Raw genomic sequence first — 55,662 nt, 5'->3', positions numbered from 1 at the left:
TCATCGCCAGCGCATTGGGTCATCGTGGCCTGATCTTGCGCATTGGCGCATTTTTTAGAGGCCGCCGTCGCAGGCAGACAAAGAAAAAGCGAAGCAAGACCAACAGCTGCAATCCGTAGCATCAATATTCTCCCAAGCGTGACAGTTCCTTTTCAAAAAAAGTATAGCTATGTCAGTTTTAAATGCACATGAAACCGCTAAATTAGGTTAACCGAAAAGAAGCACGCGGAACATCTTTCGGAAGTGGCTTATCGCGCGCCCTCATCTGCGGCTTTTCTTTCAATCCAGTCCCGTGCTGCCTGCCAGCTGCCGAAGGCCATTCGCTGATTGTGCAGCGCGTAGGCGATCCAGCGTTCCTCGGGGTTTTCGCTGTCTTCAGGCATGATGGTGCCGATGCGATTACCATGACTGTCATGCACAGGATAAATCATCAAAACTCCCTCCCCGGAGGTTCCGCGTCGGCGTTGTTTACGGGCCGACCTTTCTGTTTATTGTTTGCGCTCTCGATTGCCAGAGCCGGACGAGCAGTTATTATTGCCCCCCACTATTCAGGGGTTAGGTGGAGACATAAACAATGCTCGCGACGTTTCTAGAATTTCCCACCTATGCCGTCTTTTTGTTTTTCATAGCTTTTGCTCTTATACTATTCGCTATAGGCTATTGCGCGCTACGATATCTCAATGTGCACGCCAAACACGATATTTTTTCCATACCTGCACCAGCCTTTCTCGGAACGATTGCAACCGCATGGGCGCTTTCCATTGGCTTTGTCGCTGCCGACGCATGGTCGCTCAATTCTCGCGCCGATTTTTCGGTGAGCAAGGAGCGCTCTGCCATCCACCGATTGCTGGATACAGCTAACCCCTTGGTTCTCAACGATGAGGAACTAAAGACTGCGGTGCTCAACTATCGCACCATCGTGGTCGACGATGAATGGGGACGACGGAACAACACGGCTTCGACATTGGAAGTGGATCACGCGATTCTGGAGATTCGCGCCATGGTCCAAAAGATTGCGCTTTCGGGCCTGCCCGGTCCGATTGTCTCGCAACTCGTCAATGATTTTGACGAACTTCAGGATGCCCGTAATGAGCGATTGGCGGTGGCGAGCGCGTCGATCGACGAATCCAAGTGGTATCTCGTCCTTTTCCTGACCCTGCTGACAGCCATCACGATTGCTTCGGTCCATGCCGACCGACCGCTTGCCGGGCGGCGTGCCCTGATCCTCTACGTGCTCACAGCCACGATCAGTCTTTGGATATTGGCAAACCACGCAAATCCCTATGTCGGGATGGGGGATCTCAAACCGGACCTGCTCTTCTCCGCACAACGGCACCCTGCGGCTCCAGCGCAGCCCGCTGGCTCGTGATTCATCTCTGGACTGGGGATTGCGGAAAAATCGACTGAACGCTCTCCTGCGCCTGCCTGAAGCCATCAGCATTCAATGACGGTTCTGCGGCCCAATGTGCCACTGCGGCGAAGTGATTCGCGCTCTGCACGTGACGATTTAAAGATGGAGAAATTTGCCTGAACTGAAACGGGTAAAACGCCGTTCAGTCACAGTCCATTGCTAATGCAATGCTTGACTAGTTTTGTGCAAGTGATTGAGATATTAAGCAACTTCAGCAATTGAAGTGGCTCCCCGGGCCGGATTCGAACCAGCGACCAACCGGTTAACAGCCGGTTGCTCTACCACTGAGCTACCGGGGAACAGGTGCTCGTTGCGTCAGCGATGTGGCGTATAGCAAAAGGATTTCGGGTTTGCAAAGGGCAAAATCGTATTTTTTCCAACTTTTTGCATCTGCCTCACGAAACCCTATATTCTCTGGGACATTCAGACGTAAAAAATATGCAGCAGCTGTGGAGAGACCTGGTCCAGTGAACGAAGAAACGAACCCCAAAGCGCCCCGCAAGGTCATTTTGATTCTTGGTCGGCGAATCCCGATTCCCCAATCGGTGATGATGCGCCGCATGTTGGGCGGCACTCTGGTGGCCGGTGGTGCACTGGGTTTTCTTCCTGTGCTGGGTTTTTGGATGCTTCCGCTTGGCCTGATCGTGCTTTCTCACGATTCTCACCGGGTTCGTCGTATCCGCCGGCGCAGCGAAATCTACATCTGGCGCAAATGGGTGCGCCGCAACGCGTCCTCAAATGCCAATGGTGGCACGGGAAACTGATATCTCGCGCCGTTGCAGGCCTGAGCGCTCAACAGAACCAACGCGATAGAAACGACATGGCCCGGCATGAAGCCGGGCCAATCCGAGTCCGCGTATCAGTTGATGGTTCAGGACAGATTCTTCCGCCGCTGCGCGTAACTGCGCCGCCGGACTTCTCCCGGCGTCAGATGGCGATATTTCCGAAGCGCAGTCGTCATGTGGCTCTGGCTGGAGAAACCCAACGTGGCGGCAAGCTCACTCAAGGATATATCGGTCTCGCGCAGGCATCGCTCGGCTTCGTCCAGCCGCAGTCGCATCAGATATTGATGTGGTGTGAGACCGAAGCTTGCGCGAAAACAGGTTGCAAAATGGCCCGCTGAAATCCCGATCAGGGATGCCATGTCCGGCACAGATACCTGCTGGCGATAATTTTCCCTGAGATAATTCTCAATCTGCCGGCAGGCATAATTGCTGAGCCCAAACTGTTGTTTGTTGCTACCGCGGGCGATAGACGCATTGCGCACCAGCACGCCTGTCAGCACCGTGCGGAACGCATCCATATAGGTGCTGCTTACATGAGGTGATACTTGTAGCTCGCCCCAAAGGATCTGCGCCAGTTGCAGGCACTGTCTGTTGGAAAAATGAATTGGCGTCCAGCTATGGGTAGCTTCTTCGCATTCTTCCGCCGAGAAGAACGACGTGTCGAGCGTCACCGTCAGATGCGCGGTATTTTTGGGCCACACAATTGCGCAGCTCATGTGAGCGGGAATGATGAACGTCATACCTGCCGGGCAATTGATGGTCTCCTCAGGCCCCTCAAAGGGCTTCCATCTCAACCCGCGCACCATTTCGAGCACGATGATGGCTATGGTTTCGAGCGAGTGATACGTCCTCTCGCCAATGTCTGAAAAACCGTAATCAATATCGGGTTTGCCACCGCCATCCAGCGATGCCAGCTGCATTGCGTTGATTACTGGCGATGGATCATAAGTAGAAAAATTCATTGAGTTATTCTTCATGAAGATGCTCATATTATCCTCAATCATCAAACCGAAAAAAAGAATAAATATTGGGAGCGCCACGGGTTTAATGGAACGGACTCGAAACCTGTATTCCCCCTGGATTTTAGAAAATCAAAACGGCCTTCCCTCAAAAACCGTGTGAATGCCGCAAATCAATCTTTAGTTGCAATTGAAAGATTATGCAACCGAATTATTGAAGCCGGACAAAACGTGTTGCGGCACGGAATAAGGCTCCGTTGTTGTATCCTTTCCTTTGCTCTCATTAGCAGCTTCTCATGTAAATCAGGCGGATATTGGGGCTGTTGCACGCCATTGCATTTTTGCATCCATTGAAAACCGAAATGCAGCGCGGTTTGGGCTTCCTTGACGGCTTCTTCATCGACCTTGAATAATGCACAGGGCCTGTCCGAATTGAATGCAAAGCTGTCCACCTCGGTCGCGCTGCGTCACACCGCTGTAATAAAGGCCCGCTAAACAGGGGGCCACGATGTGGGGGTGCATTCGCGCTGTTTCTGCATTGGAACTGTTTTTGCCGCTTGTCGAGGTCTCATAAAGATGTTTCAATCTGAATTGCACGGCTGTGCAGAAAAAACAGAAGCAGCCGGCGATCCTGGGGAGGAGACGCCTATGCCAGCTTTTCTGGAGGTGGCGAGCGCGCGCGTTCGTTATGGCAATAATGAGGTTCTCAAAGGGGTAGATCTGTCGGTCCGCAAAGGCGAATTCGTTGCCCTGCTCGGATCGTCAGGTTGTGGAAAAACAACCCTGCTGCGTGCAATCGCTGGTTTCAACACGCCCAGCAGCGGCGCGATCAGGGTCAATGGTGCTGATGTGACTCGCCTGCCCCCGGACAAGCGCGGCATGGCGCTGGTATTCCAGTCCTATGCGTTGTGGCCGCACATGACGGTTGCGCAGAACATCGGCTATGGTCTGCGCATTCGCGGTATTGCCAAAGACACGATCAAGCAGAAGGTGCAGGAAGTTGCCCGCCTGCTTGGCCTCGACGCACTGCTGGAAAGGAAGCCCGCAGCTTTGTCCGGAGGTCAGCGCCAGCGCGTCGCGCTGGGTCGTGCACTGGCCATCCAGCCCGACATTCTGCTTCTTGACGAGCCCCTCTCCAATCTTGACGCGCGTATTCGTCTGTCGGTGCGTCATGAAATCAACGCCTTGCAGCGCCGTCTGGGTATTACGGCGGTTCACGTGACCCATGATCGCGAAGAGGCGATGGTCATGGCGGATCGGATCGTGATTCTCAACAATGGCGAGATCGCCCAGGCTGGCGCACCCGAGGAAGTCTACAACCATCCGGCGTCCGATTTTGTGGCCGCCTTCATGGGCGCGGAAAATCTGATTGAACTGCCTGTTGCGATCAAAGCTGACAGGATCGAAATCGCGGCAGGCGCGCATAACAAGGCAAGCACTATTCCAGCCGGAAGGCGCACTCTTTCCGACGGAATCGCTTCCGCGCGCTTCCGCAGCGAAGCTGCGCATCTCGTAAAGCCGGGCACACAGCGCGACAATGCACCTGCCCTCGTCCTCACAGGCAGGGTGGAGCAGACCAGCTATCCCGGCGGCCTTTGGCGACACATGGTCAGCATCGGCGACCGCCATATCATGGTCGATGCGCAGGAAAGCCACCAACCCGGTACGGATGTCGAAATCCAGATACCCGAACAGGCGCTGTTTCTGTTCGACAAGTAGTCCCGCACCAGTTTTGCCGGGCGGCGTTTCGGCTCGGCCAATGTCAGTAACTGCGGGCATCAACCAGTCCGCAGCAGCTTAAAAATTCCCGATGAAGCAACAGGATGCCTTGCATCCCAATCGCAATCCACAAACCGGATGATCCGGATTTAACAGGAGTTTTTCATGAGAACGGTCCTGAAAGCAGCAATGGTACTCGGTCTTACCGTGGCCCCTGCATCCGCCGACGAACTGACGGTGCTTACCGCCGGTGACCAGAACATGGTCGATTACGTCAACCAGTATCTCGGACCATTGTTCGAGAAGGAAAATCCGGGCACGACCGTGCGCGTTGTCGGCACCGGCCCGGGCGATGCCGGTTCGCAGAAGATTCTCGAGCGTTTCGAAGCCCAGTCCAAGGCGGATGTCGAAAAATGGGATACGGACGTTGCCGTCATCTATGAAAAATTCGCCGGGCCGATGGTCACCGGCAAATTCCTTGAGAATTATCGCGGCAAGATCGAAACCGGCAAGCTGGTAACCCGCGGCAATGCCAAGATGGCGCTCGGCACCAATGTCGACGGCTATGTCATGCCGATGTTCAACAGCCAGACCGCGCTTGCCTATAATCCCGCACTCGTCGCCACACCGCCCAAGAGCTATGATGAGCTTGTCGCCTGGGCCAAGGAAAATCCGAAGCAGTTCGGCTATAACGGCATCAAGGGCGGTGCTTCGGGCGTCAGCTTCGTCATGGGCTGGATTTATGCCTATGGCGGCGATGCGAACAAGCTTCAGCAGGGACCGTTTGAAGAAGGCGAAGCCAAGAATTGGGACAAGGCTTTTGCATCGCTGAAGGAGTTCACCAAGAACGCGACCCTGACGCCGGGCAATGCCGGAACGCTCGACATGCTAAGCCGTGGCGAAATCGCCATGGGTCCGGTCTGGGTGGATATGTTCTATTCATGGAAGGCCAATGGCCAGTTGCCGCCGGAAATGAAGCTTGTTCTGCCTGAGCCGGGCATGCCGGGCCAGCCGATGCATTATGTGATCCCGGAAAAGAGTGCGAATAAAGAACTGGCCGAAAAGTTCGTCGCGCTGGCAACCAGCCCGAAGGTTCAGGCCGAAGGCATTGTGAAGCGCTTCAACTGGTATCCGGGCATTGACGCCGATAACGTCAAATCGGAACTCGATGCCGACACCTGGAACAAGCTTTTCACCGATATCTCGTCAGATGATCTGGGCAAGTTCGGCAAGTCCTTCCCGATTGCGCCGTACAACACCGCCATTCTCGAAGCCTACGAACGTCAAGTTGGCAACTGATAACCGCGTTGCCGGATGCGCCGCCGCAGGCGCATCCGGCATTCCATCGTTTTCATGAGGTCTCGAATGTCGCCAAGACTGACGGGTTTACTGCTGGTCGCGCCTGCATTGGCAATCGTCGTGGTATTGTTCATCGTGCCGCTGTTCGGCGCCCTCACCGGAGCATTTTATGTGTCCGGGCAATGGGGTTTCGGCAATTTTACCAAGACATTCGAGCTTTATTCAAGCGACATTCTGTTCACATTGCTGATCGTCGTGCTGTCGTCGGCGCTGATAGCGCTGCTTTCCATCGTGATCAGCGGTTACCTGACGCTCGGCTCCAATCCGCGCGCTGTCGCGGTCCTGCGGTGGCTCTATCGCTGGCCCTTGTTCATTCCCTTTATCGTCGTCGGACAGATTTTGCGGACCTTTCTCGCCAAGAACGGTCTGATGAACAGCCTGCTGATCGAAACCGGCATATTGACGCCGTTGCAGGCGATGAGCTTTCTTGACTGGCGCGGCATTACCATCGCTTTCGTCTGGAAACAGACCCCGTTCGTCACCCTGCTGCTGGCAGGCGCTATGGCTTCGCTCGACAGAAGCACCATTGAATCCGCCCGCAATCTGGGCGCAGGACGCCTGCGTATCCTGATCGAGATTGTTCTGCCACAGGTGCGCCAGACGCTTCTTGTGGGGCTTATCTTAAGCTTCGTGACCATGATGTCGGTCCTGTCCGTACCGCTGATGATCAACGCGCAATCACCCACCATGATTACCGCCAATATGGCCTTCCGCATCAATGCCTATGGCGATTACGGTGTCGCCAATGCGCTTGGCACGATTTCGCTGCTGATGACCAGTCTGGTGGCGTGGATCTATCTGCGCCAGACCATGAAGGAGCACGGCAAATGAGCACCACCTTCGACTGGCGCTGGATACCGCGCGGCATCATACTCGGCCTTCTGGCCTTCGCGATTTTCGGCCCGCTGGCCAACCTCCTCCTGTGGGCTGTGGCGGAACGTTGGTATTTTCCACACACACTGCCGCTGCAATACGGTTTCTCCTTCTGGGCGAATGTGTTTTCGCCGCGCGGCAATGCCTTGTCGTCGCTTGGAACCAGTGTTCTCATCGCGATCCTGACCGTGATCGTCTCGCTTGGTCTGGCCATTCCAGCGGGCTATGCGCTGGCAAGGCTGAAACTGCCGTTTCGTGGCCTGATCCTGCTGACGCTCCTGATCCCGCAAGCCTTTCCCAACCTCCCGGTCTATGTGAACATCGCGCAAATGTTCTATTCGTTCGGCCTCAACGGCACGATCATCGGCGTGGTGTTGGTGCATGTCACGCATGGTCTGGTCTATGCGGTCTGGATTGCAACCGCTGCCTTCTCGGCCATCGACAGCGAGCTTGAAGAAGCCGCGCGTTCCATGGGCGCTTCCGCGATGAAAACCTTCTTCGACATCACATTGCCAATCGCCGCACCGGGGCTGCTGGCAAGCGCAATCTTCGTTTTCCTCGAATCGCTGGATGAATTTACCGGGACCTATTTCGTGGGCGCACCGGACATTTCCACCCTGCCGCTCTTGCTCTATACGGCAAGCTCTGGCGGCAACTATCAGATTGCATCAATCAGCGCTTTGATACTGCTTGTGCCGTCGATTGCATTCATGTTCGTTGTGGAGCGCTTTCTTCGCGCCGATGTTCTTTCGAAAGTGGGGCGCTAGAAATGGCTCAGCAGGATCAGGACGCCAGTGGTGGCCCGCGCTTCATCAGCGCGCATGAAGTGGCGCAGGAAGCAGGCGTTTCGCGCTCCGCCGTCTCGCGCACCTTCACGCCCGGCGCGAGCGTCTCGGCTGCAACCCGCGAGAAAGTGCTGAAAGCCGCCGACAAGCTTGGCTATCAGGTCAATGATCTTGCTCGCGGTCTTCTCGCCCACCGCAGCCGTATCGTCGGCATGATCGCCGCCGATCCCGACAGCCCTTTTCGTGCCCGCCAGATCGCCACCCTTTCCCGACGTCTTGCGGCGCGCGGCAATGTGCCGGTTTTGATCCCCACCGGTCAGCATGGCGAGAACCTTTCTGCCGCCCACGAGGCGCTGTTGCGCTATCGTGCGGAAGCGACGGTGGTTTTGTCGGGCATGCCTTCCTCGTCCTTCGTCGAACTGGCGCAGCGAAATGGCCAACCGCTCATTCTCGTGGGCCGGACCGAGGCCGGGGCAGACCGCGTCCACGCCAACAACAAACTCGCAGCAGAAACGGCGGTCGATGTTTTTACTGCGCGGGGTTTAAAAAAGCTTGGCCTGATTACATCAAGCGTCGGCAGTCCGAGCCTTGTGGAACGAGAGCAAGCATTTGTAGCCAAGGCGGCCAGTATGGGCCTGCCGGTGGTCGTGCAGCGCGGTGAACTGACGGACTATGACAGCGGGTTCGCCGCCGGTTCGCTGCTTCTTGGCGATAAGGATCGGGTTGAAGCCGTGCTTTGCGTCAATGATCTGATGGCGTTTGGCCTGATGGACTGCGCGCGCGATGTCTATAATCTCAGCATTCCGGAGGACCTTTCGATCATCGGTTTCGATAATGTGGCCGAGGCGCGCTGGGGCGCATATCGTCTGACGACATTCGATCAGAATGCGGAGCGCCTTTCGGCGGAAATCGTTCGCCTGCTCGATGAACGACAAAGCGCACCCAATGAGCCGCCGCAGACGATTATCCTGGACATGCCGCTCATTCTGCGCGGTAGTGTGCGGCCACTGAAAACCGACCATGCGACCAAGGGCGCAAAGGGTGCCTGACCCATGACATTTCATTCCGTCTGGCTGCGCCCGTCGCGTGGCGACCTCCAGTTTCTCGAAACGATAGTTCGCGATCTGGCGCTTCGCTTTGATACACCAGTTTTCGAACCGCATGCGACATTGATCCCCGATATGGAACGTTCGGCTGAAGAGCTTCAACCGCTGGTTCTCAGCCTTGCGATAGGGCGCAAGCCGCTCGATATCAAGATCGACGGTATAACTACAACGGAAGCGTATTTCCGTTCGTTCTATGCCGAATTGGAGAAAACGCCGCCGCTGATGAATTTGAAGCGAGATACAATCGGCATTTCGGGCATGGACGATCTCGCAAGTTTCGTCCCGCATGTGTCTCTTGCCTATGGCGTTCATGAGACGCCGGAGAAACGCGTCGAAATGAAACGTCTTTCAGATGCACTGTCCGGTCGTAGTCTTCGTTTTGATCGCATGGTCATTGTCAGTTCGTCCAGCATGACCCCAATCGACCAGTGGATCGTCAAGAATGAGATTTATCTGGCCGGATAACAGAAAGCCCGGTCAAAACCGGGCTTTTCATAGTCAGCATTAGAGCGCATCCCGAAAAGTGTGAAACGGTTTTCGGAAAAGATGCGCGTTAAAACAAAGAATTAGAGCGCCGATCTGATCCAATCACATCGAACCGCGCTCTATTGAGCGCGATCAGAGCGGGCGCGGATTGTTGCGGTAAACTTCCGCAATATCAGCCAGCACTTCGTCCGACAGTTTCAGCTCATGGGCCGCGATATCCGTCTTTAGCTGCTCAACAGTCGTGGCCCCGATGATGACCGAGGTCATGAACGGGCGGGTCAACGAGAAGGCAATGCCCATCTGGGCGATATCGAGGCCATGCTTCCTGGCAACATCGATATAAGCACGCACCACCGGTTCCGAATGGGAATTGTCACGCCACAGGCCGCCATCGGTGACCGCCGCGCGTGAACCGGCTGGCACATTGCCGCCAAGATATTTGCCCGTCAGCACGCCTGCGGCGAGTGTCGAATAGGCCAGCAGTCCGATATCTTCCGCCAAAGACACTTCAGCCATGTCGTAATCATAGTGGCGCTGCAACAGACCATATTCGTTCTGGATCGACGCCATGCGCGGCAGACCGTGTTCCTCAGCCAGACGCAGCCAGCGCATCGTTCCCCATGCGGTTTCGTTGGAAAGACCGACATGACGGATCTTGCCTTCGCGAACCATATCGTCGAGGCCGAGCAAAGTGTCATGCATATGCTGCAATTCCGACTTCGCATCGTTCTTGGTGAAATCAAAATTCCACCCCTGTCCGAAATGATAATGCGAGCGCATCGGCCAATGGATCTGGTAAAGATCGATGTGATCGGTCTGAAGGCGCTTCAGGCTGTTCTCAACCGCCTCGCGCACACTGGCGCGGCTTGGGCGGGCGCCGCCGCGAATCCACTCCTGACGACCGCCGCCCGCAATTTTGCTGGCGAGAATGACCTTGTCGCGCTTGCCCGATTTCTTGAACCAGTTGCCGATATAGGTCTCGGTCTTGCCGTAGCTTTCAGCGCTCATCGGAATGGCATAGCCTTCCGCCGTGTCGATGAAGTTGATGCCTGCATCGACAGCAATATCCAGCTGTTCGTGGGCGTCGGCTTCGGTGTTCTGCACACCCCAGGTCATGGTTCCGAGGCAAATTTCAGTGACAGAGAGGCCGGTGCGGCCCAGGGAATTCTTTTTCACGAGGATTTTCCGGATCAATTGGTCCGCAGAACTGCGGAATAATGTGAGGGGTGAATTGATAGCCCCGCTTCGTCGCCTCTGACAAGCCTGTCACAAAATATTCAACGATTACAGGAAGCGTTCTGCCGAATAAGGCGTCGGATCGATATAGGTTTTCTCGCCTGTCATCATTTCAGCGATGAGGCGTCCGCTTGCAGGGCCCAGCGTCAGGCCATGATGGGCGTGGCCGAAATCGAACCACAATCCCTTGTGGCGCGGTGCCGGACCAATCACCGGTCGCATGTCTGGTAGGCATGGGCGCAGACCAAGCCATGGCGTGCTGTCCACCGGCTCTCCAAGCTGCGGCACCAGACGCCGCGCAATCTTCTCCGTCTTTCCAAGCTGGATACGATTGGCCGCAGCCGAGGGCGAAGCGAATTCGATGCCGGTGGTCAGCCGTACACCCTGCACCATCGGCGCCAAAACGTAACCGGCTTCCTCATCCACCACTGTATGGCCCAGTCGCGTATTGTTGCGCATTGCGAAATGCAGGTGATGGCCGCGTTTGATGCCCAGCGGAATGGGATAGCCGAAGCGGCGGAAAATGAGCCCCGACTGAGGCCCAAGCGCCACGACAACCTCACGCGCCTTAACCGGCCCTTCCCGCGTCGTCACCTGCCAGTTGTCGCCATTCTGCGCCAGCGTTGACGCGTCGCCATGTACAAATCTGCCGCCGCGATTGATGAATAGATCGGCGTAGGCCCGCACAAGTCCAGCCGGATTGACCACCGATTTGGGATCGAGCCAGTGAATGGCACCCGCAACCTCGCCCAGAGCGGTTTCGCGTGCGCGCAAGGCTCCGGCATCCAGAATGTCATAGGCCAGATTAAAACGCTGTAAATTGGGTAGACGACGCACCGCGGCATCAAAAGCGGATTGGTTGCGGTAAACCTGCATCCAGCCCTGTTTGCGAATGAGCTTTTCGCAGCCCGCCTCTGCAATCAGAGCATCATGCTCATGCACGCTTGCTTCGATCAGCGGCAGCATGGCCTGCGCGGCAATCTCCAGACGTTCCGGCGACGATTCCCGCCAGTAACGGTAAAGCCAGCGCGCCATCCGCGGAACATAAAGCGGAGAATAGCGCACATCGGTACGGCGATTGGTGGCGTAGCGCAGAAGCTTCCCAAAACCCTGCGGAAAGGAATAGGGAATGACGCTGGAGCGTTCGATCAGGCCGGCATTGCCGAAACTCGTTCCCTGCCCCGGCTCTGCCTTGTCGATCAGACAGACGGAACGTCCGCGCGCCTGCAAATGAAGCGCAGCCGAAACGCCGACAATGCCAGCGCCTAGAACGATAATATCCTGATTTTGCATCGGTATTTCCGGCATTCTCATTACAATACGCGCCAGCGTTTAGCTGGCGCGTTTCTGCTTGCAGCAAAGTCTGCTGCTGGTCGGGATCAATAAATGTCGAAGTCGAAATATTTCTTCACGATGGTGGCATAGGTGCCGTCATCGCGGATTTTCTTGATCGCGGCATTCAGCTGTTCGCGCAGATCGTTGTCTTCCTGCCGGACGGCAATACCGGCTGCGGTCTGCGTTCCCGGCACGTCTCCGAGCAGCTTGCAGCAATCAGCGCCATCAGCCTTAAGCCAATCCACGAGCGGGAACTTGTCCGACACGACGGCATCCAGACGACCGCTCTTGAGATCGGCATTGGCTTCGTCGGCGGTCGGGTAAAGTTTGGCTTCGGCACCACCCTTTGCATAAACGTCTTCGGCATAGGTTGCCTGCGTCGTGGAAGCCTGCGCGCCGATGGTCTTGCCCTTCAACGCTTCAACGTCAACCGAAGTGATCGCGCTGTCCTTCGGAACGGCGACTGCGAGCGGCGTGGAATAATATTTGTCCGTGAATGCGACCTGCTTCTTGCGCTCTTCGGTGATGCTCATGGAAGCGAGAACAGCGTCGAACTTATTCGACTTCAGGCCGGGGATCATGCCGTCCCCGTCATTGGCGACAATCGTGCACTTGGCTTGCATGGCAGCGCAGAGCGCTTTTCCAATTTCAACGTCCATCCCCTGAAGGGAGCCGTCAGCAGCAACGAAGTTGAAGGGCGGATAAGCGCCTTCCGTCGCGATGCGAATTTCCTTCCATTCCTTTGCCTGCGCCGGAATAACGGCGGCCACAGTGGAAAGGCCAGCAAAAAGGCCCGCGGCAAGGATAGATTTCAGCATGATGGTTTCCCCTTAAATGCTTATTTTGTTGACTGCTTTTTAGTTCGTCCGACAGAAATTCGCTGTTTAGTGCAGCGCGCGAACCTCATCGGCTTCAGTTTGACTGAAGCACCGGATGCCGCCAACATCAAGTAGCCTTTTGGCGGCATCCGATGATATTTTAAGATCAATAGATGTCGAAATCGAAGTACTTCTTGCGGATCGTGTCGTAGGTGCCGTTTTCGCGGATCTTCTTGATCGCGGCATTGAACTGCTCGCGCAGATCGTCATCGCCCTTGCGCAGCGCCACGGCGATTTTGGTTTCGGAACCCGGAATGTCGCCGAGGAACTTGCAGCAATCCGCGCCCTGCTTCTTCAGCCAGTCGGCAGCGAGGAACTTGTCGGCTGCAATCGCATCGACGCGACCGCTTTCCAGATCGGCATTGGCTTCGTCGGCGGTCGGATAGAGCTTCACGTCAGCGCCAGCCTTGCCATAAACGTCATCGGCATAATTGCCCTGCGTGGTGCCAGCCTGTGCGCCGATGGTCTTGCCATCAAATGCCGACGGTTCAAGCGAAGTGAGGTCCGTATCCTTGGGCACGACGACCGCAAGCGGCGTCGTGTAATAGCGCTCGGTAAAGGCAACCTGCTGTTCGCGTTCCGGCGTGATGGCCATCGATGCGATCACTGCGTCGAACTTGTTGGCCTGCAGGCCGGGGATCATGCCATCCCAATCATTGGCGACGACCGTGCACTTGGCTTCCATGGCTTCGCACAGAGCATTGGCGATATCGAGATCGAAGCCAACGAGCTTGCCTTCTGGCGACATGTAATTGAACGGAGGATATGCGCCCTCGCTGGCGATACGGATTTCCTTCCATTCCTTGGCCTGAACGGGCAAGGCGAGGACGACAGTGGCCAGACCGGCCAGCAAAACTGATTTCAACATGATTTCCCTGTTTCATAGTCCTGTGCAATTCCGGCTGTTGACCGGAGTGCCGTTGCATGAGGCGAGAGTTCGCCCGTTTCTCAAAGCCCCGGTGGCAAGCCCCCTTGGCCAAAAGCACGAAAGGGCTCACTGCGCTGACACGCAGTGAGCCCAAGTTCATCAGCCCAGAAAAATCAGGCAACCAGACGCGTGGAATGGTCGTCCTGTGCATAGGCCTTGCCGAAGCGGTTCGCGAGGAATGCTTCCAGCGTGATGTCTTCCTGACGAATGAAGCCTTTCTGCGGCAGGTCGCCCTTGGCCAGCATGTCGAGCACCGCGCAAATGGCCGAAGCCGTGGTGATCTGGATGCCGGAACGGACGATCTTGCCAACCTGCGCAGCATAAACCTTGTTTGCGTAGGTTTCTTGAACCAGACGGCCATTCTTGGTGCCGGAAACGGTCACGAAGATCACGACAACGTCCTGAAGCGTAGTCGGTAGCGCGTTTTCGAAGATGTCCTTCAGAACTTCGCGGCGATGACGCAGGCCGAGATCGTTCAGAAGCGCCTTCATAAGCGCAACGTGGCCCGGATAGCGAATGGTGCGATAGTTGAGGGTGCGCACCTTGCCTTCCAGTGTTTCGCACAGCGTGCCGAGTCCGCCCGAGGTGTTGAACGCTTCATAGGTCACGCCGTCGAGCGAGAATTCTTCACGTTCTTCCAGCGCTGGAACTTCCGACAGTTCGCCGTCCACGATGGCTTCGCAAGGCTCGATATATTCGTTGATGACGCCGTCGGTGCTCCAGGTCAGGTTGTAGTTGAGCGCATTGGACGGATATTGCGGCAGAGCGCCGACGCGCATGCGAACGCTATCGAGCTTGTCGAAACGCTTGGCCAGATCATAAGCGACGATGGAGATGAAGCCCGGGGCAAGGCCACACTGCGGGATGAAAGCCGTCTTGGCGTCCTGGGCCAGTTCCTTCACGCGGCGCGTGCTGGCAACGTCTTCGGTCAGATCGAGATAGTGAACGCCTGCCTTGGCAGCGGCTTCGGCGATGCGGGTGGTCAGGTGGAACGGAGCGGCGCTCAGCACGGCAAACTTGCCGGTAAGGGCAGCTTCAAGCGCCTTGGCGTCTTCAATGTCGAGCGCCTGCGTCTTGACTGCGGCACCGGATTCCAGCGCGTCGAGCTGTGCCTGCGAACGATCGACGACGGTGACGTCATACTCACCTGTGGAAGCCAGAAGATCGGCAATGGTTGCACCGATTTTACCTGCGCCGACGACAACGATCTGTTTCATTTTGTTTTCCCCTTGGCCTTTCTGGTCCCACTGGAATGCAATTCGATATGCAAGAATCGCATAGTCTTATGCAAAAAGAAGCGTATGAACCGACGATCTGACGTTGTTTCTTTGCACATTATGCCGTAATAATTATGCATTATGCCGACAAATGCAGACCTGAACCTCATCGCCCTCCTTCGTGAAAACGCGCGCGCTTCCACAGCCGAGCTCGCCCGACGCCTGGGCGTCTCGCGAACAACTGTGCAAAGCCGCATCGAAAAGCTGGAAAAGCAGGGCGTCATCGAGGGCTATACCGTTCGAATCGCACCGGAATTCGAGCGCGATCTGGTGCGCGCCCATGTGCTAGTGACAGCACTGCCCAAACTAGCGCCAAAGGTTGAAACCGCGCTGCGCGGCATGATGACGGTCAGAACGCTCCATTCCGTCAGCGGTCATTTCGATATGATTGTCGTGGTTGAAGCGCCCTCTATTCAGGAACTGGACGCAGTTCTCGACAGGATCGGCGCGCTTGAAGGCGTGGAACGCACCATGTCGTCCATTGTGCTTTCCACGCGCATCGACCGATAAGCGCATAGCCTTCGAGCGTCAGTCCTTCGAACTGCCTTCCCAGCCCGCATAGAAAACGCCGTTCTGCTTTTCCATGAAAGCAGTGACTGCCTCGATTTCATCCGGCTCGATGGATGTGCTGACCAGGGTTGCCAGTATCTCCACGGTTTTCGGGTTGCGATCAGTGATCTCCACGTCGCTGACCGGATACTTCGCGTCTTCCAGCCGTTCGACCAGCAATTCGCGCAGTTCCTCCATCCCGTCATGAGAAGCGATGACGCGCACTTCGTAAGTTTGCTCCAAAGCGCGTTCATGGATCGGGATGCGGCTGATGAGATTGACGAGGTGACGCAGAAGCGTGTTGCCGAACAGGATAAAAACCGTGAGCAACGCAGCTTCGGCAACCATGTCGGTTCCCGCAAATGCGCCCACTGCTGCCGAGCACCAGAGCGTCGCGGCAGTGTTGAGGCCGCGCACATTCATGCCCTCTTTCATGATGACGCCTGCGCCCAGAAAGCCGATACCCGAAATGACATAGGCAATTACACGCGTGGATTCCGGCGCCCCGGCAATACGTACCGCAAGGTCGACGAAAGCGGCAGCGCCGAGCGCCACCAGAGCATTGGTGCGCAGTCCTGCGGTCCGCTGCCGATACTGGCGTTCCGCGCCGATCAGCGTGCCGAAAATGAATGCTGCGGTCAGGCTGACGACCGTATCCAGAAAAGGAAAGAGATCAAATGTCTTTAAAAACTGCATGGCAAAAAGTCCTTATTTGCCGGGCATATAATACAGTTTCTTGAAACGAATATGACGGCGCACCGGGGTACGCCGTCATAGAATTAAAACAGCTGTTTTGACTGTTAGTACAGAAGGCGCGCGCGAATGGTGCCGGGAATTTCGCGCATGGCGTTCAGAATGTCGTCGCTGGCCTCGCCGACGCCGTCAGCTTCCATCACGAGATAGCCCACTTCGCCATCCGTCTGCAGAAACTGGCTGGCGATGTTGATGCCATGCGTGGAGAAAATGTTCATCAGGCTGTTGAGGATGCCGGGACGGTTTTCATGCACATGCATGAAGCGCGTGCCGGTCGGGCGCGGCGGAAGCTGAACCTGCGGGAAGTTCACGGCGCCCAGCGTCGAGCCAACATCGGAATATTCGATCAGCTTGCGCGTCACTTCGATGCCGATGCGCTCCTGCGCTTCTTCCGTCGAACCGCCAATATGCGGCGTCAGAATGACATTCTCGATGCCCTGAATCGGTGAAACGAACTTGTCGTTGTTGGAAGCAGGCTCGACCGGGAAAACGTCGATTGCCGCACCGGCAAGATGGCCTTCCTGAAGAACTTTTGCCAGCGCATCCAGATCGACAACCGTGCCCCGCGCATTGTTGATGAGGAAGGCGCCCTTCTTCATCTTGCGCAGTCGTGCTTCGGTGATGAGCTTCGACGTGGACTTGTTCGACGGTACATGCAGGCTGACGACATCGGAAATCTTCAGCAATTCGTCGAGTGTCGCCGTTGGCTTCACATTGCCGTATTGCAGCTTGTCGGATGTGTCGTAGTAGCGAACGGTCATGCCGAGGCTTTCGGCCAGATTGCCGACCTGCGAGCCAATATTGCCGTATCCGATAATGCCGAGCGTCTTGCCGCGCACTTCGCGGCTGCCGGTCGCAGTCTTATCCCAGCCGCCGGCATGAGCCGATACCGACCGCGGGAAAATGCGACGCATCAGCATGATGATCTCGCCGATCACCAATTCTGCAACCGAGCGCGTATTGGAAAACGGCGCGTTGAAAACCGGAATGCCGCGCTTGCGGGCCGCTTTCAGATCGACCTGATTGGTGCCGACGGAAAAGCAGCCGACTGCAACCAGACGGTTCGCTGCGGCGAAGATTTCTTCGGTCAGCTGCGTGCGCGAGCGGATACCGATGATATGCGCATGCGAAATCGCTTCAATCAGATCGGCTTTGTCCAGCGCCTTGGGAAGATGCGTGACATTCGTGTAGCCGGAGGATTTGAAGTATTCAACGGCAGTCGGATTGATGCCTTCGAGAAGAAGAACATTGATGCGATCACGGGCGAAAGAAAGACGTTCGGTCATTGTCAGGGTTTCCAGGCTGGAACAGCAAACGGTCGGATTACGACATGAATGAAGCCAAATCTGTCGTCAATACGATATTTTCGGATATGTCAGCTGCTTGCGCGGTGGGAGGCCGCCAGTTCTTGTTGCGCGGGTGCTTTAACACCGGAGAACCGCCGGGTACAGATATTAACGCTTTCATTCGCAAAAAAGTTGGAGCAGATGCGCTTGCACCCGCTGGCCTTTATTGGGAAGGCTCGATTTTTCTGAATGTCCCGGGGCTTTGCCCGATCCATTTTTGAAAGGCGCGATAGAATGCGCTGGGCTCGCTATAGCCGAGTTCCGCCGCAACTTCCGCAACGGTCAGCCTGTCCTCCTGCAACAGTTGCTGTGCTGTTACGAAGCGCAACTCGTCCTTGATCGTTCCAAAACTCTGCCCTTCGGCTTTCAGCCTGCGCCGCAGCGTCGGGGCGGACATTTTCAACTGTACGGCTATATCTTCGAATGAAGGCCATTCCTGCGCAGGCATCTGACTCAGATGCCCGCGAACCCGTGAGGAAATGTCGTGATCGTGGCGATAGCGGATCAGGATATTGGCCGGAGCCTCACGCAGAAAATTTTCGAGCGCTACGTCGCTGCGAATGATCGGCAAGGCCAGATAGGATGAATCGAAAACCAGTCGCGTTGCGGACTGATCGAACAGCACCGGCGCGCCGAAGAATTTTCGATAATCCTGCCGGTCCACGGGTGCCGGACAGGCGAAATCGAGTGTTCGCAACGGAATGCGCCGCCCCACCAGCCAGCACGCCACGCCCATCAGGATTAGCCAGTAGGCGCGATAGGCGAAGGCTGGGCGCGGCGAACCTGCATCCGTCAGCACGATATGCGCCATGCCGTCGCGAATGCGCAATTCGCCACGCGGATCGTCCAGCACGACATTGAGAAACTGCAAGGCACGGCGCAAGGCACGCTCCAGAGTGCCCGCATGTAAAACGGCATGACAAAGCAGGTTGAAGCTGCCGGGCCGCATCGGGCGTGCGGCCAAACCGAAGAACTCATCATCGATGGTTTCGGCAATCAGCCACCACAGGCGACCGTATTGGATATTCGTGACCGGCTCGGTCAGTCTATCCGGCAAACCGACTGCCGCCATCAATGGCGCGGTATCGATGCCACGCTGGCGCACGCTTTCCAAAGCATCTTCAACGAAGCCGGGTGTGATATTATGGCGTTCCATGGACTGAACTTTATTGCAAAAACGGTCACCAATTAAGACCTCTAATGTCATTGTTTGCAATGATTGAGGGATTAACCTCTTCCTCGCAGCGTTACTAGAGGAGCTTGGCGCTGCCGTGACTAGTCTGGGAGGAATACCGGAATGACTGAAGCGTCTGCTTTCACGCAGCGTGTGCGTTATGATGACGCCGTGGCAAAGTTTGAACTCGATCATGCCATCACACAGCTTGCGGGCCATCCCGACACCGGCCTCAATGCCTGCGTGGAATGCTGCGACCGTTATGTCGGCGAGAACCGGATAGCGCTGCGCGCGATTTCCGCCGACGGCCAGGTGACAGAACTCACCTTTGAAAAATTGCGCGATCTTTCCGCAAAAGTCGGCAACGTGCTGAAGAATGCAGGCGTCAGTGCGGGCGATGTCGTTGCCGGTCTCCTGCCACGCACACCCGAACTTGTTGCAACCATTCTCGGTGCCTGGCGTATCGGCGCTATATATCAGCCGCTCTTCACCGCTTTCGGTCCAAAGGCCATCGAACACCGTCTCAAGACAAGCGATGCAAAACTGGTCGTGACCAATCTTGCCAATCGCAGCAAGCTTGACGAAGTCGAAAATTGCCCGCAGGTCGCAACGATACTTGCGCCCGACGAAACCGCACCTGCCGCTGATATCGATTTCCGCGCAGCGCTCGCCGCTGCCTCCACCGATTGTCCGCCTGTCATGCGCAAGGGTGATGATCTTTTCATGATGATGTCCACCTCCGGCACGGCTGGCCTGCCAAAAGGCGTGCCGGTTCCGCTTTTCGCACTGCTCGCCTTTGGCGCCTATATGCGCGAAGCCGTGGGCCTGCGATCCGACGACATTTTCTGGAATATTGCCGATCCCGGCTGGGCCTATGGGCTTTACTATGCCGTGACGGGCCCACTGCAACTGGGCATCGCCACCACGCTTTACGAAGGCGGTTTCAACGCCGAAAGCACCTACGACATTATCGAACGTCTGGGCGTTACCAGTCTGGCCGGTTCGCCAACCGCCTTTCGCCTGTTGATGGCGGCAGGCCCGGAGGCGGCAGCCCGGATCAAGGGACGTCTGCGCGTGGTTTCCAGTGCGGGCGAGCCACTCAATCCGGAAGTGATCCGCTGGTTCGACGCCAATCTCGGCGCGCCGATCCACGACCATTACGGACAGACGGAACTCGGCATGGTGGTCAACAATCACCACGGTCTTGAACATGCCGTGCGTCAGGGTTCGGCGGGCTATGCCATGCCGGGCTATCGCGTCGCGGTTCTGGATGAGGCCGGAAATGAACTCGGCCCGAACCAGCCGGGTGTTCTCGCCATCGATATCGCAAAATCGCCACTGCTCTGGTTTTTCGGTTATTACAAGCAGGAAACACCAGCCATTGCAGGCGGCTATTACCGCACCGGCGATACGGTGGAATTCGAAGACGACGGTTCCGTCAGCTTCATTGGTCGTGCCGATGATGTCATCACCTCATCCGGCTATCGCATCGGACCGTTCGACGTGGAAAGCGCCCTGCTGGAGCATCCGGCGGTCAATGAGGCGGCGGTCGTCGGCGTTCCTGATCCGCAACGCACCGAAATCGTCAAGGCATTCGTCATTCTGGCACCCGGACAGGAAGGCACGCCCGCGCTTGCCGAAGAACTGGCGCAACATGTGAAGAAACGGCTTTCCGCCCATGCCTATCCGCGCGAGATCGATTTCGTCAGCGAGCTGCCGAAAACGCCAAGCGGAAAAATCCAGCGCTTTCTGCTGCGCAAGGCAGAAATCGACAAACAGCAACAGACAACAGCCTGAGGTACAATTATGCAGATTCAAGATCGGGTATTTCTGATCACCGGCGCGGGCTCAGGTCTCGGCGCGGCTGTGGCCAGGATGGTTGTCGAAGCTGGCGGCAAGGTAGCCCTTCTGGATGTCAACACGGAAGCGGGTGAAGCGGCGGCGAAAGCGCTTGGTGCAGCCGCTATGTTCCAGCGCACCGACGTGACCAGCGAGGCAGATGGACAAGCTGCCATTGCTGCCGCGCTCAAGGCTTTTGGCCGTATCGATGCGCTCGTCAATTGCGCAGGCATTGCGCCGGGCGAAAAGGTGCTAGGCCGCGAAGGTCCACACAAATTCGACAGTTTTGCGCGCACCATTTCGATCAATCTGATCGGAACCTTCAACATGCTGCGGCTGGTAGCCGAAGCCATGGCAAAGAATGAACCGGGCGATGGCGGCGAACGCGGATTGATCATCAACACCGCCTCGGTTGCCGCCTTTGACGGCCAGATCGGACAGGCCGCCTACTCCGCCTCGAAGGGCGGCGTTGCGGCCATGACCTTGCCTGTCGCGCGTGAACTGGCGCGCCACGGCATTCGCGTCATGACAATTGCCCCCGGCATTTTCGAGACACCGATGATGGCAGGCATGCCGCAGGACGTGCAGGACGCGCTCGGCGCATCGGTGCCGTTCCCGTCGCGGCTTGGACGCCCGGCGGAATATGCAGCGCTCGTGCGCCACATTGCGGAAAACCAGATGCTCAACGGCGAAGTCATCCGTCTCGACGGTGCGCTGCGCATGGCTGCGAAATAAATTCACCATCAGGAAGCGAGGAATAATCATGTCCCACAGCGATCCTATTGTCATTGTCGGCGCAACCCGCACCCCCATGGGCGGCTTTCAGGGCGACTTTTCCGGCGCGCAGGCGACCGATCTCGGCGCGGCAGCAATCAGCGGCGCACTGGCCGGTGCGGGTCTGGCACCAGAAGCTGTCGAAGAAGTTTTGATGGGCTGTGTCCTGCCTGCGGGTCAGGGACAGGCCCCGGCGCGGCAGGCTTCGATCAAGGCTGGACTGCCCGTTTCGACCGGGGCTACGACCGTCAACAAAATGTGCGGTTCGGGCATGAAAGCCACCATGCTGGCGCATGATCTGTTGCTGGCCGGTTCGGCGGATGTGATCGTTTCCGGCGGTATGGAAAGCATGACCAACGCGCCCTACCTGCTGTCCAAGGCGCGTGGCGGCTATCGCATGGGCCACGGCCAGATTCTGGATCATATGTTCCTCGACGGTCTTGAGGATGCCTATGACAAGGGCCGCCTGATGGGCACTTTTGCGGAAGATTGCGCGGAAGCCTACCAGTTCACCCGTGAAGCGCAGGACGAGTTCGCCATTGCCTCGCTGACCCGCGCGCAAAAGGCCATCAAGGACGGTCTGTTTGCGGCAGAGATCACACCCGTCACGGTGAAATCCGGTCGCGCCGAGGTGCAGGTTTCGATTGACGAACAGCCCGGCAAGGCGAAGCTCGACAAGATCCCCTCGCTGCGCCCTGCATTCCGCGATGGCGGCACAGTAACGGCGGCCAATTCCTCGTCGATTTCCGATGGCGCTGCGGCGCTCGTCCTGATGCGCGCATCTGAAGCGGAGAAGCGTGGCTTGACCCCGCGCGCGGTGCTGGTTGGTCATGCGACCTATGCCGACAAGCCGAACCTTTTTGCGACCGCGCCTATCGGCGCAATCAGCAAGCTCTCGGAAAAGATCGGCTGGAACCTCAAGGATGTCGATCTGTTCGAGATCAATGAAGCTTTCGCTGTCGTCACGATGGCGGCCATGCGCGATCTCGATCTGGCGCACGACAAGGTCAATATTCATGGCGGCGCTTGCGCGCTCGGCCACCCGATCGGCGCTTCCGGCGCGCGCATTCTGGTGACGCTGCTCGCCGCACTTGAAACGCATGGCCTGAAACGCGGCGTGGCTGGTATCTGCCTCGGCGGCGGCGAAGCCACCTCAATCGGCATTGAAAGGATCGTGTGATGCTTCTGACCGATACGCAGGAGCAGATCCGCGAGGCTGTCCGCGATTACGCGCAGGAGCGTCTGGCACCGGGTGCCGCCCAACGTGACCGCGAACATGCCTTTCCGCGTGCGGAACTGACCGAGATGGGCGAACTTGGCTTTCTCGGCATGCTTGTGCCGGAAGAATGGGGCGGCTCCGACCTCGGCATGGTGGCCTATGCGCTGGCTCTGGAAGAAATCGCGGCAGGCGACGGCGCCTGCTCCACCATCGTTTCGGTGCATTCCTCGGTGGGCTGCGTACCCATCCTGCGCTTCGGGACGGAGGACCAGAAACGCCGCTTTTTGCCGAAAATGGCTTCGGGCGAATGGATCGGCGGCTTTGCTTTGACTGAACCGCAGGCCGGATCCGATGCGTCGGCGCTGAAAACCCGCGCCCGGCTTGATGGCGATCATTATGTGATCGACGGCTCCAAGCAATTCATCACGTCCGGCAAGAATGGCAGTGTGGTGATTGTCTTTGCGGTCACCGATCCCGCTGCGGGCAAGAAGGGCATTTCGGCCTTTATCGTGCCGACCGACACACCAGGCTACGAGGTCATGACGGTCGAACACAAGCTCGGCCAGCATTCATCCGATACCTGCGCGCTGGCTTTCACCAATATGCGCGTGCCACTGGAAAACCGGCTGGGGGCGGAAGGTGAAGGCTATAAAATTGCGCTTGCCAATCTTGAAGGCGGACGCATCGGCATTGCCGCGCAGGCCGTGGGCATGGCGCGCGCCGCTTTCGAAGCAGCCCGCGACTATGCCAAAGAGCGCATCACCTTCGGCAAGCCGATTGCCGAACATCAGGCCGTAGCCTTCCGTCTTGCCGATATGGCGACGAAGATCGAAACGGCCCGCCAGATGGTCCTGCATGCCGCAGCCTTGCGCGAGGCGGGCAAACCCTGCCTGACGGAAGCCTCGATGGCCAAGCTTGTGGCGTCGGAAATGGCAGAGGAAGTCTGTTCCGCCGCCATCCAGATTCACGGCGGCTATGGCTACCTTGCCGATTATCCGGTTGAGCGCATCTATCGCGATGTGCGCGTCTGCCAGATTTATGAAGGCACGAGCGAAGTTCAGCGACTCGTGATTGCGCGCGGGCTTTAAGCCTTCCAAAAACGGTCGTGAATGATCATGCCTGCCGCCATGGCAGCCACGAATAACCAGACCTGCGGCAAGCCGATAGACAAGGCTGCGACCGCAGGTCCCGGGCAGAAGCCGGCCAGTCCCCAGCCGAGACCGAACAACGCCGAGCCAAACAGCAGAGGCCGGTCGATCTGGGTCTTTTCGGGGAGGTGAAAGCTGTCATCCAGCACCGGCTTTGCCAGCTTACGCTGTAGCATTACGCCCGGGATGGCGACCAGAAGAGCGCCGCCGAGCACGAATGCAAGGCTGGGGTCCCAGTGACCGCTTGCGATATTCAAAAAGCCCTGCACCCGTGACGGGTCGATCATGCCTGAAAGCGACAATCCGAACCCGAATAACGCGCCTGTGAAAAGAGCTGCCGCGAGCCGGTAATAAGCGAAACTTTTCATAACAGAACTCCCGCGAGAGTTGCTGCTGCAACACCAGTTATCAGAAAGGTGATTGTTGCAGCGATGGAACGTTTGGAAAAACGGGCCATGCCGAGGATACCGTGGCCAGATGTGCAGCCCGAGCCCATGCGCGTTCCAATGCCGACCAGAAGACCGGCGACGACGATAATCGGCCAGGAAGCCGAAATGGTTGTAGCAGGAAAGCTCCCGAAAAGCGCAGCATAGACCAACGGACCGAGAATGAGGCCAAGAACGAAAGCTGCATTGAGCGCGGCCTGACTTCCGTTCAGCAATCTGCCGACGATACCGCTGATACCGGCAATGCGACCATTGAAAATCAGAAGAAAAATCGCCGCTGCACCGAGAAGCATGCCGCCTGCCAGCGACTGGAGATAGGTCATCATGACAAATCTCCCTTAGGCGCGTCATGACAGAAGATGCCATACAGCGCCTCGATAAGCTGCGCCGCCTTGGTTTCCGTCAGGCGATAGAATATTTGCTTGGCTTCGCGCCGGGTTTCGACGATGCCGGATTCCCGCAGTACACCGAGTTGCTGCGACAGGGTCGGCTGACGAATGCCAAGCCCATGTTCCAATTCACCAACCGAATATTCTTTTTCCGCCAGCGCACAGGCCAGCATCAGACGGGCCGGATGCGACAGGGTGCGCAGCAATTCGGCCACTTCGCCCGCACGATTTTCCATCTGCTGGCGCGACATGACGGCAAGGGTGCCCGTAACACTATCCATGAGGCAACTCCAAATTCAATATACGCTTACATATAATATATATTGATAAAATCAAGTGCGGTATCTGGAGTTCCACAGAGATAAAAATCACCGCCATCCTTACGAATGGCGGTGATCGACTTTGTCAGCCGAGGAATTCCTGCACAGCTGTCAGTTCGGTCTGGCGCAGTTCATGACCGCCCGGATGCCAGACAAGATCGACGTAGGCCTGCTGGCTTTCAAAGTAGTGCGCGAGCGCCTCCGTGAAATCCGGCGGGCAGATCGGGTCCATTCGGCCAGCCGTCATCAGGATTTTCACGCCTTCCAACCCCGGATTATTCGCTGGTTTGAACGGGATAAGCGGATGTAGAAGCACTGCCTTGTCAAATATCCTGCCTTTCTCGATCAGCAGATTGGCCATGATATTGGCCCCGTTTGAATAACCCAAAGCGATCACTTCCGACGGCTGATACTCTTCGACCAGAGCGGCGATAAACGCAGCCATTTTGTCCGTGGCGCGGGCAAGGTCTGGCATGTCATAGACGCCCTCGCCCGTCCGACGGAAGAAGCGGGCGGCACCAAATTCCGACACGTCGCCGCGCGGGGAAACAATGGTCGCCTCCGGCAAAAGCTGTTCGGCCAAACCGAAGAACTGATTTTCATCGCCGCCGGTGCCGTGAAAGACAATGAACAGCGGCGCGCCGACCGCACCGGCCTTCAGCCGGTGCACGTAGGTCTGAATGGTCATAATCTGTCTCCTGCTCGCGCTTAAATCTTGTCGAGATGTTCTTCGAGATAAGCACGAAGATGCTGGTGCTGCGACGGCAGCTTCAGAGCTTCGCCCAAATGCGCGGTGTCTTCGTCGCGATCAAAGCCGGGTTCGTTTGTTGCGACTTCGAACAGAACACCACCCGGTGTCCGGAAGTAGATCGCCCAGAAATAATCGCGGTCGATCACTGGAGTGACATTATAGCCGGTATCCATCAGGGCCTTGCGAACTTCCAGCTGCTTTTCGCGGTTTTCGACCGCGAAGGCGACGTGGTGCACCGAACCTGCTCCCTGCTGGTTACGACCGACAGAAGGCAAGGTCTGAAGATCGATCACACCGGCTCCGTTGCCTTCCGGCATGATGAGACGGGTAATGCCATCCTTCGCGTCCAGTTTCTGATAGCCCATATAGTTGAGCAGTTCCGAAGTCGCGCCCTCGTCACGCAAGCGCATCGAAACCGAATGAAAGCCGCGAATGGCGTGATCGGCATCGATGCCTTCATGCGCCCAAGGCTCGCGCGGATCGTCCTTCACTTCCACCAGAGCGAAGCTGTCGCCATCCGGGCCACGGAAGAAGACGCGCTTTTCGCCAAAAGCTGCATCTTCCGATTCGACCGTGACGGCGGATTGCGCGAAGCGATCCTTCCAGAAACCGAGCGAGCCTTGCGGGACTGCAAAAACGGTTGTTCCCACCTCGCCCGTACCATCGCGACCGCGCTGAATGCCGGGAAAGGGGAAATAGGTCATGACGGTGCCCGGCGTGCCGACTTCATCGCCGCAATAGAGGTGATAAACGCTCGGATCATCGAAGTTCACGGTCTTCTTGACGCGGCGCAATCCCAGCACATCCGTGAAGAACTTGTTGTTCGAACGGGCATCTGCTGCCAGCGACGTAACGTGGTGAAGGCCTTTGATCTGATTAAGCATGGCGATCTCTCCTGTTGTGTTGCAGCAAGATATAATGATCGGAATGCATCTGGATATATTGACAATCATACACAGATTGTCTCCAGATCGAATACAATTGGCTTTCCCTGCCAATAGGTGCTGGACTGAGGCCCCCTACAAGTTTAGCTAACCTTTATCGCAATGACAAAGAAAGGCCTCCCATGGCGTCCGGCTTGTTTGCACTTCTCGATGACGTGGCAGCAATCGCAAAAATGGCGGCGGCCTCTTTGGATGACGTGGCTGGACAAACCGCAAAGGCCAGCGCCAAGGCGGCAGGCATTGTGATTGATGATACGGCGGTGACGCCGAAATATGTCGTTGGTCTGAAGCCGGAACGGGAATTGCCGGTCATCTGGAAAATCACCAAGGGATCGCTGCGCAACAAGCTGATCTTTCTGCTGCCGCTGGCGCTGATCTTCAGCTATTTCGCGCCCGGTCTCATCATGCCGCTTCTGATGATCGGCGGCGCCTATCTCGCATTTGAGGGCACGGAAAAGCTGGTCGAGTTTTTCGTGCCGCATAAGGATGAGGAACAAGCGGAAACAAAGGCCACCACCGCGAAGGAAATTGAAGCGACAACTGTGAGCGGGGCCATCCGAACCGACTTCATCCTGTCAGCGGAGATCATGGCACTCACGCTTGCCGGTCTGCCGCCTTCGAATGTCTATACGCAGGCGGCGATCCTTGTTTGTGTCGCCGTCCTGATCACCTTCGCCGTTTATGGCGTTGTCGGCTTTATCGTCAAGCTCGATGACATGGGTGTCGCGCTTGCCCGCAATGCCCATACCGGTTTTGGTAAGCGGTTCGGCAAGGGTCTGGTTGCGGGTATGCCCATCGTGCTCAAGGTGCTCAGCACCGTAGGCACCGTCGCCATGCTCTGGGTTGGCGGCAGCATCATCGTTCACGGTCTGGCATCGATCGGCGTTCACAGCGTCGAGGAATTCATTCACAACATCGTCGCCCATCTGCCGACCGAAGGCAGCAGCTTCGGCGGCGTTCTGGAGTGGATCGCAACGTCTTTCCTGCAAGCAGTGCTCGCCATCCTGATCGGGGCCGTCATTGTCGGCATCGTACATGTCGTCAAGGCGGTTAAATCCAAGGCCTGATCACGCCAGATAGCGCCTAAACCAGGCGATTGTTCTGTCCCAGGCGAGCTTGGCGGCGGCCTCGTCATAGCGTGGGGTGGAATCATTGTGGAAGCCGTGATTGACGCCCGGATAGATATAGGCCTCGTAGGTCTTGCCGTTCTTTTTCAGCGCTTCTTCATAGGCCGGCCAGCCTTCGTTGATACGCGTGTCCAACTCGGCATAATGAAGCAAGATTGGCGCCTTGATGCGCGAAACCTCGTCTTTGGGTGCCTGCCGACCATAAAACGGCACGGCAGCGGCCAGTTCGGGAAAGGCGACTGCTGCCGCATTGGCAACGCCACCACCATAGCAGAAGCCGGTGATCCCGACCTTGCCGGTGGTCAGATCGCTTTTCATCATGAAATCGACGGCAGCGAAGAAGTCGTTCATCAGCTTGGTCGGGTCGACCTGCTGCTGCAATTCGCGGCCCTTTTCGTCATTGCCGGGATAGCCGCCGACCGACGTAAGACCATCCGGTGCCAATGCGATGAAACCGGCCTTGGCCACACGGCGCGCGACATCCTCGATATAAGGGTTGAGGCCGCGGTTCTCGTGCACCACCACGACCGCCGGAACCTTGCCCTGCACCTTCGCAGGACGGACAAGATAGGCGCGTACCTGACCGGTGCCCTCCGGTGATGGATAGGTGATGTATTCGGCCAGAATATCAGGATCGGTAAACTCAACCTGCTGCGCCATGGCGTAATCCGGGCTGAGCGATGCCAATATAGCGGTTGCCGTCATCGTGCCGACGGCGAACTTTGCGGCCCGGTCGAGAAACTGGCGTTTGGTGATCTTGCCATGCGCGTAAAAGTCGTAAAGCTCGAGCAGTTCCTGCGGGAAGTCTTTTGCCGTTAAACGTGCCATGGGCAGCTCTCTCCTCTTTCAAGGAGGTCAGTTTAACACAGGGTGCTTCCGGATAAATGACAGATACCCCACGTGCGAAAGCGCGGGGTATCTTCCCGCTTTACGTAGGATCAACGGTAGACGATACCGCCATCGGTCAGGATGGCCTGACCGGTGATGTAGTCGGAATCCGGGCTCGCCAGGAAAGAGACGAGAGATGCCACATCGTCCGGCGTCTGGGCGCGACCAAGCGCAATGCCGTCGACATATTTCTTGTAGGTTTCACCTTTCGGCGCGCCGGTAATCTCGGCGAAACGCTCGTCGATTTCCACCCACATGTCGGTGCCCACGATGCCGGGGCAATAGGCGTTCACGGTAATGCCCGCGCTTGCATATTCCTTGGCTGCGGCCTGCGTCAGCGCACGCACGGCGAATTTCGTGGCGGAGTAAACACCGAGCATTGCAAAACCATCATGACCGGCAATGGACGAAGCATTGATGATCTTGCCCTTCTGGTTGCGCACCTTGAACTTGGCGGCAGCCGCCTGAATGCCCCAGAGCACACCATCGACATTGATGCGGAAAATACGCTCGACCTCTTCCGGCTTCACATCCGCAATCGGCTGAACCTGCGCGATACCGGCATTGTTGACGATCACGTCGAAACCGCTCAGTTCCTTTTCCGCATGGTCGATAGCGGCATAGACATCGTCGCGTTTGCTGACATCGGCTGAGAATGTGGACGCCTTGCGGCCCAGGGCTTCCACCTCTTTTTTGACAGCATTGAGTTTGTCCGCCTTGAGATCGACCAGTGCGACATCAAAACCGTCCTTGGCCAGCCGAAGGGCGATGCCCCGACCGATGCCCTGTGCCGCACCGGTGACGAGCGCAACTTTCGTGTTAGCCGACATGATTCATCCTTTCCTGAGTGATTTGATGAATGGCAATGCAACGCATCCCATAGGCGATATGGAACACGTCCCGGCGCTATCAACCCACGCCAGCGGCTTGATTTCATTGATTGCGATCAAATTCCTTTATTAGCATCCAGAAAAATAAAAAGCCCGGCAGTGCCGGGCGTTTTTGATCTGTGTTGACGCCTGCGAAGGCCGATCAGATATTCGGTTCGATCTTGCCTTTGGCCTTGCCCTTATCCTTGGCTGTGAGCTTGTCGATATAGGCAAGGAACAGCGCAGACACGACGAAGGCCAGATGTATGATCGTGAACCACATAAGCTGGTTCGACGTATAGGTCGTGGCATTCAGGAATATCTGCAAAAGATGGATCGACGAGATGGCTACAATCGTCGACGCGACCTTGATCTTGAGCGAACCGGCATCAATCGTGCCCAACCAGTGCACCTCGTCGCCCGCCTGATCGAAGCGGCTGACAAAATTTTCATAGCCGGAAATGATCACCATTACCACGAGGCTGGCAATCAGCGCCGCATCGATCAGCCCCAATATTTTCAGGATCGTATCGGTGTCGTTCAGCGACGTGGCCTTGCTGGCGAAGTCGAAAAGCTTACCCGCAAAAGATACGGCATAAATGGCCAAGGCAATGGCCAAACCCAGATAGAAAACCACCAACAGCCAACGCGAGGCCAGAATGATGTTCTCAATCATCAACTCAATTCGTTTCATGCAACCACTTCCAGGTTTTCATACCAGACACCTCGTAAAATTTTGCTTCGTTCGCAAGGAAAATGAACCACATTTGGCGTGGAATAATGTGCAAAAGCCAGAATGGTGATGGCAATGGCGAATTTCAATAAGCGCTGCACACAAAGCCTATGTCTTTCGTGCAGATAGCTAAAAGGCAAAGCCGTCCGGCTCACAAAGAAACAGCATTTTCTTATTTAGTGTTATACATATTGCATCGCTGTGACTTCAAAGCCGCTGGTCTATTCAACACTTTCATAATATAAGGCGCCCCTGATATTTTATTGCCGCCTCGCAATAGGGTGGTGTTAAAAGCGGGAACCTAATGAACATCGAGACGGCCGTGAACGACAAAGCCAGCATCTTCGATCTGGCTCCTATTTCTCTTTGGCTTGAAGACTATAGCGGTCTTCGCAAGCAGTTCGATACATGGCGGTCGGAAGGCATCACTGACCTTAAGACTTTTCTGATGGAAGACACGAGCCGTCTTCGCATCTGCACGAGTCACATCCGGGTTCTCGCGGTTAACCGCAAGACGCTTTCGCTGTTCGAGGCGAAGGATATCGATCACCTCGTCACCAATCTGGAGCGCGTTTTCCGCGACGATATGCTGGAACCGCATATCGACGAGATGGTGCAGCTCTGGAACGGCTCCGACACGTTCTACAGCAACACGATCAACTATTCGCTGGAAGGCCGGCGCATCGATATTCAGCTGAAGGGCCGTATCCTGCCCGGTCACGAACAAAGCTGGGATCGTGTCCTCCTGTCGATTGAAGACGTAACCGCACGCGAAAACGCGATGCGCGAGCAGGATCGCCACAAGCGTCATGCGCAAGGCCTGTTCGAGCATTCGCCGGTTTCGCTGTGGGTTGAGGATTTCAGCCGCATCAAGGAACTGATGGACGATGTGCGAGAGCGCGGCATTATCGATTTCCGCGTGTTCACCGATGTGCACCCGGAATTCGTGCGCCAGTGCATGAGCGAAATCCGCGTGCTGGAAATCAACAACGAGACGCTGGAGCTTTTCCTCGCGCCCGACAAGCAGACATTGCTGCAATCCCTGCCGCAGATTCTGCGCGGAGAAATGGAAGCGCATTTCCGCGAACAGCTGATCGACCTGTGGAATGGCATTCTGTTCCAGCGTCGCGAAGTGATCAACTACGCACTCGATGGCACTGAACGCCACGTTCTGTTGCAGTTCTCGGTCCTGCCCGGCCATGAAAATGACTGGTCGCTGGTGCAGGTGGCGCTGACGGACATCACCGCACGCAAAAAGGCCGAAGCCTATCTGGAATATCTCGGCAAGCACGACGTGCTGACCAAGCTGCACAACCGCGCCTTTTATGTGGATGAGCTCAACCGGCTGGAGCGGAAGGGCCACCTGCCTGTTTCCATCATCATCATCGATCTAAATGGCCTCAAGTCTGCCAATGATCTTTGGGGACATGCGTCAGGCGACGGATTGCTGCGCCGTATCGGCGAAGTTCTGAACGAAGCCGTCAAGCTGCCCGGCCATGCCGCGCGGATCGGCGGCGACGAATTTGCAATTGTGCTGCCTTATGTGGATGAGCGCGGCGCGGAAGCCATGGTGGAAGACATCAAGCGGCTGGTTGAAATCAACAATCAGTACTATTCCCAATTGCAGCTCAACCTGTCCATCGGCACGGCAACCACCACGCCGGGAGAAACGCTGGAAGCCGTCGCCAAACGCGCCGATCTTCTGATGTATGAAAACAAGCGCCAGCAATATTCATCCAAGGGCGGCAATATCTAATCGTCAAATTTGATGACGGATTTGCCGCGTGTCAGGTCCGTCACGAGCCGCGACAGGTCATCCTGCGCGGCAATAGGCATTGCGCCGGTTATTTCCACGCCATTGGCGGTAAAACTCTCCTGCGCAATCGCGACATGATCCACAGCGGTCAGCCGCGCTTTCAACAGCGCGTGGTCGGAAAAATCGCAGGCAAAGGCAAAACCGATCATCGGGATCACCGCGGTCTTCTCCGCCTGTCGCAGGCAGGTCGCCGCCGTGCCGCCATAGGCGCGCATCAAGCCGCCGCTACCGAGCAGAATGCCGCCGAACCAACGGATCACCACCACCGCAATATTGTCGAGCTGCTGACCGTCGATGGCTTGCAGGATCGGCTTGCCCGCCGTGCCGCTTGGCTCGCCGTCGTCGCTGAAACGATAGTTCTGCCCCATACGCCAGGCCCAGCAATTGTGATTGGCCGCAAGGTCCGAATGTTCGCTCAGGAAATCCTTCGCCGCCTGCTCGCTCGCAACAGGCGCGGCAATTGCCAGAAACCGACTTTTCTTGATTTCCTGACTATAGGTTTCGATGCGACTGATCGTGAACATGGCAATCCTGCAACTATGATTTTGCGGCCTATCATGTTCCTGTGTAGATGACGACCCCTTACGCATTGCCCGCCATTGCGCCCACGGCGCGGAGGGTATAAGGCATTTTAGAAATGTGCTGTTTTTTAACAGCCTTGATCTTCCTGCAATGACTTAAGAGGCCTGCCGATGTTCGATTTGATTGTGAGAAACGCTAATCTCCCTGACGGTCGTGAGAAGCAGGACATTCTGGTCAAGGACGGCAAGATTGCCGATATCGTACCGTCCAAGGGCGAGCATCAGGCTGCCAGGGAAATCGACGCTTCCAACCGCCTCGTCACGCCGCCTTTCGTCGATCCGCATTTCCATATGGACGCAACGCTGTCGCTCGGCCTGCCGCGCCTCAACCGTTCCGGTACGCTTCTGGAAGGGATCGCGCTCTGGGGCGAACTCAAGCCCATGCTGACCGTTGAAGCCATGGTCGAGCGCGCCTTGCGCTATTGCGATCTGGCCGTCTGCCAAGGCCTGCTGGCCATTCGCAGCCATGTCGATGTCAGCGATCCGCGTCTCCTGACGGCGGAAGCGATGATCGAGGTGCGCGAAAAGGTAAAGCCGTATATCGATCTGCAACTCGTCGCCTTCCCACAGGACGGTTACTATCGTTCGCCGGGCGCGGTTGATCTCGTCAACCGCTCGCTCGATATGGGCCTCGATGTGGTCGGCGGCATTCCGCATTTCGAGCGCACCATGGCCGATGGCGCTGCATCGCTGGAAGAACTCTGCCGGATTGCCGCCGAGCGCGGCCTGCCGGTCGATATTCATTGCGACGAAACCGATGATCCAATGTCGCGTCATGTGGAAACGCTGGCCGCCCAGACCGTGCGTTTCGGGCTTCAGGGTCGCGTATCGGGCTCGCACCTCACATCCATGCATTCCATGGACAATTACTATGTTTCCAAGCTCATTCCGCTGATTGCGGAAGCGCAGATGAACGCTATTCCGAACCCGCTCATCAATATCACATTGCAGGGACGCGCCGACACCTATCCAAAGCGTCGCGGCATGACCCGCGTGCCGGAACTGATGGCTGCTGGCGTTAATGTCGCCTTCGGTCATGATTGTGTTATGGACCCATGGTACTCGATGGGCTCCGGCGACATGCTGGAAGTGGGTCATATGGCGGTTCATGTGGCGCAGATGACGTCCATCGAAGGCAAAAAACAGGTCTTCAATGCGTTGACCGTCAATTCGGCCAAGGCGCTCGGTCTGGAAGGTTATGGTCTTGAAAAGGGCTGCAATGCAGACTTCGTCGTGTTGCAGGCGCGTGACCCGCTGGAAGCGCTGCGCCTCAAGGCCAACCGCCTGACGGTCGTGAAGCGAGGCAAGATCATTGCTGAAACGCCGCAGCGTGTCAGTGCGCTCAATCTCGAAGGCCGTCCGTCTTCGGTTGATGGCGCCGATTACGCACCCATCGGCTGAACAAACACGACGCAGCAACAAACCAGTGCCTGTTTTTCAAGCGACCGATAAAAGCGCTTGAATTAAAGGCAGATTAGTCGGAAATACGAGACATTGCTTATGCTCCTCCTGATCAGGGTGCAGGGCAATCCGTCGCGCATGGAAAGCACGCACAAACACCACCTTAAGAGGGGTCCAAATGGCCAAATTATCGAACTTTACCCGCCGCGACATTCTTGCGATGTCTGCGGCACTCGGCGCAACTGCGATTTCCACGCGTGTTTTCGCAGCGGATGAAAAGCTGAAGGTTGCAGGCATTCACGCCTCGCCGGTTGAAAACGCCTGGAACTCCCGCCTGCACGAAGCACTGAAGCAGGCCAATGACGAAGGCGTCATCGAATATGTCTTCTCCGAAGGCGTTTCGGCGAGCGACTATCCCCGCGCCATGCGCGAATATGCCGAACAGGGCATCAAGCTGATCGTCGGCGAATCCTATGCCGTCGAACGCGAAGCGCGTCAGGTTGCTGGCGATTATCCGCAGACCACTTTTGTCATGGGTTCCTCCGGTAAGCCGCAGGGCGACAATTTCGGCGTGTTCGGCACCTGGAATTTCGAAGCAGCCTATCTTGCAGGCATGCTGGCAGGCGCGATGAGCAAGTCGGGCACTTTCGGTTCGGTCGGCGCTGTGCCGATCCCGGAAGTCAACATGCTGATGAACGCCTTCCAGGATGGCGTGAAGGAAACCCGTCCAGATGCGAAATTCATTGCATCCTTCATCGGCACCTTCTTCGATCCGCCGAAGGCGCGTGAAGCCGGTCTTGCCCAGATCGATTCCGGCGCAGACATTCTGTTCGGCGAACGCATCGGCACCGCCGACGCCGCCAAGGAACGCGGCATCAAGGCAATCGGTTCGCTGATCGACTATACACCGCGCTATCCGGATACGGTTTTTGCCAATGCAATGTGGTACTTCCGCCCAATCCTTAATGCAGCGATTGCAGATGTGAAAGCCGCCCAGCCGACCGGTAAGGATTACACGCCATTCAGCCTCATGAAGGAAGGCGGCAACGACATCGTCTACGTCAAGGGCGTCGCACCGGCAGAAGCCGAAGCCAAGATGGAAGCGCGACGCGCCGAGATCAAGGCTGGCAAGTTCGAGTACAAGCCGAACGCGGCTGAGCCCAAGTAAGACAGCAGCAAACAGGGCGGCAGAAGTGGCATTCGACAGCAAGCATCAGGACGCAACAGCACTCGCGCAAGCGATTGCCGGAGGCGTTTTAAATGCGCGAGAGGCCATGGATGCCGCCCTCGAAGCCGCAGAAAAATGGCGCCCTCTGGGCGCCATTGCATATCTCGATCCTGAACTGGGCCGTACCAATGCCGCAGCCTTTGACGCGCACGCCGACAAAGCTCCGTTTGCGGGCATCCCATCGCTGTTCAAGGATTTGGGCGGCCCTTGCGCCGGTCTGCCGATCCGGCTTGGCTCGCGTGCCTTCGAAAACGCTTCGCCGCAAATGGATTCCGAGCTTGGTAGTCGCCTGCGCAAAGCGGGCCTCAATTTCTTCGGCACGACCACCGTGCCGGAATTCGGCCTTGCACTCGCCAGCGAACCGGAAAGCGGCCCACTGGCTCGCCATCCATTCGATGGAACACTTTCTCCCGCTGGCTCATCCGGTGGCGCGGCGGCAGCCGTCGCAGCCGGGATTGTCAGCATCGCCCACGCAACGGATGCAGGCGGCTCCATTCGCGTACCTGCCGCTACCTGCGGTCTGATCGGCCTGAAGCCGAGCCGTGGCGCGATGCCCGCCGGACCGCATTTCGGCAATTATCTCGCCGGTATCGCCAGCGAGTTTGCGCTGTGTCGCTCGATCCGCGATGCGAAGACACTGCTTCCGCTCGTCGAGGGCAACACCGAGGGCTTTCTGCCTGATCCGGCCATGAGCGCGGGCGAGCTGCCGGAACGTCTGCGCGTCGGCTTTGTCGCGGAAGACCTTGCCGCTTATCCTGTCACAGCAGAGCGTATGCAGGTTGTGACCGATGCCGCCCGTTTTCTGGAAGCGCAAGGCCATGCCATCCGCGAAATCCCCGCGCAGGATCTAAGTCCTCTTGTCGCTTCCAGCGCACGCGCATTCGATCGCATCATTTCCGTCAATCTTGCAGCCGCAATCGACTTTCTAGCAATCGATCAGGAGAAACTGGAACCGCTCACCCGCGCGGTTGCAGAGCGTGGACGCGGGTTTGATGCAACCGCGCTCTATCGTGCCATGAACGGCGCTGTCAGCGCTTCGCATATGCTCTGGCAGATTTTCCGCGATATTGATGTGCTGATAACCCCGATGCTTTCCAGAGCGCCCTTGCCATTGGGCTCGTTTCCGATGAACCATGGCGATGTGGACAATCACTGGCGGAAGATGAACGAATTTGCGCCCTATGCGGCGCTTGCCAATATTTCCGGTTTCCCGGCGCTTTCTCTACCATTCGGAGAAGATGCCAACGGGATGCCGTTAGCCGTGCAGCTTATCGCGCCCATGGGCGCGGACAGGCTACTTCTGAATGCCGGTCAGCGGCTGGAAGCGGATCGCCGCTGGCAGCATAAATTTCCCGTTGCGGGGTTGAACCAATGACGACAACAGTTCTTGAACTGCAAAACATCACCAAGCGCTTCGGTGCACTTACAGCCAATGACGATATTTCGCTGAAGCTGGAGCGTGGCGAAATCCTCGCTTTTCTCGGCGAAAACGGCGCGGGTAAAACCACGTTGATGAACATCCTGTTCGGCCATTATGTGCCGGATGAAGGACGTGTCTTCGTCAAGGGCGTTGAAATCCCGCAGGGCAAGCCGCGCGCAGCCATCGATGCGGGCGTAGGCATGGTGCACCAGCATTTCAACCTCGCACCCAACCTCACGGTTCTGGAAAACATCATTACCGGCACAGAAAGCCTCTGGAAGCTCAAATCCGCGCATGGTGCAGCGCGCGCCAAGATCGCGCAGATTGCAGAGCGTTTTGGCCTCAAGGTCGATCCTGATGCGCGGCTTGGCGATCTTTCGGTCGGTGAGCAGCAGCGCGTCGAAATTCTGAAAGCGCTTTATAACGACGCGGATGTGCTGATCCTCGATGAACCGACCGCCGTTCTGACGACGCAGGAAGCGGAAGGCCTGTTCGCGACGCTCAAAGAAATGGCCCGCCAAGGCCTGTCGCTGATCTTCATCTCGCACAAACTGCATGAAGTCATGTCCGCCGCCGACCGGGTTATCGTGCTGCGCGGCGGCAAGCTTGTCGCCGAGCGCAAGGCTTCTGAGACTTCCAAGGAAGAACTGGCCGAACTGATGGTGGGACGACGTGTTTCGCGCCCTGCCCGCGCCGCTGCAACCCCCGGCGAAACGTTGCTGGAAGCCAGCAATGTCACGGTTGTGGAGGACGGAATTGCTCGCCTTTCGGAACTGAATTTTCAGGTTCGTGCCGGTGAAACGCTCGGCATTATCGGTGTGTCCGGCAATGGGCAAGCAGCGCTCGGACGGTTGGTTTCGGGCCTTAGCCAGCCGGCAAGCGGCGCGCTTATCATGTTGGGGCAGACCGTGACCAAATTCGATCCGCGCCGCTTTGTGGCAGAAGGTGTCGGGCGTATTCCCGAAGACCGGAATGCTGAAGGCGCCATTGGCGATCTGACCTTGTGGGAAAATGCCATTCTGGAGCGCGTGCGCGATCCGAAATTCTCGAACGGTATTCTGGTCAATCGCACTGCGGCACGCGAATTCACCGACCGTATTATCACGGATTTCGATGTGCGCGGCGGCACACCGGATAGTCGTATCCGCCTGCTTTCCGGCGGCAATATGCAAAAGCTCATTTTGGGTCGCAATCTGGAGACCGCGCCGCGCATTCTCATCGCGGCGCAGCCGACACGCGGACTGGATGAAGGCGCGGTCGCGGCCATCCACACCCGCATTCTCGAAGCGCGCGCCAAGGGCGCAGCCGTTCTGCTGATTTCCGAAGATCTTGATGAAATCATTGGCTTGGCGGATCGTGTTCAAGCGATTGTTAAGGGCCGCCTCTCCCCGCCTATCGATGCAGAAGAAGCCAATGCGCAGAGACTGGGCCTCATGATGGCTGGCGAATGGCAGGCAAATACCAAGAAGGGGCTGAATTGATGCGTATTGAACGACGCGAAACGCGGCCCATGGCGTTGGTGACTACGGCACCGATCATTGCGGTCCTGGCCGCTTTCGTGCTGGCGGGCCTGCTGATAGCCGCCGCCGGTGCGCCGGTGGTCGAATCCTTCCGCCAGATCGCCATCGGCGCATTTGGCAACAAGCTGTCGATCAGCGAGACGCTGACACGCGCCACGCCGCTGATGCTGACCGGCCTTGCCGCCGCTGTCGCCTTCCGCTCCAAGCTTTGGAATATCGGTGCTGAGGGACAGTTCTATATGGGCGCGCTGGCCGTGGTGGCCATGGGCACGCAATTGCAGTTGCCCGCGCCGCTCCTAATTCCGCTGCTGCTGATTGTCGGCGCGATTGCTGGCATGATTTTTCTACTGATCCCGCTCGGCCTTCGCTTGCGCTTCGGCGTCGATGAAGTGGTGACGACACTGCTTTTGAACTTCGTTGCCGTGCTGTTCGTTTCCATGATGATCGAAGGGCCGATGAAAGACCCGCTGGCCTTTGGCTGGCCACAGTCTGAACCGGTGCCGGATGCCGCCGTGCTGCCGAAAATCATGGCGGGTATGCGACTGCATATCGGCATCCTGATCGCCATCGCGCTTGCGCTGATCATTGCCTATGTGCAGAAGCGCACCGTGTTCGGCCTTGAAACCAAGGCCGCCGGTATCAATCCGGGTGCGGCGCGTTTTGCAGGTGTTCCCCTCGGTCGCACACTGATCAAGGTCGCCTGTATCTCCGGCGGTCTGGCAGGTCTGGCGGGCGCCATTCAGGTCATGGGTGTGAAGGGCTATGTCACGACCGACCTTTCGCCGGGCTTCGGTTATTCCGGCATTATCGTCGCGATGCTCGCCAACTTAAACCCGATCGGCGCGATCTTCTCGGCGCTCTTTGCCGCCGCCATGTTCGTTGGCGCAGACGGCATGAGCCGCGCCATCGGCATTCCGAGCTTCATTGCCGACGTCACCGTGGCGCTGTCGCTCCTGACCATGCTCGTCGCATTGTTCTTCACCCAATACAGGATCGCCCGATGAACGAGTTGATGGATATCCTGCTTTCTGCTGGCCTCTGGGTCTCGGTCCTGCGCATCGCAACGCCGCTGATCTTCGGCACGCTCGGCGCGCTTTATTGCGAACGCGCAGGCGTGCTCAATCTCGGCATCGAAGGCATCATGACCTTTGGCGCGATGATCGGCTGGCTGACTGTCTATAACGGGGCGGATCTGTGGGTGGGTGTGCTGGCCGCTGCCGCTTCGGGCGCGCTGTTCGGCCTGCTGCACGCGGCGTTGACTGTCCCGCTCGGGCTGTCGCAGCATGTGGTCGGTCTTGGCATTACGCTGTTTGCTTCAAGTCTCAGCTATTTCCTGTTCCGACTGCTGGTGCCGCTCTCCTCGACGCCGCCGACAATCACGCCGTTTCAGCCCGTGAACCCGTCGTTCCTCGCTGATGTGCCTTTTATCGGGCAGGTATTGGGCACACAGACAGCGTTGACATGGATCGCCATTCCGCTGGCACTTTTGCTTGGCTATGTGCTTTTCCGCACACCGCTCGGCCTTGCCATTCGCATGACCGGAGAAAGTCCTCATGCCGCCGAGGCGCAAGGCATCAACCCGATCCGTGTGCGCATTTTCACGATCATGTTCGGCAGTGCATTGATGGCGGTTGGTGGCGCGTTCCTGACGCTTTCGGCGTTCAACTCGTTCTTCCCGACCATGATGCAGGGACGCGGCTGGGTGTGTATCGCGCTCGTCGTTTTCGCATCGTGGAAGCCCGCCCGTGCATTGCTGGGCGCATTGCTGTTCGCGCTGTTCGATGCTTTTCAGCTTCGCCTGCAAACGGTCTATGGGAAGGCGGTTCCTTACCAGCTTTTCCTGATGATCCCCTACATCATGTCGATTATCGCGCTGATCGTCATGGCAAGGCGCGCGCGCGTTCCGCAAGCGCTGATGCAGCCCTATCGTCGCGGAGAGCGCTAACGGCGTTTTTCACCACAAAACTGCAAACAAAAACGGCGCCCGAAGGCGCCGTTTTCTTTTGTGTTGTCGAACTTATGCAGCGCTCGACTTGCTCTTTTCAAAGCGCTTGCGCTCATTCGGATCGAGATAGAGCTTGCGAAGGCGGATCGACTTCGGCGTCACTTCAACCAGTTCGTCGTCCTGAATCCATGACAGGGCGCGTTCCAGCGTCATCTTGATCGGCGGGGTGAGCTTCACGGCTTCATCCTTGCCAGCGGCGCGGATGTTGGTGAGCTTCTTGCCCTTCAGAACGTTGACTTCAAGATCGTTGTCGCGGCTATGAATGCCGATCAGCATGCCCTGATAGACCTTGACGCCAGCGTCGATGATCATCGGGCCGCGATCTTCAAGGTTGAACAGCGCGTAAGCAACAGCTTCGCCCTGATCGTTGGAAATCAGAACGCCGTTGTTACGGCCCGAGATTTCACCCTTATATGGCTGATAATCGTGGAACAGACGGTTCATGATCGCCGTGCCGCGCGTATCGGTCAGAAGTTCCGACTGATAGCCGATCAGACCACGGGTCGGTGCGTAGAACACCATACGAACGCGGTTGCCGCCCGAAGGACGCAGCTCGACCATTTCGGCCTTGCGTTCCGACATCTTCTGAACAACGGTGCCCGAATATTCTTCATCGACGTCGATGACGACTTCTTCGATCGGCTCAAGCTTCTCGCCGTTTTCGCCGTCCTTCATGACGACGCGCGGACGCGAAACGCCAAGTTCGAAGCCTTCGCGGCGCATGTTTTCGATCAAAACTGCGAGCTGCAATTCACCACGACCCGACACGAAGAACGAATCTTTTTCGTTCGATTCTTCGATCTTGAGCGCAACGTTGCCTTCTGCTTCCTTGAGCAGACGGTCACGAATAACGCGGCTCGTTACCTTGTCGCCTTCAGTGCCCGCATAAGGGCTGTCGTTGACGATGAAGGACATGGTCACGGTCGGCGGATCGATTGGCTGCGCTGCCAGAGGCTCGCTGACCGAAGGATCGCAGAACGTGTCTGCAACGGTGCCCTTCGAAAGACCGGCAATGGCAACAATGTCGCCTGCCTGTGCTTCGTCGATGGCCTGACGTTCGATGCCGCGGAATGCGAGAATCTTCGAGATACGACCGGTTTCGAGCAGCGAACCGTCCTGACCGAGAACCTTGACGGCCTGGTTCGACTTGATCGAGCCGGAATGGATGCGTCCGGTGATGATGCGGCCAAGGAACGGATCGGCTTCAAGGATCGTGCCGATCATGCGGAACGGGCCTTCAGCAACCTTCGGTGCCGGAACGTGCTTGAGCACGAGGTCAAACAGCGGGGCCAGACCTTCGTCCTGCGGACCTTCCGGGTTCAGCGCCATCCAGCCGTTACGGCCAGAACCGTACAGGATCGGGAAGTCCAGCTGTTCGTCGGTAGCGTCGAGATTGGCGAAGAGGTCGAACACTTCGTTGATGACTTCTTCATGACGGCCATCCGGACGGTCGATCTTGTTGATCGCAACGATCGGACGCAGACCAACCTTCAGCGCCTTGCCAACGACGAACTTCGTCTGCGGCATCGGGCCTTCGGCGGCGTCAACGAGAACGATAGCGCCGTCCACCATCGAAAGGATACGCTCAACTTCACCGCCGAAGTCGGCGTGGCCGGGTGTGTCGACGATGTTGATGCGGGTATTCTTCCAGACAACCGAGGTCGCCTTGGCGAGAATGGTGATCCCGCGTTCCTTTTCGATGTCGTTGGAATCCATCATGCGTTCTGCAACGCGCTGGTTGTCGCGGAACGAGCCAGACTGCTTCAGCAGTTCATCGACCAGTGTGGTTTTGCCATGATCGACGTGTGCGATAATAGCGATATTACGCAATTCCATATGGAGATCACTTCTATATGAGTTGGGAGCCGCGCCAACAGACCCGCGCGGAAAAACAATGCGGCGCTCTTACAGGTTTTTTTGCGTTTTAGAAAGGGGCAGCGCGACACTGCCCCTTATTTCTCGCGAAAAACCCTTGTTTATCGGCGCTTTTACACCGTCATTCTGTCAGTTTTTTGTCAGTCGGCGTGCGGAGTCGGCACCAAGCGCTACAACAAAGTGCCAGAAAGTATGACAATGGCGACGCTGAAATAAATGACAAGACCCGTCACATCGACCAATGTCGCCACGAAAGGCGCTGACGCACTGGCCGGATCGAATCCAAGCCGTTTCAACGCAAAAGGCAGCATTGAGCCAGTCAGCGAGCCGAACATCACGATACAGACGAGCGCCATGCCGACGGTCAGAGCGACCAGAATCCAGTGTTCTCCATAGTCATAGATGCCAATCGTCTGCCACACGGCAATGCGGACAATGCCGATCAGGCCGAGGAAACTGCCGAGAGCAAGCCCGGTCGGCAGTTCGCGCAACGCGACACGCCACCAATCCTTGAGCTTCACTTCCTGCAAGGCCAGCGCACGGATAATCAGCGAGGTGGCCTGCGAACCGGAATTACCGCCCGACGACATGATGAGCGGAATGAACAGCGTCAGCACGAGCGCCTTTTCCAGCTCCATCTCGAAATGCTGCATGGCGCTCGCCGTTAGCATCTCGCCAAGAAACAGAACGCCCAGCCAGCCAGCGCGCTTCTTCAACATTTCGCCGAAGCCAATGCGCATATAAGGCTTGTCCAGCGCCTCCATGCCGCCGAAGCGATAGGCGTCTTCGCTGGCATCTTCGGTGATGGCGTCAAGCACGTCGTCCACCGTCACAATGCCGATGATATGGCGGCTTTCATCCACAACGGGGACGGCCAGAAGATCGTGCTTGCGGAACAGGCGCGCAACGTCTTCGCGGCTGGTGAGTGGCGCAATGGTGATCGGTTCTTCGTCACGGACAATCGACAGAATCGGTTCTTCCGGCTCGCGGATGATCAGGCGGCGCAGGCTGACCACGCCTTCAAGGGCGCGGGACTTCGGATCAACCACGTAAATCGCGTAGACGGTTTCGCGCGTGCGCTCTACCTTGCGAATATGATCGAGCGTCTCGGCCACATTCCAGTTCGACGGCACGGCGATGAATTCGGTCGTCATGAGCGAACCGGCCGTATTCGGCGGATAGCCCATAAGTTTTTTCAGATTGGCCTTGGTTTCCGGGGCCAGAATGGCGAACAGCCGCGCACGGTCACCCTCGTCGAGTTCCTGAAACACGTCCGTCGAACGGTCAGCTGACATACCGTCCAAAAGAAGGCTCGCAAGCCCCGGCGCAAGCGCCGCTACGATTTCGGCGGTACGATGCAGTTCCGGCTGGTCAAGCAGGCGGATGGCATCTTCATGGGTGAGCTGTCCGAAGACGGAGATTGCGTCATCATCTTCGAGCTCGTTCAATAGCTCAACGGCATCGCCCGTATGCATTTCGGCGATACGTGCAGCAATCGCAGCCGCCGGGAGGTCGGCAACATCAAGCACTTCCGGAGAGAAGTTGTTGTCGGTCATTAAGCTTGCCTTTCCGTCGATCCGCCGTCAAAGGCAGATCGTGCAAGCTGACCTCAAGCGATCAGTACACGGCTACCTTGACGGCTGACACAATCGACTGTGACTGTCGCTGGGCATAAGAGAATAAAACTCCGGTTGAAGATTGCTGTCGCAAAGAGACTTCGGACAGCCAGCGTGATGTGCGCTTGGTCGCCCTTAAAGTCAAGCCCCACACAGTAATCTGAAGAGGTTTTTGCGAGCAAGGCGTCGAATGCTGTCGTCTGGCGCCTTAACCGTAAAAGCCGGTTGAACGCCCTTGCTCACCCGACACCGAAACCTTAAGTCTTGACCATCGAATTCATTTGATCCGGAGTTTCATCATGTCCGACAAGCCCACCTATAATCATGCGCTCACAGAATGGACCGGACCGCTGGGCCTGCCGGATTTCACCGCATTCAAAGACGACGATTTCGCGCCAGCCTTTGAGGCAGCGCTCGCATCCGATCTCGCCGAGGTGGAAGCCATTGCCAGCGCAACTGGCGAAGCAACCATCGAAAACACGCTGAAGGCCTTGCAACTGACAGGCAAGGCGCTTGACCATGTGTCGGCCATTTTCTGGATGCGCGCAGGCGCCCATAGCAACGACACCATTCAAGCACTGGAGCGGGAAATTGCGCCGAAAATGTCGCGTCATTATTCGCGCATCATGATGGACCCGGCTTTGTTCGCCCGGATCGACGCGCTCTATGACAATCGCGATCTGCTTGATCTCGACACGGAAACCAAACGCGTTCTGGAAAAGACCTGGAAGGGTTTTGTCCGGTCCGGCGCGAAACTCGATGAAGCTGGCAAGGCGGAACTCGCTGGCATCAACGAGAAGCTTGCCGGTCTCGGTGCACGCTTCGGCCAGAATGTGCTGAAAGACGAGTCGAGCTGGGCACTGTTCATCACCGATGAAGCCGATCTCGCCGGGCTGCCGGATTTTCTGAAAAACGCCATGCAGAGCGCAGCAAGCGAACGCGGCAAACCGGATGCTTATGCAGTTACGCTGTCGCGTTCCATCGTCGAGCCATTCCTCACCTTCTCAGAAAACCGCGCCTTACGCGAGCAGGCTTTCAATGCCTGGGCCAAGCGCGGCGAGAATGGCAACGACTCCGACAATCGCGAGATTGTGCGTGAGATGGTCGAACTGCGCGAGCGCAAGGCCCATCTGCTCGGCTATGCCAATTTTGCAGCCTATAAGCTGGACGACACCATGGCCAAGACGCCAAAGGCCGTCATGGACCTGCTGGAACCCGTTTGGGACAAGGCACGCGCAAAGGCTGGTGAAGAACAGGCAGAGCTTGAGCGCCTGATCGCCGCCGATGGCAGCAATCACAAAGTCGCGCCATGGGACTGGCGTTTCTATGCAGAAAAGTTGCGGGCCGAACGCTTTGCCTTCGACGAGGCCGAGTTAAAGCCTTATCTGCAACTGGAAAAGATCATCGAAGCGAGCTTCGATGTGGCCACGCGCCTGTTCGGCGTTCGCTTCGAAGAGAAGAAGGGCATTGCCGCCTGGCACCCGGACGTGCGCGTGTTTCAGGTTTTCAACCCGGATGGCAGCGAACGCGGTCTTTTCCTCGGCGATTATTTCGCCCGGACATCGAAGCGTTCCGGCGCTTGGATGAGTGCGCTGCAATCCAGCCACAAGCTCGACGGCGGCCAGAAGCCGATCATCTACAATGTGATGAATTTCGCCAAGCCGAAGGCCGGTGAACCCGCCCTGCTGTCGCTCGATGATGCCCGCACGCTGTTCCACGAGTTCGGCCATGCGCTGCACGGACTTCTATCGGATGTGACGTGGCCTGCCGTTTCCGGCACTGCCGTATCGCGCGATTTCGTGGAACTGCCGTCGCAGCTTTACGAACATTGGCTGACCGTACCCGCCGTTCTGGAAAAATACGCCGTGCATTACCGCACCGGCGAAGCAATGCCGAAAGCCCTGCTCGATAAGGTTTTGGCGGCGCGTTCGTTCAATGCCGGTTTCAACACGGTTGAATTTACCGCGTCCGCGCTGGTGGATATGGCTTTCCATACCGGTAATGAGAAGATCGCCGATCCGCTGTCCTTCGAGGCAAAAACGCTCGAAAAGCTTTCCATGCCTGATGCGATCATCATGCGCCACCGCACACCGCATTTCACCCATGTGTTCTCCGGCGATGGCTACTCCGCCGGTTACTATTCCTACATGTGGTCGGAAGTGCTGGATGCGGATGCGTTCTCGGCTTTCGAGGAAACCGGCGACGCTTTCAACCCGGAACTCGCCGCCAAGCTGGAGCAGCACATCTATGCCGCTGGCGGCAGTCGCGACCCGGAAGATCTGTACAAAGCATTCCGCGGCAAGATGCCGACACCGGATGCGATGATCGAAAAGCGCGGGTTGAACTAATCAAGCAAAAGGCCGGGAAACCGGCCTTTTCAGTTCTTATGGGTCAGGATATTGACCAACCGCCCAAAAGGATCGCGTACGAAAAAGCGGCGCACGCCCCAATCCTCATCCGCCGGACCGTATTCGATAGGAAACCCCATCGCGATTGCCTGCTCCAGCGTGGCGTCTACGTCGTCCACCTCGATGGAAAGATCGGGCACCGGCGTGCCCGAACCACCTTCACGCATGATGCTCACCTGCACGCGCGCCTGCGCATCGGTGGCATAGGTCACGATCCAGCCGAAATCCATCGCCACGTCGAGGCCCAACAATTCGCCATAGAAGCGTTTTGCCGCCGCAGGGTCGCTGGCAGCTATATTGGCGACGATGCGACGGACGGCCATCAATATTCGCCGAGCTTTATATCCGGCGTATAGTCAACGCCATCAACTTCCTTCACAACCGGCTGGCCGCACTGCATCACGCCGGTTGCCGCATTGAAGGCATAGGTCGGCGAGCCATGGAGCTGCCAGCCCTTGTTGAGCGCCGCCGTAACGCGGTGGCAAAATGCGGAATCATCCGGTCCGGTGATGAAACGATAGAGCTTCATAGTCTGTCTTCCTTTGTTAAATTTCAGGCCCGCGTTGGTTCTATTTATTACGCATTTCCAAACGCAAAACCGTTTCACACTTTTGCTGGAAATGCTTTCGCGAGCAGCTTTTCGGCCATTGCCAGATGCAGCCGTTCGATCATCTGGCCATCCAGTGACACAACGCCCTTATCCGCATTTTCTGGTTGAGCAAACAGATCGACAACGGCCCGTGCATGCGCCACTTCCTCATCCGTCGGTGAGAAGGCGCGATTGGCGGCCTCGATCTGACCCGGATGAATAAGCGTCTTGCCGTCGAAGCCCATCGCGGCCCCTTGCAAACACTCGGCTTCAAAGCCGACAGAATCGCGAAAATCGTTGAACACGCCATCGAGAACAGTAAACCCGCCTGCTCGCGCCGCGAGAATGATCTGCATCAGCCACGGCACGAGATAAGGCCGCCCGGCTTGCGGGCGAACACCAGTTTCCCGTGCAATATCGTTCGGACCAACAACGAAACAGGCGAGCCGCACTGCCGAGCGATGGCCGAGCATGGCTATTTCATCCGCGTTCAAAATGCCGCGCGGAGTTTCAATCATCGCCCAAACGCCGACAGACGGATCAGCATCCTTGCGATCAAGCCGATTGGCCGCATCGATAATGTCCTGCGGTCGCTCGACCTTCGGCAGGAGAATGGCGTCGGCACCCATATCAGCCGCTGCGGCCACATCATCCTTGCCCCATGGCGTCTCGCCAGAATTGACGCGAATGATCCGCTCAAAGGCCGGTTTCGGATGCGCTGCAAAATGCGCAACCAACGCCTCGCGCGCTGATTGCTTTGCTTCGGGCGCAACGGAATCTTCCAGATCGTAGATCACGCAATCGGCTGCAAGCGTGAGCGATTTTTCCAGCGCGCGCGGATTGGCGGCAGGAACGAACAGAACGGAACGGCGTGGACGAGCGATTGTTTTCATGGCCGATTTGTGCACGGAACTGCGACACGGTGCAAGCCTTGGGAGCGGGTTAAAGCTCCCTTCAAAGCGGGGGCTTGAAATCCGTGCCCTGCCCGCCTATTTTCCAGCCTTCGGTTGAATGCGCCAGCCGCCCGCAGGTTTCAAGCCACGGTAAAGCATTCGAAATACACGTTCCTGTCCCGTGACGGCAGAAACGGCAATGCGGGCACCCGTTCATGAAAACGCCGCTCACAATCAGGAGCGAAAACCATGACCACAGCTTTGACCGCTGGGCACACCACTATTGACTTCAAGCATCAGGCTCGCCGTTTGCGGCAGGCTTTGAGCGAGGAAGGCATCACCATTAGCCACGGTAAGGCGCTTGATCTCGTGGCCCGCCAGTCAGGCACGCGTGACTGGAACACGCTTGCCGCCACGGGCGGCAAGGTGGAAGCAACACCGGTTGCCGCGCAGGACGACACCGCCCCCTACCGTGTCGGCCAGCGCATCTCCGGCATGTTTCACACCACGCCCTTCGACGCTCGTATTATAGCCGTCGAGGAAACAATCAAGCCCGACCTGTGGCGGATCACATTGCAATTCGACCCGGCGATCGATGTCGCCGTTTCGCCAAATATGTCGATGCGGCGCCGGCGCTTTACCATTGTTGTCGGCAGTGACGGAAAATCCCGCCGCCTGACCGGCAGCGAGAGCGGCGGTGTGGCGTTGAACGTCCAATAATTGCGGATGCGGCATTTACAGCGCATGATTCAGAAAGGTTGACGGGATTTCCCGACAGGATTATGCGCAGTAATCAACTATCGAACCGTCCGGATCGCCTCAAAACGGTCTGGATGGTTCGATAAATTCGCCGCAGGTTGCGACCTATTGGGCAGTTTGGGCCTGAAACGTTGACTCTCGGCAATGCTGATGTAAACCAGTTCGCAATATAGCAAATACCCAACCGACAGGTTCAGGACATGGATAAGTTCACCAAGCTCACCGGCGTCGCCGCTCCCCTGCCGATCGTCAACATCGACACGGATATGATCATTCCGAAGGATTACCTGAAGACGATCAAGCGCACGGGCCTGAGCAAGGGACTGTTTGCGGAAATGCGCTTTAATGAAGACGGTTCCGAAAACCCTGATTTCGTGCTGAACAAGCCCGGCTATCGCAATGCCCAGATCCTGGTTGCAGGCGATAATTTCGGCTGCGGCTCCTCGCGCGAGCACGCCCCTTGGGCTCTGCTCGATTTTGGTATCCGTTGCGTGATTTCGACCTCGTTTGCCGACATCTTCTATAATAACTGCTTCAAGAACGGCATTCTGCCGATCAAGGTCAGCCAGGAAGATCTCGACAAGCTGATGGACGACGCCTCGCGCGGTGCCAATGCCACCCTCACCGTCGATCTCGAAGCAAAGGAAATTCATGGCCCTGACGGCGGCACGATTTCCTTCGATCTCGACGACTTCAAGCGCCACTGCCTGCTCAACGGTCTGGACGATATCGGCCTGACCATGGAAAAGGCAAAGAGCATCGACACGTTCGAAGCCAAGCGCGCCGAACTGCGTCCCTGGGCCTGATGACACACAATGCAATTTACGCGGCCTTTAAGCCCTGTGGCCTGAGCAATTGAACAGGACACGATTGGCTGGAATGGCCCGAGAAGATCAAAGCGGCGACTGGGCGGGACGTTTCTCGCCCTCGCTGGACGAAGTTGAATCCATCGCGATTGAAGCTCTTGCGCATCTGCCGCAGGAGTTTCGTGCGTTGTGCGGCGACATCATCATCCAGATCGCCGATTTTCCTGAAGACCAGATCATCGAGGATATGGGGCTGGACACGCCATTCGACCTGCTCGGCCTTTTTGAAGGTCGCGGCATTGGCGAGCGTTTCAGCCTGCAGACCGGCGATGGTCCCAACCGCATCACGCTCTATCGTCGCGCCATTCTGGATTACTGGTCTGAAAATCAGGAGACGCTGGGCGATATCGTCACCCATGTGCTTATCCATGAGATCGGCCATCACTTTGGCCTGTCGGATGACGACATGGAAGCCATCGAAGCCCAGGCAGAATAATTTCTGCCGAATATCAATTCAAAAAGGCGCCCTGATCGGGCGCCTTTTTGTTTGGGTCAGGCGACGCTCAAGCGCACGTCGATATTACCGCGCGTGGCATGCGAATAAGGGCAAACAATGTGAGCCGCATTGACCAGCTCCTGCGCCTTTGCCTTCTCGACACCCGGAAGCGCCACTTCAAGCGCAACATCGAGACCGAAGCCGGTGCCGTCTTCGCGCGGGCCGATGCCAACGGTTGCTGTCACAGTGCTGTCGGCAGCAATGGCAACCTTTTCCTTCGAAGCAACAAACTTCAGCGCGCCAAGGAAGCAGGCCGCATAGCCGGACGCAAAAAGCTGCTCGGGATTGGTGCCCTCGCCGCCCTGACCACCGAGTTCCTTCGGCGTGTCGAGAACGACGCTAAGACGACCATCTGCGGTCTTGGCGCTGCCCGTGCGTCCGCCGGTTGCTGTGGACTGGGTGGTGTAGAGAATAGCCATTCGATTTCTCCTTCGGTGATAATTTGTCTCCGAAGACAAGCTATCGAAAATTAAATTGTGCGCAATCTAATTTTGCAAAATCATTTCTCACAATTAAGTGATGCACAATGCAATTGCGCATGATTTATGGTATGAAGGATATGCGCTGGAACAGCGCTCGAAGGAATTGGCGCATGACACAGGACTCTTTTCTCAAACTTTCAAACATGCTCTGCTTTGCGATTTATTCGACCGCAAATGCGCTGACGCGCGCATACCAGCCGATCTTGAGCAAACTGGACCTGACCTATCCGCAGTTCCTGGTGATGCTGGTGCTGTGGGAAAAGGACGACCAGACCGTTTCCGAAATCGGCGCGAAGCTCCATCTCGATTCAGGGACGCTGACGCCACTCCTGAAACGGCTTGAAACGGCAGGACGCATCACGCGCCGCCGCGATCCACAGGACGAACGGCAAGTGCGCATCACACTTACGGACGAAGGACTTATGTTACGGGAAGCGGCTGAATCTGTACCGGATCAAATTCTCTGTGCGCTCGGTCACCCCGTCGATGAGCTGAAGGATTTGCGCTCCCGCCTGCTCGACATTCGCGGCAATCTTGCCGACAGCGTGGAACGCTAGATATTCGCCGCAAAATAAAAGCGCCGGTTTCCCGGCGCTTTTGCATTTCACTACATAACAAGCTCTATCAGGCAGCAAGCGCCTTTGGCTTGATCAGGCCGCGAGCGACCAACAGTTCTGCAATCTGGATCGTATTGAGCGCTGCGCCCTTGCGCAGATTGTCCGAGACGACCCACATGGCCAGACCGTTTTCGACAGTAATGTCTTCACGGATACGGCTGATATAAGTCGCGTCTTCACCAGCAGATTCATATGGCGTGATGTAGCCGCCGTCTTCGCGCTTGTCGATAACCTGGCAACCCGGCGCTTCGCGCAGGATTTCGCGGGCTTCTTCCGGCGAAAGCGGGTTTTCGAACTCGATATTCACCGCTTCCGAATGACCGATGAAGACAGGAACGCGCACTGCGGTTGCCGTCAGCTTGATCTTCGGATCGAGCATCTTCTTGGTTTCGGCCACCATCTTCCATTCTTCCTTGGTGTAACCGTCTTCCATGAAGACATCGATGTGCGGGATCACGTTGAACGCAATGCGCTTGGTGAACTTCTTCGCCGTGACCGGGTCAGCAACGAACACAGCGCGCGACTGTTCGAACAGCTCGTCCATACCTTCCTTGCCCGCGCCGGAAACCGACTGGTAGGTCGAAACGACGACGCGCTTGATCTTGGCAGCGTCATGCAGCGGCTTCAGCGCAACAACGAGCTGCGCAGTCGAGCAGTTCGGGTTGGCAATAATGTTCTTCTTGGTGAAGCCCGTGATGGCATCCGGGTTTACTTCCGGCACGATCAGCGGCACGTCCATGTCGTAACGCCAGGCCGACGAATTATCGATGACGACGCAGCCCTGCTTGCCGATCTTCGGCGACCATTCCTTCGAAATATTGCCGCCAGCAGACATCAGGCAAATGTCCGTGTCGGAAAAATCGTAAGTGTCGAGCGCGCGAACCTTCAGCGTCTTGTCGCCGTAAGATACTTCCGTGCCCTGGCTGCGACGCGATGCGAGCGCCACAACTTCATCGGCTGGAAAACCGCGTTCTTCTAGAATATTGAGCATTTCGCGCCCGACATTACCGGTGGCGCCGACTACTGCTACCTTGAAACCCATTTTTCGTCTCCTGTCCCTCTCCGCTTCCAGATCCGGAACCCCGCAGGCCACGCGGGTTTTCCGTCCCCGGGCCAGACCCGGGGAGAGGGCGAGCAGGCCAAGGGAATCAGACCGTTTTCGTGGTCGTTTTAGTGATGGCCGTGAGTTTTTTGGTAATCGAAGGCATGCGTACTGCTCCGGCATTCATGCCGGCAGTTCCAGACGAAACTGACGCTACGTTAACGCGTTGCACGCGAGTTCTCCTTCGTTCGGCATTGCTTTTACGCGCTTTATGAATGGAGTCAATTCTCCACCGCTTCCGCCCTGTATTTTTTTGCACCGCAAGCAAAACCGGCGGGCGTCAAGCTGTCGATTTTGTCTCATACTAAAGACTACTGCCCGAATCTCCTTTTTAGGTTCATCATAATTTGGTGAGGAGTGCGCCTCACTTGTTGGGATACAAGGCGGCGCATCGGACTGGTTACATTTGTACGTCGAATGAACCCCAGTCTTGCATTGCCCTTTAAGGGCTCTGTTTGGGAGGACAGATTAATGGCAGTCTCGTCAAGTGCCGATGTCGGCACGCAGAAAATGACGGGCGAAGAACGCAAAGTCATCTTTGCATCGTCGCTTGGTACCGTCTTCGAATGGTACGACTTTTACCTTTACGGAACGCTCGCTTCCTTTATCGGCGCAGCCTTCTTCAACGAATATCCCGAAGCAACGCGCAACATCTTCGTCCTGCTGGCTTTTGCGGCGGGCTTTCTGGTGCGTCCGTTCGGTGCGCTCGTCTTCGGTCGCCTTGGCGATCTCGTCGGACGCAAATACACCTTTCTCGTCACCATCGTCATCATGGGCGCATCGACCTTTTTGGTCGGTCTTCTGCCTGGTTCGGCAACGCTCGGCATTCTGGCGCCCATCATCCTGATCGTGCTGCGCATGCTTCAGGGTCTCGCACTCGGTGGCGAATATGGTGGCGCGGCAACCTATGTCGCAGAACATGCGCCGAATAACCGTCGCGGTTTCTTCACCTCGTGGATTCAGACCACTGCAACGCTTGGCCTGTTCCTGTCGTTGCTGGTGATCCTCGGCATCCAGACTATGATGAGCAAGGAAGCCTTTGCCGCCTGGGGCTGGCGTATTCCGTTCCTCGTCTCGGTTCTCCTGCTCGGTATTTCCGTCTGGATCCGCATGCAGATGAGCGAGTCGCCTGCGTTCAAGCGCATGAAGGAAGAAGGCAAGACCTCGAAGGCTCCGCTATCCGAAGCTTTCGGCCAGTGGAAAAATGCCAAGATCGCGCTTATCGCATTGTTCGGCCTCACCGCCGGTCAGGCCGTGGTCTGGTATTGCGGCCAGTTCTACGCATTGTTCTTCCTTCAGAACGTTTTGAAGGTGGAAAATCAGTCGGCCAATATCATGGTTGCTATCGCCCTGCTGCTCGGCACCGGCGGCTTCGTCTTCTTCGGCTGGCTGTCGGACAAGATCGGCCGTAAGCCGATCATCATGGCGGGCCTGCTTCTGGCGGCTGTAACCTACTTCCCGCTGTTCAAGGCGCTGACCAATGCCGCAAATCCGGCGCTGGCGCAGGCTGAGCAGACCATCAAGGCAACCGTCACCGCGGCCCCTGGCGATTGTAACTTCCAGTTCAACGCCACCGGCACGTCCAAGTTTACCAGCTCCTGCGATGTTGCGACCAGCTTCCTCGCCAAGAGCTCGGTGCCTTACGAAGTCGTGCAGACCGCTGCGGCTGGAACGCCTGCAACCGTCACCATCGGCGACGCGACGATTACGTCCTTTGATGCCGTTCAGGCTGGTGCAGGTGCTGCCGGCAAGCAGGCTGAACTCGCTCATGGCGTGAACCTGGCTCTCCAGAAGGCAGGCTTCCCACTGGTCCGCGATCCTGCCAAGGTGCCGGACAGCAAGCTTGACGCCTTCCTGGCCGCCAATCCGGAACTCCAGCTGAGTGCTGATGCTGTCCGCGGTGGCGATAAGGCGATGGTTCCTGCTGCCGATCTGGTCAAGCAGAAGCTCCTGACCCAGACTGAAGCCGAAGGTCTCGGCGTCAGCACCGATCAGGCCGTCTACACCATTCCGAATGCAGGCGCATTCAAGATGGTGGCAGACCCTGCCAAGGTGAACTGGGTCATGACGATTGCGATCCTGACCATCCTCGTCATCTATGTGACGATGGTTTATGGCCCAATCGCTGCAATCCTGGTGGAAATGTTCCCGACCCGCATCCGCTACACCGGCATGTCGCTGCCTTACCATATCGGCAATGGCTGGTTCGGTGGTCTGCTTCCGGCTGGCGTGTTCGCACTCAGCGCGGCCAAGGGCGACATCTACTATGGCCTCTGGTATCCGATCGTCATCGCCTCCATCACCTTCGTGATCGGCATGATCTTCGTGAAGGAAACCAAGGGCGTCGATCTGCACAAGCTCGACTAATCCGGCAATAACGACAATGCGAAACGCCGCCCCGAAAGGGCGGCGTTTTTGCGTACACCCAACGAATTTTCAGCGATATTGCGCTTCGATCTCAATCAGTTTCTGCTTGCGCCAGAGACCGCCGCCATAGCCGGTCAATGATCCGTCGGCGCCGATCACGCGATGACACGGTATGATGATGGCAATCTGATTGGCACCATTGGCCCGCGCAACAGCCCTCACCGCAAGCGGCTTGTCGATTGCTTGCGCCAACTCGCTATAGCTGCGTGTTTCCCCTGCCCCAATCGTCTGAAGTTCCCGCCACACGGACTGCGTGAACGCGCTGCCATGCAAGACCATGGGCAGATCGAAGGTCGGCGACTTGCCTGCAAAGAAAGCATTCAGCTGCCGCTCGACCAGATCATGCGTGTTGAAGCGACCAATACCGATATCTCCACGAGAAGTCGCATAGAGTTTCTTCAACTCGGAAGAGAGCGCCTTGCGGTCGGCAAATTCCAGCAGATGCAGGTTTTTCGCATCGCAAATGGCAATCATCGTTCCGAGCGGCGACTTGATCCAATCGGCGCGCAACAGACCGTCGCCGCGCAGTTTTGCGGGAGGAAGACCAAGAATACGGCCAAAGGCGCTGCGGAACGCCTCCGGCGATTCAAAGCCCGCATCGATCTGCGCGTCGATGACCCGGCCTCCGTCAGCCAATGCCTGAAAGCCGTGACGCAAACGTTCCTGCCGCGCCATTTCCAGAAATGTCATGCCGAAATGTCGCCGGAAGCTGCGCCGCACGGTGGAGAGATCAAGCCCCATGCGCGCGACATCATCTTCGCTCCATCGCCGTTCGGGATCGGCTTCCAGAGCATCGAGCAATCTCTTGATGGAAGGCTCCGCTTCGGCTGCAGGCTGCAACGGATGGCACCTTTTGCAGGCGCGAAAACCATCCGCCATGCATTCGGCAACCGAAGCGAAAAAACGGCAGTTTTCCCGGCGCGGCTTGCGCGCCGGGCAAGTCAGGCGGCAAAAAATGCCGGTGGAAACGACACCGACGTAGGCCCTGCCCTCATAAGAGGCATCGCGGGCCAACAGCGCGTCGTAAAGTTTGTCTTGGTTTGGAAGCGTGAACAACATGACACGCATTCTTATCCGTCTATGCAGAAATTACAGCCTCAAATCGGGCGTTTATTTCAATAAGAAAAAGCCCGCCGGAACTATCCGGCGGGCTTT

Annotated in this window: 55 protein-coding genes and 1 tRNA gene (1 of these 56 running past the window's edge); 27 read left to right on the top strand and 29 right to left on the bottom strand. The window is 57.0% G+C overall.

Going from position 1 to position 55,662, the window contains the following annotated elements:
- Positions 1 to 122, bottom strand: partial view of a lysozyme inhibitor LprI family protein gene (locus tag ABWW11_RS17440; RefSeq protein ID WP_109367331.1) — the beginning only. The gene continues 286 nt to the left of window position 1, outside the view; 122 of the gene's 408 nt are visible here — the first part of the coding sequence; it begins with the start codon at positions 120 to 122; its stop codon lies off the left edge, out of view.
- 126 nt (positions 123 to 248) lie between these two features.
- Positions 249 to 431 carry a hypothetical protein gene (locus ABWW11_RS17435; RefSeq protein ID WP_109367330.1) on the bottom strand — a complete coding sequence of 61 codons (183 nt, stop codon included), beginning with the start codon at positions 429 to 431 and terminating at the stop codon, positions 249 to 251.
- Positions 432 to 682: 251 nt separating this feature from the next.
- On the opposite strand from ABWW11_RS17435, the gene ABWW11_RS17430 reads away from it, so the two are divergent.
- Complete coding sequence (locus ABWW11_RS17430; RefSeq protein ID WP_235858958.1) at positions 683 to 1,369, top strand: bestrophin-like domain; 687 nt, start codon at positions 683 to 685, stop codon at positions 1,367 to 1,369.
- A gap of 266 nt (positions 1,370 to 1,635) precedes the next feature.
- Here ABWW11_RS17430 and ABWW11_RS17425 read toward each other — a convergent pair.
- Positions 1,636 to 1,710: transfer RNA gene (locus ABWW11_RS17425), tRNA-Asn, on the bottom strand.
- Between the two features lie 249 nt (positions 1,711 to 1,959).
- Between ABWW11_RS17425 and ABWW11_RS17420 the strand changes: the two genes are divergently transcribed.
- Positions 1,960 to 2,175, top strand: a complete 216-nt coding sequence (locus tag ABWW11_RS17420) for a hypothetical protein (RefSeq protein WP_235858964.1) — start codon at positions 1,960 to 1,962, stop codon at positions 2,173 to 2,175.
- Between the two features lie 107 nt (positions 2,176 to 2,282).
- Here the strand turns inward: ABWW11_RS17420 and ABWW11_RS17415 are convergent, their stop codons facing one another.
- Positions 2,283 to 3,185 carry an AraC family transcriptional regulator gene (locus ABWW11_RS17415; RefSeq protein WP_235858955.1) on the bottom strand — a complete coding sequence of 301 codons (903 nt, stop codon included), beginning with the start codon at positions 3,183 to 3,185 and terminating at the stop codon, positions 2,283 to 2,285.
- Between the two features lie 618 nt (positions 3,186 to 3,803).
- Between ABWW11_RS17415 and ABWW11_RS17410 the strand changes: the two genes are divergently transcribed.
- From ABWW11_RS17410 to ABWW11_RS17385, 6 genes are all read left to right on the top strand, one after another.
- Positions 3,804 to 4,874: an ABC transporter ATP-binding protein gene (locus ABWW11_RS17410; RefSeq protein WP_109367327.1), complete on the top strand. Its 1,071-nt coding sequence runs from the start codon at positions 3,804 to 3,806 to the stop codon at positions 4,872 to 4,874.
- Between the two features lie 165 nt (positions 4,875 to 5,039).
- Complete coding sequence (locus tag ABWW11_RS17405; protein ID WP_319081223.1) at positions 5,040 to 6,173, top strand: ABC transporter substrate-binding protein; 1,134 nt, start codon at positions 5,040 to 5,042, stop codon at positions 6,171 to 6,173.
- Positions 6,174 to 6,239: 66 nt separating this feature from the next.
- A complete protein-coding gene (locus tag ABWW11_RS17400) occupies positions 6,240 to 7,064 on the top strand; it encodes an ABC transporter permease (RefSeq protein WP_121538298.1) in 825 nt (274 codons plus the stop codon).
- Positions 7,061 to 7,873, top strand: a complete 813-nt coding sequence (locus ABWW11_RS17395; protein WP_109367324.1) for an ABC transporter permease — start codon at positions 7,061 to 7,063, stop codon at positions 7,871 to 7,873. Before ABWW11_RS17400 ends, ABWW11_RS17395 begins: the two co-directional genes overlap by 4 nt.
- Positions 7,874 to 7,875: 2 nt before the next feature.
- Complete coding sequence (locus ABWW11_RS17390; RefSeq protein ID WP_109367323.1) at positions 7,876 to 8,940, top strand: LacI family DNA-binding transcriptional regulator; 1,065 nt, start codon at positions 7,876 to 7,878, stop codon at positions 8,938 to 8,940.
- Positions 8,941 to 8,943: 3 nt separating this feature from the next.
- The gene (locus ABWW11_RS17385; protein ID WP_109367322.1) at positions 8,944 to 9,462 is read left to right on the top strand and encodes a 2'-5' RNA ligase family protein; all 519 of its coding nucleotides are present in this window, start codon (positions 8,944 to 8,946) and stop codon (positions 9,460 to 9,462) included.
- 153 nt (positions 9,463 to 9,615) lie between these two features.
- Here the strand turns inward: ABWW11_RS17385 and ABWW11_RS17380 are convergent, their stop codons facing one another.
- From ABWW11_RS17380 to ABWW11_RS17360, 5 genes are all read right to left on the bottom strand, one after another.
- The gene (locus tag ABWW11_RS17380; protein ID WP_121538296.1) at positions 9,616 to 10,659 is read right to left on the bottom strand and encodes an aldo/keto reductase; all 1,044 of its coding nucleotides are present in this window, start codon (positions 10,657 to 10,659) and stop codon (positions 9,616 to 9,618) included.
- Positions 10,660 to 10,767: 108 nt separating this feature from the next.
- Positions 10,768 to 12,018, bottom strand: a complete 1,251-nt coding sequence (locus ABWW11_RS17375; RefSeq protein WP_109367982.1) for an NAD(P)/FAD-dependent oxidoreductase — start codon at positions 12,016 to 12,018, stop codon at positions 10,768 to 10,770.
- A gap of 80 nt (positions 12,019 to 12,098) precedes the next feature.
- Positions 12,099 to 12,860, bottom strand: coding sequence for an ABC transporter substrate-binding protein (locus ABWW11_RS17370; RefSeq protein ID WP_413464696.1), 762 nt, complete (start codon positions 12,858 to 12,860; stop codon positions 12,099 to 12,101).
- A 178-nt stretch (positions 12,861 to 13,038) separates the two neighbouring features.
- Positions 13,039 to 13,800, bottom strand: a complete 762-nt coding sequence (locus tag ABWW11_RS17365; RefSeq protein ID WP_109367319.1) for an ABC transporter substrate-binding protein — start codon at positions 13,798 to 13,800, stop codon at positions 13,039 to 13,041.
- Positions 13,801 to 13,973: 173 nt separating this feature from the next.
- Entirely contained in the window at positions 13,974 to 15,077 is a 1,104-nt protein-coding gene (locus ABWW11_RS17360) for a saccharopine dehydrogenase family protein (protein WP_109367318.1), read from the bottom strand.
- A 141-nt stretch (positions 15,078 to 15,218) separates the two neighbouring features.
- Here ABWW11_RS17360 and ABWW11_RS17355 point away from each other — a divergent pair, with 141 nt between their 5' ends.
- Positions 15,219 to 15,647 carry an Lrp/AsnC family transcriptional regulator gene (locus ABWW11_RS17355; protein ID WP_078336932.1) on the top strand — a complete coding sequence of 143 codons (429 nt, stop codon included), beginning with the start codon at positions 15,219 to 15,221 and terminating at the stop codon, positions 15,645 to 15,647.
- 18 nt (positions 15,648 to 15,665) lie between these two features.
- Here the strand turns inward: ABWW11_RS17355 and ABWW11_RS17350 are convergent, their stop codons facing one another.
- From ABWW11_RS17350 to ABWW11_RS17340, 3 genes are all read right to left on the bottom strand, one after another.
- The gene (locus ABWW11_RS17350; protein WP_109367317.1) at positions 15,666 to 16,382 is read right to left on the bottom strand and encodes an MgtC/SapB family protein; all 717 of its coding nucleotides are present in this window, start codon (positions 16,380 to 16,382) and stop codon (positions 15,666 to 15,668) included.
- 104 nt (positions 16,383 to 16,486) lie between these two features.
- Complete coding sequence (gene serA, locus ABWW11_RS17345) at positions 16,487 to 17,725, bottom strand: phosphoglycerate dehydrogenase (protein WP_109367316.1); 1,239 nt, start codon at positions 17,723 to 17,725, stop codon at positions 16,487 to 16,489.
- 223 nt (positions 17,726 to 17,948) lie between these two features.
- Complete coding sequence (locus ABWW11_RS17340; protein WP_109367315.1) at positions 17,949 to 18,941, bottom strand: AraC family transcriptional regulator; 993 nt, start codon at positions 18,939 to 18,941, stop codon at positions 17,949 to 17,951.
- 141 nt (positions 18,942 to 19,082) lie between these two features.
- Here ABWW11_RS17340 and ABWW11_RS17335 point away from each other — a divergent pair, with 141 nt between their 5' ends.
- Genes ABWW11_RS17335 through ABWW11_RS17320 form a run of 4 tightly spaced genes read left to right on the top strand, consistent with a single transcriptional unit; the run spans position 19,083 to position 23,879 of the window.
- On the top strand, positions 19,083 to 20,756 hold the full coding sequence (locus ABWW11_RS17335) for an acyl-CoA synthetase (protein ID WP_109367314.1): 1,674 nt from the start codon (positions 19,083 to 19,085) through the stop codon (positions 20,754 to 20,756).
- A gap of 9 nt (positions 20,757 to 20,765) precedes the next feature.
- A complete protein-coding gene (locus tag ABWW11_RS17330) occupies positions 20,766 to 21,533 on the top strand; it encodes a 3-hydroxyacyl-CoA dehydrogenase (protein WP_109367313.1) in 768 nt (255 codons plus the stop codon).
- Positions 21,534 to 21,561: 28 nt separating this feature from the next.
- Positions 21,562 to 22,752, top strand: a complete 1,191-nt coding sequence (locus ABWW11_RS17325) for an acetyl-CoA C-acyltransferase (RefSeq protein ID WP_109367312.1) — start codon at positions 21,562 to 21,564, stop codon at positions 22,750 to 22,752.
- Complete coding sequence (locus ABWW11_RS17320; RefSeq protein WP_109367311.1) at positions 22,752 to 23,879, top strand: acyl-CoA dehydrogenase family protein; 1,128 nt, start codon at positions 22,752 to 22,754, stop codon at positions 23,877 to 23,879. Before ABWW11_RS17325 ends, ABWW11_RS17320 begins: the two co-directional genes overlap by 1 nt.
- Here ABWW11_RS17320 and ABWW11_RS17315 read toward each other — a convergent pair.
- The 5 genes from ABWW11_RS17315 to ABWW11_RS17295 all read right to left on the bottom strand — a co-directional run bounded on the left by ABWW11_RS17315 (position 23,876) and on the right by ABWW11_RS17295 (position 26,729).
- On the bottom strand, positions 23,876 to 24,307 hold the full coding sequence (locus ABWW11_RS17315; protein ID WP_109367310.1) for a YeeE/YedE family protein: 432 nt from the start codon (positions 24,305 to 24,307) through the stop codon (positions 23,876 to 23,878). The two genes, ABWW11_RS17320 and ABWW11_RS17315, sit on opposite strands and share 4 nt — an antisense overlap.
- The gene (locus ABWW11_RS17310; RefSeq protein ID WP_109367309.1) at positions 24,304 to 24,711 is read right to left on the bottom strand and encodes a YeeE/YedE family protein; all 408 of its coding nucleotides are present in this window, start codon (positions 24,709 to 24,711) and stop codon (positions 24,304 to 24,306) included. The genes ABWW11_RS17315 and ABWW11_RS17310 overlap by 4 nt, the downstream gene beginning before the upstream one ends.
- A complete protein-coding gene (bigR, locus tag ABWW11_RS17305; RefSeq protein ID WP_109367308.1) occupies positions 24,708 to 25,055 on the bottom strand; it encodes a sulfite-sensing transcriptional repressor BigR in 348 nt (115 codons plus the stop codon). The genes ABWW11_RS17310 and bigR overlap by 4 nt, the downstream gene beginning before the upstream one ends.
- A gap of 124 nt (positions 25,056 to 25,179) precedes the next feature.
- A complete protein-coding gene (locus ABWW11_RS17300; protein ID WP_109367307.1) occupies positions 25,180 to 25,782 on the bottom strand; it encodes an alpha/beta hydrolase in 603 nt (200 codons plus the stop codon).
- A 20-nt stretch (positions 25,783 to 25,802) separates the two neighbouring features.
- Positions 25,803 to 26,729 (bottom strand): VOC family protein, encoded by a 927-nt coding sequence (locus ABWW11_RS17295; RefSeq protein WP_319080550.1) that lies wholly within the window; start codon positions 26,727 to 26,729, stop codon positions 25,803 to 25,805.
- A gap of 182 nt (positions 26,730 to 26,911) precedes the next feature.
- On the opposite strand from ABWW11_RS17295, the gene ABWW11_RS17290 reads away from it, so the two are divergent.
- Positions 26,912 to 27,856: a DUF808 domain-containing protein gene (locus ABWW11_RS17290; RefSeq protein WP_109367305.1), complete on the top strand. Its 945-nt coding sequence runs from the start codon at positions 26,912 to 26,914 to the stop codon at positions 27,854 to 27,856.
- Here the strand turns inward: ABWW11_RS17290 and yghX are convergent, their stop codons facing one another.
- The 3 genes from yghX to ABWW11_RS17275 all read right to left on the bottom strand — a co-directional run bounded on the left by yghX (position 27,857) and on the right by ABWW11_RS17275 (position 30,367).
- Positions 27,857 to 28,744: a YghX family hydrolase gene (yghX, locus tag ABWW11_RS17285; RefSeq protein ID WP_124915851.1), complete on the bottom strand. Its 888-nt coding sequence runs from the start codon at positions 28,742 to 28,744 to the stop codon at positions 27,857 to 27,859.
- A 110-nt stretch (positions 28,745 to 28,854) separates the two neighbouring features.
- The gene (locus tag ABWW11_RS17280) at positions 28,855 to 29,634 is read right to left on the bottom strand and encodes an acetoin reductase (protein WP_109367303.1); all 780 of its coding nucleotides are present in this window, start codon (positions 29,632 to 29,634) and stop codon (positions 28,855 to 28,857) included.
- Positions 29,635 to 29,836: 202 nt separating this feature from the next.
- Positions 29,837 to 30,367 (bottom strand): TIGR00645 family protein, encoded by a 531-nt coding sequence (locus ABWW11_RS17275; RefSeq protein ID WP_109367302.1) that lies wholly within the window; start codon positions 30,365 to 30,367, stop codon positions 29,837 to 29,839.
- Between the two features lie 343 nt (positions 30,368 to 30,710).
- On the opposite strand from ABWW11_RS17275, the gene ABWW11_RS17270 reads away from it, so the two are divergent.
- Complete coding sequence (locus ABWW11_RS17270) at positions 30,711 to 32,162, top strand: sensor domain-containing diguanylate cyclase (protein ID WP_109367301.1); 1,452 nt, start codon at positions 30,711 to 30,713, stop codon at positions 32,160 to 32,162.
- Here ABWW11_RS17270 and ABWW11_RS17265 read toward each other — a convergent pair.
- Positions 32,159 to 32,746 (bottom strand): IMPACT family protein, encoded by a 588-nt coding sequence (locus tag ABWW11_RS17265; RefSeq protein WP_109367300.1) that lies wholly within the window; start codon positions 32,744 to 32,746, stop codon positions 32,159 to 32,161. The genes ABWW11_RS17270 and ABWW11_RS17265 overlap by 4 nt on opposite strands.
- A 168-nt stretch (positions 32,747 to 32,914) precedes the next feature.
- Between ABWW11_RS17265 and ABWW11_RS17260 the strand changes: the two genes are divergently transcribed.
- The 6 genes from ABWW11_RS17260 (at position 32,915) to ABWW11_RS17235 (ending at position 40,317) form a co-directional block, all read left to right on the top strand.
- A complete protein-coding gene (locus ABWW11_RS17260) occupies positions 32,915 to 34,204 on the top strand; it encodes an amidohydrolase family protein (RefSeq protein WP_124915850.1) in 1,290 nt (429 codons plus the stop codon).
- A gap of 178 nt (positions 34,205 to 34,382) precedes the next feature.
- Positions 34,383 to 35,372, top strand: a complete 990-nt coding sequence (locus tag ABWW11_RS17255; protein ID WP_109367298.1) for a BMP family protein — start codon at positions 34,383 to 34,385, stop codon at positions 35,370 to 35,372.
- A 25-nt stretch (positions 35,373 to 35,397) separates the two neighbouring features.
- Positions 35,398 to 36,807 (top strand): amidase, encoded by a 1,410-nt coding sequence (locus tag ABWW11_RS17250; RefSeq protein WP_244597130.1) that lies wholly within the window; start codon positions 35,398 to 35,400, stop codon positions 36,805 to 36,807.
- Positions 36,804 to 38,333, top strand: a complete 1,530-nt coding sequence (locus tag ABWW11_RS17245) for an ABC transporter ATP-binding protein (RefSeq protein WP_319080549.1) — start codon at positions 36,804 to 36,806, stop codon at positions 38,331 to 38,333. The genes ABWW11_RS17250 and ABWW11_RS17245 overlap by 4 nt, the downstream gene beginning before the upstream one ends.
- The gene (locus ABWW11_RS17240; protein ID WP_109367296.1) at positions 38,333 to 39,376 is read left to right on the top strand and encodes an ABC transporter permease; all 1,044 of its coding nucleotides are present in this window, start codon (positions 38,333 to 38,335) and stop codon (positions 39,374 to 39,376) included. Before ABWW11_RS17245 ends, ABWW11_RS17240 begins: the two co-directional genes overlap by 1 nt.
- Positions 39,373 to 40,317, top strand: coding sequence for an ABC transporter permease (locus ABWW11_RS17235; RefSeq protein ID WP_109367295.1), 945 nt, complete (start codon positions 39,373 to 39,375; stop codon positions 40,315 to 40,317). Before ABWW11_RS17240 ends, ABWW11_RS17235 begins: the two co-directional genes overlap by 4 nt.
- A gap of 72 nt (positions 40,318 to 40,389) precedes the next feature.
- On the opposite strand, the gene typA is transcribed toward ABWW11_RS17235, so the two are convergent.
- The gene (gene typA, locus ABWW11_RS17230; RefSeq protein ID WP_109367294.1) at positions 40,390 to 42,213 is read right to left on the bottom strand and encodes a translational GTPase TypA; all 1,824 of its coding nucleotides are present in this window, start codon (positions 42,211 to 42,213) and stop codon (positions 40,390 to 40,392) included.
- Positions 42,214 to 42,422: 209 nt separating this feature from the next.
- Positions 42,423 to 43,808, bottom strand: coding sequence for a magnesium transporter (gene mgtE / locus ABWW11_RS17225; protein ID WP_109367293.1), 1,386 nt, complete (start codon positions 43,806 to 43,808; stop codon positions 42,423 to 42,425).
- A gap of 359 nt (positions 43,809 to 44,167) precedes the next feature.
- Here mgtE and ABWW11_RS17220 point away from each other — a divergent pair, with 359 nt between their 5' ends.
- Complete coding sequence (locus ABWW11_RS17220; protein ID WP_109367292.1) at positions 44,168 to 46,216, top strand: M3 family metallopeptidase; 2,049 nt, start codon at positions 44,168 to 44,170, stop codon at positions 46,214 to 46,216.
- A 29-nt stretch (positions 46,217 to 46,245) separates the two neighbouring features.
- Here ABWW11_RS17220 and ABWW11_RS17215 read toward each other — a convergent pair whose 3' ends face one another.
- From ABWW11_RS17215 to ABWW11_RS17205, 3 genes are all read right to left on the bottom strand, one after another.
- The gene (locus ABWW11_RS17215; protein ID WP_109367291.1) at positions 46,246 to 46,599 is read right to left on the bottom strand and encodes a VOC family protein; all 354 of its coding nucleotides are present in this window, start codon (positions 46,597 to 46,599) and stop codon (positions 46,246 to 46,248) included.
- Positions 46,599 to 46,805, bottom strand: a complete 207-nt coding sequence (locus tag ABWW11_RS17210; RefSeq protein WP_109367290.1) for a DUF1737 domain-containing protein — start codon at positions 46,803 to 46,805, stop codon at positions 46,599 to 46,601. The genes ABWW11_RS17215 and ABWW11_RS17210 overlap by 1 nt, the downstream gene beginning before the upstream one ends.
- A gap of 74 nt (positions 46,806 to 46,879) precedes the next feature.
- On the bottom strand, positions 46,880 to 47,758 hold the full coding sequence (locus ABWW11_RS17205; protein WP_109367289.1) for an HpcH/HpaI aldolase/citrate lyase family protein: 879 nt from the start codon (positions 47,756 to 47,758) through the stop codon (positions 46,880 to 46,882).
- A 249-nt stretch (positions 47,759 to 48,007) separates the two neighbouring features.
- Between ABWW11_RS17205 and ABWW11_RS17200 the strand changes: the two genes are divergently transcribed.
- The 3 genes from ABWW11_RS17200 to ABWW11_RS17190 all read left to right on the top strand — a co-directional run bounded on the left by ABWW11_RS17200 (position 48,008) and on the right by ABWW11_RS17190 (position 49,819).
- On the top strand, positions 48,008 to 48,478 hold the full coding sequence (locus ABWW11_RS17200; protein ID WP_109367288.1) for a glyoxalase superfamily protein: 471 nt from the start codon (positions 48,008 to 48,010) through the stop codon (positions 48,476 to 48,478).
- Between the two features lie 239 nt (positions 48,479 to 48,717).
- A complete protein-coding gene (gene leuD, locus ABWW11_RS17195; protein WP_109367287.1) occupies positions 48,718 to 49,323 on the top strand; it encodes a 3-isopropylmalate dehydratase small subunit in 606 nt (201 codons plus the stop codon).
- Positions 49,324 to 49,396: 73 nt separating this feature from the next.
- Positions 49,397 to 49,819 carry a metallopeptidase family protein gene (locus ABWW11_RS17190; RefSeq protein WP_109367286.1) on the top strand — a complete coding sequence of 141 codons (423 nt, stop codon included), beginning with the start codon at positions 49,397 to 49,399 and terminating at the stop codon, positions 49,817 to 49,819.
- A 56-nt stretch (positions 49,820 to 49,875) separates the two neighbouring features.
- Here the strand turns inward: ABWW11_RS17190 and ABWW11_RS17185 are convergent, their stop codons facing one another.
- Positions 49,876 to 50,298 carry an organic hydroperoxide resistance protein gene (locus ABWW11_RS17185; protein WP_109367285.1) on the bottom strand — a complete coding sequence of 141 codons (423 nt, stop codon included), beginning with the start codon at positions 50,296 to 50,298 and terminating at the stop codon, positions 49,876 to 49,878.
- A 173-nt stretch (positions 50,299 to 50,471) separates the two neighbouring features.
- Here ABWW11_RS17185 and ohrR point away from each other — a divergent pair, with 173 nt between their 5' ends.
- Positions 50,472 to 50,918 (top strand): transcriptional regulator OhrR, encoded by a 447-nt coding sequence (ohrR, locus tag ABWW11_RS17180; protein WP_109367980.1) that lies wholly within the window; start codon positions 50,472 to 50,474, stop codon positions 50,916 to 50,918.
- Between the two features lie 67 nt (positions 50,919 to 50,985).
- On the opposite strand, the gene ABWW11_RS17175 is transcribed toward ohrR, so the two are convergent.
- Positions 50,986 to 52,020 carry an aspartate-semialdehyde dehydrogenase gene (locus tag ABWW11_RS17175; protein ID WP_109367284.1) on the bottom strand — a complete coding sequence of 345 codons (1,035 nt, stop codon included), beginning with the start codon at positions 52,018 to 52,020 and terminating at the stop codon, positions 50,986 to 50,988.
- A gap of 531 nt (positions 52,021 to 52,551) precedes the next feature.
- Between ABWW11_RS17175 and ABWW11_RS17170 the strand changes: the two genes are divergently transcribed.
- The gene (locus ABWW11_RS17170) at positions 52,552 to 54,447 is read left to right on the top strand and encodes an MFS transporter (RefSeq protein WP_109367283.1); all 1,896 of its coding nucleotides are present in this window, start codon (positions 52,552 to 52,554) and stop codon (positions 54,445 to 54,447) included.
- A gap of 69 nt (positions 54,448 to 54,516) precedes the next feature.
- Here the strand turns inward: ABWW11_RS17170 and ABWW11_RS17165 are convergent, their stop codons facing one another.
- Positions 54,517 to 55,566, bottom strand: a complete 1,050-nt coding sequence (locus ABWW11_RS17165) for a bifunctional transcriptional activator/DNA repair enzyme AdaA (protein WP_109367979.1) — start codon at positions 55,564 to 55,566, stop codon at positions 54,517 to 54,519.
- Between the last annotated feature and the right edge of the window lie 96 nt (positions 55,567 to 55,662).

Source organism: Brucella sp. NBRC 113783 (genome assembly GCF_040372265.1).
Lineage (GTDB): Bacteria > Pseudomonadota > Alphaproteobacteria > Rhizobiales > Rhizobiaceae > Brucella > Brucella teleogrylli.
The sequence above is the reverse complement of the archived record's forward strand: the minus strand, read 5'-3'. Positions and strand labels throughout refer to the sequence as shown.

Excerpts from the sequence above, each read along its gene's own strand:
- ABWW11_RS17435 (WP_109367330.1), bottom strand. The coding sequence starts at position 431 with ATGATTTATCCTGTGCATGACAGTCATGGTAATCGCATCGGCACCATC.
- ABWW11_RS17420 (WP_235858964.1), top strand. The coding sequence starts at position 1,960 with ATGATGCGCCGCATGTTGGGCGGCACTCTGGTGGCCGGTGGTGCACTG.
- ABWW11_RS17415 (WP_235858955.1), bottom strand. The coding sequence starts at position 3,185 with ATGAGCATCTTCATGAAGAATAACTCAATGAATTTTTCTACTTATGAT.
- ABWW11_RS17410 (WP_109367327.1), top strand. The coding sequence starts at position 3,804 with ATGCCAGCTTTTCTGGAGGTGGCGAGCGCGCGCGTTCGTTATGGCAAT.
- ABWW11_RS17405 (WP_319081223.1), top strand. The coding sequence starts at position 5,040 with ATGAGAACGGTCCTGAAAGCAGCAATGGTACTCGGTCTTACCGTGGCC.
- ABWW11_RS17400 (WP_121538298.1), top strand. The coding sequence starts at position 6,240 with ATGTCGCCAAGACTGACGGGTTTACTGCTGGTCGCGCCTGCATTGGCA.
- ABWW11_RS17395 (WP_109367324.1), top strand. The coding sequence starts at position 7,061 with ATGAGCACCACCTTCGACTGGCGCTGGATACCGCGCGGCATCATACTC.
- ABWW11_RS17390 (WP_109367323.1), top strand. The coding sequence starts at position 7,876 with ATGGCTCAGCAGGATCAGGACGCCAGTGGTGGCCCGCGCTTCATCAGC.
- ABWW11_RS17385 (WP_109367322.1), top strand. The coding sequence starts at position 8,944 with ATGACATTTCATTCCGTCTGGCTGCGCCCGTCGCGTGGCGACCTCCAG.
- ABWW11_RS17365 (WP_109367319.1), bottom strand. The coding sequence starts at position 13,800 with ATGTTGAAATCAGTTTTGCTGGCCGGTCTGGCCACTGTCGTCCTCGCC.
- ABWW11_RS17360 (WP_109367318.1), bottom strand. The coding sequence starts at position 15,077 with ATGAAACAGATCGTTGTCGTCGGCGCAGGTAAAATCGGTGCAACCATT.
- ABWW11_RS17355 (WP_078336932.1), top strand. The coding sequence starts at position 15,219 with ATGCCGACAAATGCAGACCTGAACCTCATCGCCCTCCTTCGTGAAAAC.
- ABWW11_RS17350 (WP_109367317.1), bottom strand. The coding sequence starts at position 16,382 with ATGCAGTTTTTAAAGACATTTGATCTCTTTCCTTTTCTGGATACGGTC.
- serA (WP_109367316.1), bottom strand. The coding sequence starts at position 17,725 with ATGACCGAACGTCTTTCTTTCGCCCGTGATCGCATCAATGTTCTTCTT.
- ABWW11_RS17340 (WP_109367315.1), bottom strand. The coding sequence starts at position 18,941 with ATGGAACGCCATAATATCACACCCGGCTTCGTTGAAGATGCTTTGGAA.
- ABWW11_RS17335 (WP_109367314.1), top strand. The coding sequence starts at position 19,083 with ATGACTGAAGCGTCTGCTTTCACGCAGCGTGTGCGTTATGATGACGCC.
- ABWW11_RS17330 (WP_109367313.1), top strand. The coding sequence starts at position 20,766 with ATGCAGATTCAAGATCGGGTATTTCTGATCACCGGCGCGGGCTCAGGT.
- ABWW11_RS17325 (WP_109367312.1), top strand. The coding sequence starts at position 21,562 with ATGTCCCACAGCGATCCTATTGTCATTGTCGGCGCAACCCGCACCCCC.
- ABWW11_RS17320 (WP_109367311.1), top strand. The coding sequence starts at position 22,752 with ATGCTTCTGACCGATACGCAGGAGCAGATCCGCGAGGCTGTCCGCGAT.
- ABWW11_RS17315 (WP_109367310.1), bottom strand. The coding sequence starts at position 24,307 with ATGAAAAGTTTCGCTTATTACCGGCTCGCGGCAGCTCTTTTCACAGGC.
- ABWW11_RS17310 (WP_109367309.1), bottom strand. The coding sequence starts at position 24,711 with ATGATGACCTATCTCCAGTCGCTGGCAGGCGGCATGCTTCTCGGTGCA.
- bigR (WP_109367308.1), bottom strand. The coding sequence starts at position 25,055 with ATGGATAGTGTTACGGGCACCCTTGCCGTCATGTCGCGCCAGCAGATG.
- ABWW11_RS17300 (WP_109367307.1), bottom strand. The coding sequence starts at position 25,782 with ATGACCATTCAGACCTACGTGCACCGGCTGAAGGCCGGTGCGGTCGGC.
- ABWW11_RS17295 (WP_319080550.1), bottom strand. The coding sequence starts at position 26,729 with ATGCTTAATCAGATCAAAGGCCTTCACCACGTTACGTCGCTGGCAGCA.
- ABWW11_RS17290 (WP_109367305.1), top strand. The coding sequence starts at position 26,912 with ATGGCGTCCGGCTTGTTTGCACTTCTCGATGACGTGGCAGCAATCGCA.
- yghX (WP_124915851.1), bottom strand. The coding sequence starts at position 28,744 with ATGGCACGTTTAACGGCAAAAGACTTCCCGCAGGAACTGCTCGAGCTT.
- ABWW11_RS17280 (WP_109367303.1), bottom strand. The coding sequence starts at position 29,634 with ATGTCGGCTAACACGAAAGTTGCGCTCGTCACCGGTGCGGCACAGGGC.
- ABWW11_RS17275 (WP_109367302.1), bottom strand. The coding sequence starts at position 30,367 with ATGAAACGAATTGAGTTGATGATTGAGAACATCATTCTGGCCTCGCGT.
- ABWW11_RS17270 (WP_109367301.1), top strand. The coding sequence starts at position 30,711 with ATGAACATCGAGACGGCCGTGAACGACAAAGCCAGCATCTTCGATCTG.
- ABWW11_RS17265 (WP_109367300.1), bottom strand. The coding sequence starts at position 32,746 with ATGTTCACGATCAGTCGCATCGAAACCTATAGTCAGGAAATCAAGAAA.
- ABWW11_RS17260 (WP_124915850.1), top strand. The coding sequence starts at position 32,915 with ATGTTCGATTTGATTGTGAGAAACGCTAATCTCCCTGACGGTCGTGAG.
- ABWW11_RS17255 (WP_109367298.1), top strand. The coding sequence starts at position 34,383 with ATGGCCAAATTATCGAACTTTACCCGCCGCGACATTCTTGCGATGTCT.
- ABWW11_RS17245 (WP_319080549.1), top strand. The coding sequence starts at position 36,804 with ATGACGACAACAGTTCTTGAACTGCAAAACATCACCAAGCGCTTCGGT.
- ABWW11_RS17240 (WP_109367296.1), top strand. The coding sequence starts at position 38,333 with ATGCGTATTGAACGACGCGAAACGCGGCCCATGGCGTTGGTGACTACG.
- ABWW11_RS17235 (WP_109367295.1), top strand. The coding sequence starts at position 39,373 with ATGAACGAGTTGATGGATATCCTGCTTTCTGCTGGCCTCTGGGTCTCG.
- typA (WP_109367294.1), bottom strand. The coding sequence starts at position 42,213 with ATGGAATTGCGTAATATCGCTATTATCGCACACGTCGATCATGGCAAA.
- mgtE (WP_109367293.1), bottom strand. The coding sequence starts at position 43,808 with ATGACCGACAACAACTTCTCTCCGGAAGTGCTTGATGTTGCCGACCTC.
- ABWW11_RS17220 (WP_109367292.1), top strand. The coding sequence starts at position 44,168 with ATGTCCGACAAGCCCACCTATAATCATGCGCTCACAGAATGGACCGGA.
- ABWW11_RS17215 (WP_109367291.1), bottom strand. The coding sequence starts at position 46,599 with ATGGCCGTCCGTCGCATCGTCGCCAATATAGCTGCCAGCGACCCTGCG.
- ABWW11_RS17210 (WP_109367290.1), bottom strand. The coding sequence starts at position 46,805 with ATGAAGCTCTATCGTTTCATCACCGGACCGGATGATTCCGCATTTTGC.
- ABWW11_RS17205 (WP_109367289.1), bottom strand. The coding sequence starts at position 47,758 with ATGAAAACAATCGCTCGTCCACGCCGTTCCGTTCTGTTCGTTCCTGCC.
- ABWW11_RS17200 (WP_109367288.1), top strand. The coding sequence starts at position 48,008 with ATGACCACAGCTTTGACCGCTGGGCACACCACTATTGACTTCAAGCAT.
- leuD (WP_109367287.1), top strand. The coding sequence starts at position 48,718 with ATGGATAAGTTCACCAAGCTCACCGGCGTCGCCGCTCCCCTGCCGATC.
- ABWW11_RS17190 (WP_109367286.1), top strand. The coding sequence starts at position 49,397 with ATGGCCCGAGAAGATCAAAGCGGCGACTGGGCGGGACGTTTCTCGCCC.
- ABWW11_RS17185 (WP_109367285.1), bottom strand. The coding sequence starts at position 50,298 with ATGGCTATTCTCTACACCACCCAGTCCACAGCAACCGGCGGACGCACG.
- ohrR (WP_109367980.1), top strand. The coding sequence starts at position 50,472 with ATGACACAGGACTCTTTTCTCAAACTTTCAAACATGCTCTGCTTTGCG.
- ABWW11_RS17175 (WP_109367284.1), bottom strand. The coding sequence starts at position 52,020 with ATGGGTTTCAAGGTAGCAGTAGTCGGCGCCACCGGTAATGTCGGGCGC.
- ABWW11_RS17170 (WP_109367283.1), top strand. The coding sequence starts at position 52,552 with ATGGCAGTCTCGTCAAGTGCCGATGTCGGCACGCAGAAAATGACGGGC.
- ABWW11_RS17165 (WP_109367979.1), bottom strand. The coding sequence starts at position 55,566 with ATGTTGTTCACGCTTCCAAACCAAGACAAACTTTACGACGCGCTGTTG.